The sequence below is a fragment of the Aeromicrobium halocynthiae genome (assembly GCF_039531385.1).
In the GTDB taxonomy this organism is placed as follows: domain Bacteria; phylum Actinomycetota; class Actinomycetes; order Propionibacteriales; family Nocardioidaceae; genus Aeromicrobium; species Aeromicrobium halocynthiae.
On the sequence record NZ_BAAAPY010000010.1, the window covers coordinates 1 to 54,045 of the forward strand.

Consider the following 54,045-nt stretch of genomic DNA (forward strand, 5'->3'; position numbering starts at 1 on the left):
TGTCCACCCCCGAAGCCCTGCGCTGCCTCAAACGCCGTCTAGCACGTGTCGTCTTCAACCACCTCACCACCGACCACACAGCCGCCCGGGCTTGCCTTCCGGCCGCGGCTTGACATAGGAGAAACTCATGTCCACCGAGTGGCTCGACGCCGAGCAGCAGCGCATCTGGCGGGCCCTCCTCGGAGGCACCACCGTGCTGAACGACCGCCTGGATCGTGACCTGCGCTCGGCCCACGGACTCTCGATGGCCGAGTACGAGATCCTCGTGCGTCTCTCCGAGTCCGAGGACCGTTCGATCCGCATGGCCGACCTCGCCGCGGCCGTCGCGCACTCGCGCAGTCGCATCACGCACACCATCGCGCGCCTCGAGCGCAGCCGGTGGGTCCGCCGCGTGCCCCACCCCGACGACCGCCGCGGCGTGGTCGCCGAGCTCACCGACGAGGGCTTCGCGCTGCTCGAGAAGGCCGCGCACACGCACGTCGACGGGGTCCAGGCCTACCTCGTCAAGCGTGCCGACCCGGACGACTTCCGCGCCCTCGGACGAGTCATGGAGTCGGTGCGCGACGCGCTCGACGGCCAGACGTTCTGATCCTCGCCCGAGCACACCGTCGCCCGGTCACCGCGCACACGCTCGCTCGCGCACGGCAATCCAGCCCACCGCACGGGATGCTTCCCGTGGGGAGGGCAGGGAAACCGTGTCCTGGGTTCGATTCCCACGAGGTCATGGGAATCGGACGGACGGTCAGTCGCGGGTCAGGCGGCGGTGCGTGACGCGGTGCGGCCGCGCGGCCTCCTCGCCCAGGCGCTCGACCTTGTTGGCCTCGTAGGAGGCGAAGTTGCCCTCGAACCAGAACCAGCGACCCGGCTCGTCCTCGGTGCCCTCCCAGGCGAGGATGTGGGTGGCGATGCGGTCCAGGAACCAGCGGTCGTGCGACGTGACCACGGCGCAGCCGGGGAACTCCAGCAGCGCGTCCTCCAGCGACGACAACGTCTCGACGTCGAGGTCGTTGGTGGGCTCGTCGAGCAGCAGCAGGTTGCCGCCCTGCTTGAGCGTGAGCGCGAGGTTCAGGCGGTTGCGCTCACCGCCGGAGAGCACCCCGGCCTTCTTCTGCTGGTCGGCGCCCTTGAAGCCGAACGACGCGACGTAGGCGCGGCTGTTCATCTCGAAGTTCGCGACCTTGATGAAGTCGAGCCCCTCGGAGACGACCTCCCACACGTTCTTGTCCGGGGCGATGTTCGCGCGTCCCTGGTCGACGTACGACAGCTTCACGGTCTGACCGACGTCCAGCGTGCCCTCGTCGGGAGTCTCGCCACCGGTGATCATGCGGAACAGCGTGGTCTTGCCCACGCCGTTCGGTCCGACGATGCCGACGATGCCGGCGCGCGGCAGGGAGAAGGAGATGTCCTGCCACAACGGACGGTCGCCGAAGGACTTCGTGAGTCCCTTGGCGTCCAGGACGACGTCGCCCAGGCGGGGTCCGGCCGGGATGTTGATCTCGGAGGTGTCGATCTTGCGGGCGCGCTCGGCCTCGGCGGCCAGCTCCTCGTACCGGGCCAGACGGGCCTTGGACTTGGCCTGGCGACCCTTGGCGTTGGAGCGGACCCAGTCGAGCTCCTTCTCCAGCATCTTGGCGCGCTTGGCGTCCTTGTTGCCCTCGATGGTGAGGCGCTCGCGCTTGCTCTCCAGGTAGGTGGAGTAGTTGCCCTCGTAGCCGTGGATCTGGCCGCGGTCGACCTCGGCGATCCACTCGGCGACGTTGTCCAGGAAGTAGCGGTCGTGGGTGACGGCGAGGACGGCACCGGGGTAGTTCTTCAGGTGGCCCTCGAGCCACTGCACCGACTCGGCGTCGAGGTGGTTGGTGGGCTCGTCGAGCAGCAGGAGATCGGGCTGCTGCAGCAGCAGCTTGCACAGGGCGACGCGACGCCGCTCGCCTCCGGAGAGGTGGTCGACGATCTCGTCCGGCGGCGGGCAGCGCAGTGCGTCCATCGCCTGGTCGAGCCGGGAGTCCAGCTCCCACGCGTTGTGCTGGTCGAGCGCGGTCTGCAGGTCGCCCATCTCGGCGAGCAGCGTGTCGTAGTCCGCCTCGGGGCTCGCGAGCTCCTCGCTGATCGCGTTGTACCGGTCGAGCTTGCCCTTGATCTCGCCGACGGCCTCCTCGACGTTCTCCAGGACCGTCCTGCCCTCGGTCAGCGGCGGCTCCTGCTGGAGCATGCCGACCGTGGCATCGGGGTCGCGGACGACGTCGCCGTTGTTGGCCTGGTCGAGCCCGGCCATGAGCTTGAGCAGCGAGGACTTGCCCATCCCGTTGGGACCGACGACACCGATCTTGGCGCCGTGCAGGAAGGACAACGAGACGTTGTCGAGGACCACCTTGTCGCCGTGGGCCTTGCGGACGTTGCGCAGAGAGAGGACGTAGTCAGCCATGGTGCGGCCAGCCTACCGAGAGCACGCGGCGCGGACCGTGGCGGCTCAGGAGGTCGCGCGGACGATGCCGTCGCGGTAGCGACGGTACCGCTCGAGCTCGGCGCGGACCGGCTCCACGGCGTGCTGCGCGGCCACCTCGGCTGCCGCCGTGCGCAGCGTCCCCTCCACGCGGTCGGCGCGCGAGCGGGCCGAGGCTCGGCCTCCGAGCGCGCCCGCCAGGGTCAGCACCACGCCGGCGACCGCCCCCAGGACCGCGAGCAGGACCGACGCGGGCAGGCCCGCCACCTGCGGACCGTCCGGCACCGCGACACCTCCGACGTCGGGAGCGAGGGCGAGGGCGGACCACCCCAGACCGACGACGAGGGCGACGAGACCGACCCACTGCAGCGCTGCGACGGCGCGCCAGGCGGCCGGCACCTCGGCAGGTCCCGCGTCCAGCGAGCGCAGTGCCCCCTCGAGCCCGTCGGTGACGGCATCGGCCCGACCACGGACCGCCTCGGTCACGGTCGAGCGCCACGGCGCGGCGAGTCCCACCGACGCGGTGTCGGCGAAGGTGCCGAGCACCTGGTCGACGCGCGAGCGGTCGAGGGCGCCGACGGTCGGGACCGTCTCGTCCGACAGCTCGGCGAGCTCGGCCGTCGGGTCGTCACCACGTCGACGTGAGGCGAGACGCAGCGGTGGCCAGGCGGTGGTGCGCGCGACGCGCCGACGCAGCGAGGACTCGAGCGCCTGCGCGAGGTCGGGAGCGCCGGTGGCCTCGGCGAGCCCGTCCGTCAGCGCCTGACGGTCGACGTCACCGATGCCCGGGACCTCGCTCGTCCCCCCGGACCGGGCGATCCGCTGGGCGATGTGGTCGAGGTCGCTGGCGAGTCGGTCACGAGCCGAGGACTTGGCCTTGATGCGCCGCTGCAGCTCGCGCTTGAGGTCGTCGATGCCGTCGCCACGGGCGGCCGAGACGCCGAGGACCGGCACGTCCGGCAAGCCCTCGCGGGCGAGGATGGCGCGGACGTCGTCGAGGGCCCGCTCGCGCTCGCCGTAGGCGATGCGGTCGATCTGGTTCAGCACGACGAGCATGACGTCGCTGTAGCTCGCCATGGGCTTGATGTACCGGTCGTGGATGGCGGCGTCGGCGTACTTCTGCGGGTCGAGGACCCAGACGACGAGGTCGCTGTACTCGACCAGCCGCTCCATCTCGACGTGGTGCGAGACCTCGGTGGAGTCGTGGTCGGGCAGGTCGAGCAGCACGAGGCCGTCGAGTCGCGTCTCGGCCGAGGAGGTGTCGAGCATGCTCATGCGCGAGACCTGGTGCCGCGCCGGGATCCCCATCCAGGCGAGCAGCTCCGAGGCGCCGTCCGGGCCCCAGGCACAGGCCAGCGCCCACGACGTGGTGGGGCGACGCACGCCGACGCCGGCCAGCTCGAGGTCGGTGAGCGCGTTGAACAGCGAGGACTTGCCCGACCCGGTCGCCCCCGCGAGGGCGACGATCGTGTGCTCGCCGGAGAGCTGCAGGCGCTGCACGGCGCGTTCGGCGAGGTCGCGAGCGGGCTGCACGAGCGCGTCGTCCAGGCGACCCTCGCCGGCCTCGATGGCCTCCCCGAGGCCCGTGAGCCGCTCGGAGACCTCCGAGCGAGGTCCCGGGTAGGCCTTCCGGGCCGCGTCGGTCAGTGCGCTCATGCGTGCTTGCCTCCGTCGGCGAAGAAGTCGAGGTGGCGAGCGTACTCGGCCTGCCGCGCCGCACCTCGCACCTCGTCACGCAGCGCCTCGAGCCTCGCCGGGGAGTCGATGAGACCGCCGAGCCGGCGGCGTTCGGCGTCCAGGGGCGTCCCGACCACCTCGAGCAGTGCCGTCGCGGCCCGCTGCACCAGGGCGGCGGCCGGGGCCGCCTCGAAGATCGAGGACAGCAGTCGTTCGGCAAGGGCGAGGGACCGGTCCCGGGACTGCGCCTCGCTCGACACGGCGAGCACCATGACGGCGACGGACACACCGTTGACGCCCACGGCGAGGAACGTCGCACTCATGCGCTTGTCGGCTCCCTGCGAGCGCACCATGTCGACGACCCGGTCCCGCCAGTCGCGCGCGAGCCGCTCGGCGGTGACGGCGACCTCACGCGAGACGCGGTCGAGACCTTCCTCGGCGGCGGAGGATGCGCCGGCCGAGGAGTCGGTCCACCCGGTGGCCGTGTCGCGCACTGCTCGTTCCACGTGCTCTCGCACGAGGCCCTGCAGGGCCTCGGTCACGGACTCGAGGACCTCGTCGGACTTCGCCCGGCGGCCCGTGACGTTCTCCACGATGCGGTCGCGCAGCCGTGTGACCCTCTCCTCGACGGAGCGCAGCAGCTCACCGCTGCCGACGAACTCCTGCCACCGGCTGAGGACGCGCCCGCGCAGCAGGCTGCCGTCGACCGCTTGGCGACGCAGCTGCGCCGACGAGCTCTCGAACGCTGCGTCGAGGACCGCGTGCAGGCTCGCAGCACCGGTGACCACCGCGTCCATGCCGTCGGCGATGTCGAAGGCAGCCATGACGTTGTGGCGCACGGCGCCGTCGAGCGTGGCGTGCACGACGGAGGCACGGCCCATGGGGTCGCCGGCCAGCTCGTGCAGCCAGGTCCTGATCGGAGCGACCGCGCTGCGCGGCAGCAGGCCGGACTCGTCGGTCTGCGTCTCCGAGACGGTGAACAGCGGCGAGTCGGAGAGTCCTCGCGAGGTCATCATCCGCGCCAGGTGGCCGCGGACCTCCACGACCTGCTCCTCGTGGGTGCGGTCGAGGACGACGGCGACCGAGCTGGCCCGCTCGGCGGCGCGGGCCAGGTAGTCCCACGGGACCTGGTCGGCGTACCGCGCGGCCGAGGTGACGAACAACCACAGGTCGGCAGCGGCCAGCAGCTGCGCGGCGAGCTGGCGGTTGTCGGCGTCGATGGAGTCGATGTCCGGCGCGTCGAGGATCGCCAGTCCCCGCGGGACGAGGTCGGAGGAGACGAGGCGCAGGGCGTAGACGTCGTTGGTGGTGACCTCGGTGCGGGGCAGCTGCGGGAGGATCCGGTCGGGCTGGAACCAGTGCTCCTCCTCGGGGTGGTGGACCAGCACCGGCGATCGCGTGGTCGGGCGTAGCACCCCGGACTCGGTGACGGGCTCGCCCACGAGGGAGTTGACCAGCGTCGACTTGCCGGCTCCCGTGGATCCGCCGACGACGGTCAGCAGCGGTGCCTCCAGCTGGACCAGCCGAGGGATCACGTAGTCCGAGAGCTGGTCGATCACCTCTGCCCGCGCTGCGACGACCGGTGCCGGGACGGCACCCCGTCCGGTCCGCTCGAATGTCCGGTCGAGCGCGGTGAGGGCGGAGAGCAGTCTGCTCAGCGCTCCCAGCAGCTCCGCAGATGCATGTTCGCTGGGCACCGGCACTCCTCTCCTGACCTCATCCGTCTCCTCCGTCACAGATTAGTGGACCGACACGGGTCAGCGCGGGGCCAGGGGCGTCAGGGCAGGGGGCAGTCGCAGGGCCGGTCTCAGCTCGCTCATCTCGTCGAGCAGACCGTAGGTCCGTTCGATGCCGTGCGGCTTGTGACGCCCGGTCATGATCGCGTCGTGCAGGAAGGCCATCTCGGTGGCCAGTCGCTGGTACCGGGTGACGATCTTGGCGGCGACCTTGCCGTGGTGCTCGCGGGCGTGGCGCCGGGCGGCGGTCCGGTGGCCGAAGCGCGAGAGGTACGGGATCTCCGCCGGGTGGATCCAGCCTCGCTCGGCCACGGCCGACAGCGACCGCTCGAGGGTGCGCACCTGACCGACGCGCACGACGACCGCTCCGATCGCGAGGCCGAGCAGCAGCATGCCGAGCACGAGGTACACGAGGACGAAGGCCGCTCCCCCGCCGTAGGAGAGCGAGGCGTTCCAGAGGCCGTGCAGGGCGATGCTGACCGCCATCCCGACCGTCCCGACCAGCACCTTGAGCACGCGCGAGCGCAGCATCACCGCGATGCCCAGCGAGATGCCGAACGCCGACAGGAACAGCGGGTGCGCGAACGGGCTGAAGATCCCGCGCACGATGAAGGTGGTGGTGGCGGCGTCGGTGCCGGACAGCGGGACCTCCGGCGTCCCGACGTAGCTGATCGCGTAGTAGCCGATGTTCTCGACGAACGCGAAGCCGAGACCGACGATCCCGGCGACCACCAGACCGTCGACGAACCCGTCGATGATCCGCCGCCACCGCAGGAACGTCAGCAGGAGGAACAACCCCTTGGCCGGCTCCTCCGACAACGGCGCGACGAAGGAGGCCAGCTGCTCGTCGGAGAGGTCGAAGAGGCTGGCGGCGCTGATCTGCACGGCCAGGGCGATGGCGACGGCGACCACCCCGCCCCACACGAAGGCCGCGAGCTTGTAGCGTCGCGGCTCCGGCTCGTAGCGGTCGAGCCACCAGTAGGCCCACCACAGCAGGGGCAGTGGGATGAGGGCGTACCCGAGCGAGAGCCCGGCTCCGGTGACGTCGCCGGCCTGCGTGGACAGGAAGACGCCGCCGACCAGCCCGGCGACGCCCGTGACGACGAAGCCGACGGTCAGCAGCGTGCGCCCACGCTGCTTCGGGCGCTCCTGACGTCGCGGGACGCGAGAGGGGATCTCACCGGGTCCCGCGGGCGGATCGGTGGGCGGGGCGATCATGCGGTGCACCCGCCTGACCCTAGGGCACCGGCACTAGGCTGTCGTCCGAGCGCCCGTAGCTCAGCTGGACAGAGCAAGAGCCTTCTAATCTCTGGGTCGCAGGTTCGAGTCCTGCCGGGCGCGCTCGGCCCGACCGGGCTCAGCGTCCCGCTGCTGCGCCGGCAGGAGTCGCCAGCAGCGCGGCGAGGTCGTCGAGGGCACCCGGCACCAGCTGGTAGAAGGACCACGTGCCGCGCCGCGAGCGGGTCATCAGGCCGGCCTCGACGAGCACCTTCAGGTGGTGCGAGACCGTGGCCTGCGCCAGCCCCACCGGCTCGGTGAGGTCGCACACGCAGGCCTCCTGGCCCTCCGTCGCCGCGACGAGCGAGAGGAGTCGCAGCCGCGTCGGCTCACCGATCGCCTTGAAGCGCGCCGCCAGTCGGACCGCGTCCTCGACGCCGACGGTCTCGTCGACGATCGACGCGCAGCAGGCAGCACCCGCCTCGGGGTCGCCCACGGGGACGGTGGCCGGGTCCGCGATGAGGTCCATCGCTCCAGTATGCCTCATTCATCGATCGTTCTCGATCTGACCATCGACATCCGTCGATGGGGTGCTACGCTCCCGGCATCGACGGACGTCGATCCAGTCCCCGGCTGCCGACCTCAGGAGACCCACCCTCCATGACCGCCTCGAACAGGCCCGCTCCCGATCACCCCGCCCCCGATCACACCGTGCCCGCACCCGGCGAGGCCGACGTCGTCGCCCGACTGTCGGCACTCGACCGCTTCCTGCCGGTCTGGATCGGCATCGCCATGGCCGCCGGGCTGCTCCTCGGCCGCTCCTGGCCCCAGCTCGTAGATGCCCTGGAGTCCTTCACGGTCGGTGACGTCTCCGTGCCGATCGCCGTCGGACTGCTGGTCATGATGTACCCCGTGCTGGCCAAGGTCCGGTACCGCGAGGTCGGCCGCGTCACCGGCGACCGACGCCTCATCGTCGCGTCGCTCGTCCTGAACTGGCTGCTCGGCCCGGCGCTGATGTTCGCCCTGGCCTGGCTGCTGCTGCCGGACCTGCCGGAGTACCGCACCGGCTTGATCATCGTCGGCCTCGCCCGCTGCATCGCGATGGTGATGATCTGGAACGACCTCGCCTGCGGCGACCGCGAGGCCGCCGCTGTGCTGGTCGCCATCAACTCCGTCTTCCAGGTCGTCGCGTTCGCTGCGCTCGGGTGGTTCTACCTTCAGCTGCTGCCCGGCTGGCTCGGGCTGCCCACCACCAGCGCGGAGTTCTCCATCGCGGCCATCACCATCAGCGTCCTCGTCTTCCTCGGCATCCCGCTGCTGGCCGGGTTCCTCACCCGGGTGATCGGCGAGCGCACCAAGGGCGAGCAGTGGTACGAGGAGACGTTTATCCCTCGCATCGGCCCCTGGGCGCTCTACGGCCTGCTGTTCACGATCGTCCTGCTCTTCGCCCTGCAGGGCGAGCAGATCACGAACAACCCGTTCGACGTCGTGCGGATCGCGGTGCCCCTGCTGGTGTACTTCACCCTCACCTTCGCCCTGGGCATGGTGATCGGCCGCTGGCTCGCCCTGGGCTACGCCAGGACCGCGACGCTGGCGTTCACCGCGGCGGGCAACAACTTCGAGCTCGCGATCGCCGTCGCGATCGGCACCTTCGGCGCCACCTCAGGACAGGCCCTCGCCGGCGTGGTGGGTCCGCTCATCGAGGTCCCCGTCCTGGTCGGCCTCGTCTACGTCGCACTGTGGGCACGACGCTTCTTCCCCACGGCAGGAGTCCCCCGATGACCGACCCGGCCCCGTACGACGCCGTCCTCGAGGACCTCGCCCACGCCTCCGACGGCGTCTTCTCCCGAGCGGAGGTCGAGACGAGCGTCGAGCAGGCGCGAGACGCCATCGAACCCCTCGTGACCGTCCGGACCTACCCGCCCGTCCTCGTCCGTCGCTACGCCACCGAGCTGCTCACCGCCCAGGCCCAGGCCGCCGGCAAGAGGACCTCCGGCGTGCCGGAGATCCTCGTCGTCTGCGTGCACAACGCCGGACGCCCGCAGATGGCGGCGGCGAGCACCTCGCGCCGGACCGCGTGCACGTGCGCTCGGCCGGCTCGGCGCCGAGCGGCGAGATCAACCCGCTCGCCGTGCAGGTCCTCGGCGAGCGCGGCATCGACCCACCACCGCCTACCCCAAGCCGTTGACCGACACCGTCGTCCACGCCGCCGACGTCATCGTGACGATGGGCTGCGGCGACGAGTGCCCCTACGTCCCTGGCAAGCGCTTTGAGGACTGGGAGGTCGCCGACCCGGACGGCGCCTCGCTCGAGACCGTGCGCGACATCCGCGACGACATCCAGGCGCGCGTGGCCGCACTGCTGCGCGACCTCGACCTCTGACCCGCACTCTCCACCCCGACGTCTCCGAAGGATCGACATGACCACGTCCACCACCCGCCCCTCCGTCCTCTTCGTGTGCGTCCACAACGCCGGCCGGTCGCAGATGGCCGCCGGGTTCCTGCAGCACCTCGCCGGCGACCGCATCGACGTCCGCTCGGCCGGCTCCATGCCGGGTGACACGACCAACCCCGTGGCCGTCGAGGCGATGGCCGAGGTCGGCATCGACATCGCCGGCGAGCAGCCCAAGAAGCTCAGCGACGACGCGGTGCAGGCCTCCGACGTGGTGATCACGATGGGGTGCGGCGACGAGTGCCCCTACGTCCCCGGCAAGCGGTACGAGGACTGGGTCCTCACCGATCCCGCCGGCCAGGGCATCGAGGTCGTCCGCGAGGTCCGAGACGAGATCCGCGGCCGCATCGAGGAGCTCATCTCGTCGCTCGAGGGTCCGTCGACGGGCTGATCGCGACACCGACCGTTCACCTTCCGGCCCCACGGGGTTCGACCCGGGCTCATAGCGTCGAGCCGTCGGGGGGCCGGCGACGGAGCGCTCCCTGCCACGATGCGAAGGGACGCACATGACCATCTCACCCGAGCGACGCCTGCTGCCGATCGTCACCGACGAGGAGGGTTCGGACGGGCCCTGCTCGAGTCGACGATCCGCCATGACCTGCCGTTACCGCTGCGGTGACGCGTGCGGCCACGACGCACCCAACACGTCGGACAACCCGACGTTCGCCGAGGTCATGCAGGACGCGATCAGCCGCCGCACCGTGGTGCGCGCCGGCGCGGTGATCGGCGCCGCCGCAGCCATCGGCCTCTCGAACAGTGCTCCCGCTGCCGCGACCCGGCCCGCCGCACCCGGCGCCCCGGGCAAGGGCAAGCCACCGACCAAGGGGCCCGGACGCGGACCGCTCGGGCTGCGGTTCGAGCCGGTCGCGCCGAACCGCGCCGACGCCGTCGTCGTCCCGCCCGGCTACGCCCAGGACGTCGTGATCCGGTGGGGCGACCCGCTCTTCCGCGACGTCCCGGCGTTCGATCCCCGTCGCCAGAGCGCCGCGGCTCAGAAGCGCCAGTTCGGGTTCAACTGCGACTTCCTGGAGATCCTCGACCACGACAGGGATGTCAAGCTGCTCGTCGCCAACCACGAGTACACCAGCGAGGAGCTCATGTACCCGGGCTACGACCCCGCCGCTCCGACGCGTGAGCAGGTCGAGACCTCGTGGGCCGCCCACGGTCTCAGCGTCATCGCCGTGCGAGCCGCCCGCCGCGACGGCCGCTACGAGCCGATCGTCGGGCACCACATGAACCGACGCTTCCACACGCAGACCGAGTTCGAGCTGTCCGGTCCCGTCGCCGGCCACCCGCTCGTGCGGACCTCGGCCGACCCGGCCGGTCGCACCGTCCTCGGCACGCTGAACAACTGTGCCGGCGGCATCACCCCCTGGGGCACCTGGCTGACCGCCGAGGAGAACTTCAACCAGTACTTCGCGAACGCCGGACGCGTCACCGATCCCGTCCAGGCTCAGCGGCTGACCCGCTACGGCCTCCCGAGCGGCGAGACCGAGCGCAAGTGGGAGCGCTTCGACGACCGCTTCGACGTCGCCAAGGAGCCCAACGAGCCCAACCGGTTCGGGTGGATCGTCGAGGTCGATCCTCACGACCCGACCTCCACCCCGAAGAAGCGCACCGCGCTGGGCCGCTTCAAGCACGAGGCCGCCACCCCCCGCGTCACCAAGGACGGACGCGTCGCGTTCTACATGGGCGACGACGAGCGCTTCGACTACCTCTACAAGTTCGTCAGCCGCGACAAGGTCAAGCGCGGGACGTCGGCCGCCGCGCGACGCGCCAACCGTGACCTGCTCGACCACGGCACCCTGTACGTCGCCCGGTTCACCGGCGACTCCCCCGGCGAGATCGACGGCAGCGGGCGCCTCCCCGCCGACGGGCAGTTCGACGGTGCGGGCGAGTGGATCCCGCTGGTCTTCGGCACCCGCTCCTACGTCCCGGGCATGAGCGCGGAGGAGGTGCTGCTCTTCACGCGTCTCGCCGCCGACCAGGTGGGGGCCACCAGGATGGACCGCCCCGAGGACGTCGAGCCGAGTCCGCGTTCGGGCAAGGTCTACGTCGCCCTGACCAACAACACCAACCGAGGCGCCGCCGGCCGCGCGGGCGCCGACGAGGCCAACCCGCGCACGAACAACAAGCACGGGCACGTGCTGGAGCTGACCGAGGACAGGAACGACGCCGCCAGGACCCGGTTCACCTGGAACCTGCTGCTGGTCTGTGGCGACCCGGCCGACCCCTCGACGTACTTCGGCGGTTTCCCCAAGGAGCACGTCTCGCCGATCTCCTGCCCGGACAACGTCGCCTTCGACCCGCACGGGAACCTGTGGATCTCCACCGATGGCAACGCGCTCGGCTCCAACGACGGCCTCTTCGGTGTCGTGGTGGAGGGGCGCGACCGCGGCCGGACCACCCAGTTCCTCAGCGTTCCCCGTGGCGCGGAGACGTGCGGTCCGGTCATCCGCGACGACCGCGTCCTGGTCTGCGTCCAGCACCCCGGGGAGATCGACGGCGCCTCGGCCGACGCCCCCGCGTCGAGCTGGCCCGACGGAGGCGGCTCGATCCCGCGGCCCTCGGTGGTCACCGTCTGGAACACGCGCGGCAGGAAGATCGGTGTCTGAGTAGATTCCTCGTGTGCCCGCTCCCCCGCCCCGCATCGTCCTCGCGGTCGCGGCGGGAGGGGCGCTCGGGACCCTGGCCCGGCACGCACTGACCCTGGCGCTCGATCCCATGGCGTCGCTGCCGTGGGGCACCCTCCTGGCGAACCTCGTCGGGTCCTTCCTCCTCGGGGTGGTGGTCGCCGTCGTGGTCTCCCCGCTGTGGCGCGCTGCCGTCGGCACCGGGGTGCTCGGAGGGTTCACCACCTACAGCGCCTTCGCGGTCCAGACGTCCGAGCTCGCCACGGATCTCCCCGCGATGGCGCTCGGGTACGCCCTGGCGACCGTCGTCGGCGGCTGGGCGCTCGCGCTGCTCGGCATCGTCGTGGGACGCAGGACCCGTCGATGACGCTCCTGGCGATCGCGCTGGCAGCCGGGGTGGGATCAGCAGCGCGCTTCCTCCTGGAGAGCGCCATCAGCGCCCGCGCGGGGACGCGCTGGCCCTGGGGCCTGCTCGTGGTGAACGTCAGCGGGTCGTTCGCCCTGGGGCTCGTCGTCGGCGCATCCCTCCCCGACTCCTGGACCGTGGTCCTGGGCATCGGGTTCCTCGGCGGCTACACGACCCTGAGCGCCGCCAGCGTCGCCGCAGCGCAGCGATCGCTGCGCCGCGACGACGCCGTCGCGCTCGCCGGCAGCATGGTGATGCTGCTGTCCGCCCTGGCGGCGGCGGCGCTGGGCACGGCGCTCGCCTGAGCGACCTGCGCCCGGCACCGGGCGATCAGCTCGCGCGAGCCGCCTCGATGGCCTCCTGCAGCTCGGGCGGACCCGGGATGGTGCCCTCCTGGGCGCCGCTCACGTCCTCACCGTCGATCCGCACGGTCGGCGTGCCGGAGACGCCCTCCTCACGGCCACGCTCGAGCGCTGCCTCCACCCACGGGGTGAACGTCTCGCGGCGCAGGCACTCGGAGATGTCACCCGCACCCGCCTGCTCGGCGAAGTCCGCGAGCTCGTCGTCGTCAGGACCCGCGCCACCCTCGGTGGGCTGGTTCGCGAAGAGGATCTCGTGCATCTGCTTGAAGGCCGAGACGCCGGCGTCGTCGAGCACGCACGCCGCGGCGTTGGCCGCGCGCTGGGAGTACCGGTTGGTGCTCTGTGCCGTGAGGAACGCGAACGGCCGGTACATGATGGAGATCTCACCGGCCTCGACGGCCTGGGTGAGGAACTGGCCGCTGGCCGCCTCGAACGCACCGCACCCGGGGCACAGGAAGTCCTCGTAGAGCTCGACCTCGACCGGCTCGCCCTCCACGTCCTCGGCACCGGCGTCGGCAGGGGTGTAGAGCACGCCGTAGTCGTCGGTCGCGCCCTCGGGCGTCACCTCCTCTGTCGCACGCTGGTTGTCGCTGGAGATGGTCGTGACGCCCCACGCACCGGCAGCCACCAGAGCCACCACGACCGCGACGATCGCGATGGTGATGACGTTGCGTTGACGCTTGTCGGCCTTCTCGCGCTCCTTGCGCATCTGCTCGGCGCGCTCGGCTCGCTTCTTCCGGTCGTTCGTCACGGGTGGTGCTCCTGGGTCTCGGGACGGGGCCGCATGATCAACGCTCGGCGACGCCGTTCGGTTCCCCACGAGCGTACCGGGGCCTGTGGGAGGCATCCCGGCACGCCCGGACCGCACGTACTAGCCTCGGGCGGATGAACGACAAACTGGTGTGGATCGACTGCGAGATGACCGGCCTGTCCCTGACCCACGACGCGCTCGTGGAGGTCGCCGTCGTCGTCACCGACTACGACCTCACGCCGCTGGCCGACGGACTCGACCTCGTCATCAAGCCGCCCACCGCGGCCCTGGAGCAGATGAACGAGGTGGTCACCGAGATGCACACCGCCTCGGGCCTGATCACCGAGCTCGACGCCGGTCTGTCGCTCTCGGAGGCCGAGGAGCAGGTGCTCGACCACGTGCGCCAGTTCGTCACCGAACCCCGCAAGGCGCCTCTGGCCGGCAACTCGATCGGCACGGACCGCGCCTTCCTCGCGCGCGACATGACCGAGCTCGAGCAGTGGCTGCACTACCGGGTCGTCGACGTCTCCTCCATCAAGGAGCTCGTGCGGCACTGGTACCCCCGCGCGTACTTCGCGGCGCCGCAGAAGGCCGGCGGGCACCGGGCCCTCGCCGACATCATGGAGAGCATCGAGGAGCTCCGCTACTACCGGGCCACAGTGTTCGCCGAGGCACCCGGCCCCGACTCCGACACGGCACGAGCCATCGCCGCCGACGTCGCGGGAACCACGCCCGACGTGTGAGACTCGGCGCGAGGCCCACTGCCGACGCCTTCGCCCGGTCTGGGTATGATCGCTCGCGGTGGGCGTAGCTCAGCGGTAGAGCCCCGGCTTGTGATGCCGGTGGTCGCGGGTTCAAATCCCGTCGTCCACCCCAGACGCGTGCGAGGCCCGGGTCCCCTGGTGGGGGCCCGGGCCTCTCTCCGTTCCAGCACCACAGCGGACCACCCGGCGCTCATCTCGGGGTCTCGACCGCAGGGACCCCAGGTGGCAGGGGACTCAGCGACGCAGGGTGACGGCGCCGTCGTCGCTGTGGAGGCGGACGAATGCGCTCGCCGCCTCGACGGACTCCACCGCCTGGGTGACCTCGGCGTCGGACCGCAGGTCGACCCGGTACTCCTGGTCCCCCGAACCGAGGGAGACGTCGATGTCGCCGTCCCTGGTCGTCGCCTTGACCGCCGCGGGCTCAGCCGCGAAGGACGCCTCGATGCGGCCTACGTCACTGGTCGCCGACAGCTCGGTGACCCGTAGGTCGGTGACGACGATGTCCCCGGCGACGGTCAGGAGCGTCAGGACGGGCCGCGCCAGAGCATCGGCACGGATGGCGCCGGTCTCGGTGACGACCTCCACCGGCAGGTCCGCCGGCACCGCGACGGTGACGGCGACGCCGCAGCCCCGGTCGACGAGGCCGAAGCACGAGTCGACGATCTCGAGGTCGGCGCCGCGGCGACGCAGCTCGTAGTCGGTGCCCAGCAGGCCGCTCGTCACCTCGGCCTCCACGACCAGCTCGTCGCCGGTTCCCTCGACGATGGACACGTCGGCGTCGGTGGCCCGCAACGAGATCTGGGGGAGGTCGTCGACCGGTACGCGGTTCGTCGCGGTCTCCGTCGTGCGCATCGCCGTGGAGACCGCGACCATCCCGCCGAGCACGACGCCCACCGCCACCACCGTCACCAGGACGGTGATCAGGGTGCGCGCGAGCGGGGAGCGCCGCTCGATCTCCTCCAGGTCGGCGGGGACCTCGAGGTCGCCGAGGCTCACTCGGCCGCGCCCGACGGTGCCACGGCATCCTGAGGACGCTCGTCCTGAAGCACCGGGACGACGTCGCGCCCGCCCATGCGTGCCGCGTCGGCGGTCTCGTCGTCGGGCATCGTCTGGCTCTCGCGCTCCGCCTCGACCCTCAGCAGGTAGTGCTCGACCTCGCGGTCACGTTGCTCGGCGCTCCAACTGAGCACCTCGGCCATGAGGTCGGCCACCTCCTCGGCGACGGCCGTGCCGCGGTCGAACGTCTCGATGGAGATGTGCGTCCGTCGCGCGATCGCGTCGTCGAGGTGGCGGGCTCCCTCGTGGGAGGCCGCGTAGACGATCTCCGCGCGCAGGTAGTCGTCGGCACCCGCCAGGCCCCGGCCGAGGTCGGGGCGGTCCGCGATCAGGTCCAGGATCTCGGTGACGAGGGAGCCGTAGCGCCCGAGCAGGTGCTCGATGCGAGCGACGCTCAACCCGCTGCGGGCCGCCAGCCGGTGGCGCTGGTTGCGCAGCGCCTCGAAGCCGTCGGCGCCCAGCAGCGGCACGTCCTCGGTGCAGCACGGCGGGACACTGCGGTCCAGCTGGGCGGAGAGGCCGTGGACCGCCGCGTCGACCGCGTCCTGCGCCATGACGCGGTACGTCGTGTACTTGCCGCCCGCGACGACGACGAGGCCCTTGGCGCCGGTGCCGATGGCGTGCTCGCGCGAGAGCTTGCTCGTGGCGTCGCTCTCACCGGCGAGCAGCGGTCGCAGTCCGGCGTAGACGCCCTCGACGTCGTCGTGGGTGAGTGGCTGCTCGAGCACGGCGTTGACGTGGGCGAGCAGGTAGTCGATGTCGCGCCGGCTCGCGGCAGGGTGGTCCTTCGAGAGGTCCCAGTCGGTGTCGGTGGTGCCGATGATCCAGTGCCGCCCCCACGGGATGACGAACAGCACCGACGTCTCGGTGCGCAGGATGAGCCCGGACTCGCCCCGGATGCGGTCCCGGGGCACGACGAGGTGGATCCCCTTGGACGCGCGGACGTGGAACTGGCCGCGCTGCCCGGCGAACGACTGCGTCTCGTCGGTCCACACCCCGGTCGCGTTGATGACCTGACGGGCGGCGATGTCGAACTCGCGTCCGGACTCGAGGTCGCGCACCCGCGCCCCGACCACGCGGTCACCCTCGCGCAGGAGGTCGACCACCCGCGTGCGGTTGGCGACGTGCGCGCCGTAGGCCGCTGCCGTCCGCGCGATGAACATCGTGTGCCGGGCGTCGTCGACCTGCCCGTCGTAGTAGTGGATGGCGCCGACGAGGGCGTCCTTGCGCAGGGCGGGCATCAGCTTGCGCGCGCCTCGCCGGGTCTTGTGACGGTGCAGGGGCACACCCGAGCCGTAGCCCGAGGCCTTGCTCATCGCGTCGTACAGGGCGACGCCGGACCCGGCGTAGAGCCGCTCCCACCCGCGGTGCTGCAACGGGTAGAGGAAGCCCACCTCGCGCACCAGGTGGGGGGCGAGCTTCTGCAGGCTGAGACCACGCTCCTTCAGCGCCTCCGCGACGAGCCGGAAGTCGAGCATCTCCAGGTACCGCAGTCCGCCGTGCATGAGCTTGCTGGAACGGCTCGAGGTGCCCGAGGCGAAGTCCCTGGCCTCGACGAGTCCGACGCTCAAACCGCGCGTCGCGGCGTCGAGGGCCGAGCCCGCGCCGACGACCCCGCCGCCGATCACCAGGACGTCCAAGGTCGTCGAGCCCATCGCCTCCAGGGCGTTCTCGCGGGCCGTCAGTGACAAGGGAACCGGTCGCATGGTCCCAGTCAAGCAGGGTCACGCCACGAACGCTCCCTGCGTCGCCTGCTGCAGCCGACGCACGGCGAGCTCGCGCACCCGCGCGGGCCCGACGTCCCCCGGGGACCCCGGTCCGGGAGACCGCCGTAGCCCCGGAGCGTGATCGCTCGTTGCTCGGTACGTGAACATCGTGTGGCGCCATCCGCTGGCCGTGATGGCCTCAGCGGTCGGCGTCGTCGTGCTCGTGGTCGCCATCGTGCTCCTCGGGCTCGACGGCGGTGGGTCGTCCGACGTCCCACGCGCAACCCCCACCGCCACGCCGACAACGAGCTCCTCGCCCGTGCCGGGCGACGCGGACCCCACCGAAGCGACGTCCGGCGCCGGCACCGGGTCGGGCTCGGCCGGGTCGTCGTCGAGCTTCGGGCAAGAGCTCACGGGTCTGCAGGGCGAGGGCGCCACCGCCTCCATCCCGACCCACCGGGTCACCATGTCGGCGCAGTCCGACCAGTCCATCCTGGTCCTCGGCTACCTGGTGCCCACGGGCAAGGACGCCTCGTACGGGCGGGTCCGCGAGCCGGGGCGGAGCTGGTCGCGCAGCACGACGGTCTACGGTCCGCCGGACTACGCGCAGATCTTCCTGCAGTCCGGACCGAACGCCACGACCATCTCGTGCACGGTGACGGTCGACGGACGGGTCACCGAGCAGCGCACGGCGACCGGCCCGTACGCCCAGCTGTTCTGCCAGGGTTGACCCGCGATCGGGCAGACTCCGTCCATGAGTCTCGCCAGGTCGGGTGCCGACGTCGTCGTCGTGGGCGGTGGGCACAACGCCCTGGTCGCCGCGACCCTCCTGGCGCGCGAGGGTCTCGACGTCCTCGTGCTCGAGCGACTGCCGCACGTCGGCGGCGCTGCGGTCAGTGCTCGACCGTTCGCCGGACTCGACGCGCGACTCTCGCGTTACTCCTACCTCGTGAGCCTCTTCCCGCAGGCCCTCGTCGAGGACCTCGGGCTGCACCTGGAGCTCCGGTCGCGACCCACGGCCTCCTTCACGCCGTACGAGCGCGACGGCGTCGCGCAGGGGCTCCTCGTCAGCACCGCCGACGACGCCGCCACCCGACGGTCCTTCCACGAGCTCACGGGCGACGACAGCGAGCACGACGCCTGGCGTGCGTTCTACCGCGAGGTCGAGGAGCTCGCCGGCGTCGTGGCTGCGACCCTGCTCTCACCCCTCCCGCGCCGGTCGGACCTGCGCTCGCAGGTGGCCTCCCCCATCTGGACCGACCTCGTCGAGCGACCGCTCGGCGAGGCGATCGAGCGACGCTTCGCCCACGACCTCGTCCGCGGCGTGGTGGCGACCGACGCCCTGATCGGCACCTTCGCCTCGCTGCGCGATCCGTCCCTGGTGCAGAACCGTTGCTTCCTCTATCACCTCATCGGCAACGGAACCGGTGAGTGGCGGGTGCCGGTCGGTGGCATGGGGGCCGTGACCGGCGAGCTCGAGCGCGTGGCGCGTGCCGCGGGGGCACGGATCCAGACGAAGCGGCAGGTCCACGCGGTCCGCGTCGACGGAGACGGGGTCGAGGTCAAGTGGCGCGGGACGGGCGACGGGCGTGGTCGGGCAGGGACCGAGGGGACGGTCACGGCACCCTGGCTCCTGAGTGGCATCGCGCCCCACGCTCTCGAGGGGATGCTCGAGACACCGCCCGTGCCACGGTCCGGCGTCGACGAGGCACCCGTCGGCTCCCAGCTGAAGGTCAACCTCCTGCTCTCGCGCCTGCCCGCGTTGCGCAGCGGAGTCGACCCCGCCGTCGCGTTCGCCGGCACCTTCCACGTCAACGAGGGCTACGGCCAGCTCGAGGAGCTCCACGCCGCGGCCCGGCGCGGCGAGGCACCCTTCGCGGCCGGGGAGCTCTACTGCCACACGCTCACCGACCGGTCCATGCTCGGCCCCGAGCTGGCGGCCACCTCCGCCCAGACGCTCACCTACTTCGGGCTCCACGCCCCGACTCCGCACTGGGCAGCGCCCGCGACGGCGCCGAGGCGGCGGGGCGACGCGCCTACGCGCAGGTGCTGGAGGCCCTCGACCCCCACCTCGCCGAACCGCTCGGACCCCTGGTCCTCGGGGTCGAGCACAAGACCCCCGCCCAGGTCGCCGAGGAGCTCGCGATGCCCGGCGGGCACATCTTCCACGGCGACCTGTCCTGGCCCTGGCTCGACGACGAGGAGGATGCCGAGTCACCGGCCCGACGCTGGGGTGTCGACACCGGTCACGACCGCGTGCTGGTGTGCGGCAGCGGCGCTCGTCGCGGCGGTGCCGTCAGCGGCATCGCCGGGCACGACGCCGCCCTGGCGTTGCTCGAGACGCTCCGCACCTGACCTCGATTTCACCCCTCCGGGGCCGCGCTGGTATCGTTCCCGATCGCGCGCCATTAGCTCAATTGGCAGAGCAGCTGACTCTTAATCAGCGGGTTCGGGGTTCGAGTCCCTGATGGCGCACCGCCCGAGACCCCCGTCATCGACGGGGGTCTCGTCGTTCGAGGGCACCTACCGTCGGCGACGTCACCGGTCCCCGACCTCCGCGAGGCGCTGACGCTCCCGCTGGCCGTGCGTGAGGTCACGCACGTCGACGTCGGAGTCGAAGCTCGAGCCGAGAGCGCCCGCCACCACGCCCATCGACGCGCTGAGCACGGCGATCTCGAGGTACTCGCGCGGTGTCGGGTCGGCGTCGAGCACCGACGCCATGAAGGTCGGCTCGATGACGAGCGCCGCGGCCGCGAGGATGACCAGCACCAGGACGGCGTAGAGGACGACGACGCAGAGGGCGAGGGTCAGGATCGTGGACAGGTTGTAGAGCGCCACGATGCGCCGCAGCGGCTCGAGTCGCGCCCTGTCCCACAACCGGTTGCTCCACAGCAGCCAGGCCGTCATCGAGACCATCGCCGTAAGGGCGACCAGCGCCAGCCGCGAGGGAGAGGACGCAGCGGCCATCTCCCAGATCGAGCTGTAGAAGATCCCGAAGGCTCCCACGGCCATCGCCGCCGCCAGCGCGGTCGAGAGGTGGACGGCCGTGCGCAGCGGCTCGTTCGCCGCCGTCATGCCCATCACCATGCGCGCGGTCGCGACCGGGCCCGACGCCATGAGCACGCGGTCCGGGCCGACCTCGTCGTCGCACCAGCGGGTCCACCGGTGGCGCAGGTCGGCGACGTCCTCGCTCGAGCCGGTCTCGACCGCCACGGTCTCGGGGACCGAGCGGAGCACGCAGTCCTGCAGGACCCGGAGCAGCCGTCGGCGGCTGCGCCAGACGCCGAGCGTCGGACAGGAGACGACCGCGATGCCCCGGTCGGGCTCGAGCTCGGCGACCAGCGGCCGCCCGTCGCGGTGCCGTGGGATCTCGGTGAGGACGAGCACGACCCGCGCGTCGTCGGGGTCCGTGACCTCGGGGACGGCGTCCTCGACGGTCCGCAGGTCGATGACGTTCTCCTGGGTGAGCCCCAGCGCGGCCGCTGTGACCTCGACCGTCACGGGAACACCGCACCGCTCCTCGAGGGTCTCCCTCAGGTCGTCGCGCAGGCCGCGGGCGCGCCGGGTCGGGAGTCCGGGGTCGGCATGGACGGTCACCGTCAGGGCAGCGGTCATGGTCATCGACGCTACGGGGCCGCGAGTGCCGTCGCACGTGCGCGACACCCCGGCGTGCGGTTGCGTCGGCCCGCCCCTTCGTGTGTAGGGTGGAGTCGTTGTTTGGCGTTTCTTCTGCCATGGATTGATGCAGTACCTCTTGCTTCGGCGATGGTGTGGTTGAGATCGGGTGAGTACGTCGCGACACCCAGAGGCGTCCACGACGAGCGTGGGCGCACCAACGAAAGGCACATCATGGCTACCGGAACCGTCAAGTGGTTCAACGCGGAGAAGGGCTTCGGCTTCATCGCCCCCGACGAGGGCGGCGACGACGTCTTCGCGCACTACTCCTCCATCCAGAGCTCGGGCTACCGCAGCCTCGAGGAGAACCAGAAGGTCGAGTTCGACGTCGAGCAGGGCCAGAAGGGCCTGCAGGCCACGAACATCACGCCTCTCTGAGACCTGGTGTGAAGCGCCCGTCCCCTCCGGGGGGCGGGCGCTTCGTCGTCTCCGCTCCCGCCGACCGCGACCCCCGTGCGTCGACACGCAGCGTCACCGGGCACCCGGCACACTGGCACCGATGATCCACTCACCCGCGCCCCGCTGGGTGCTCGCCGCTGTGTGCTGCACCGGCGTCGTGCTGTTCCTCGTGCCGGGTCACCTGGGGCTGTGGGCCCACTACCCGTTCACCCAGCTCTCGTCGATGCGCATGCTGACCACGGTGGGCCTCGTCTGTGGTGCGCTCGGCTGTCTCGCCTGGGCGGCGTTGCGTCCGCGAGGCACCTGGTGGCGTCCGAGCCTCGTGACCGCCTCGGTCACGCTGGTGGTCTCCGCTCTCGTCGTGACGTCCCTCGTGCGGGAGGGGGCCTTCGCCGAGAGCCGGTCACTCACCGACGCGACGGACCTCGTGGTGCTCAGCTTCAACGCGCACGGCGCCACCGCCGAGGAGATCCTCGAGGCCAGCCGGGAGGCCGACCCGGACGTCATCATGCTCGTCGAGGCCCCCGACGAGCTCGTGCGTGCCGTGGCCGTCGGCTTCGACGGCGCCTCCGCGTTCACCAACGCCGAGGAGGCCACCAGCGTCTTCGACGCCGTCGGGATCGTCACGCGGGCACGCATCGGCGCCTACGAGCAGGTCGAGGGGCCCAGCCTCCGGCTCGGGTCCGTCGCGATCGAGGGCGGTGGACACGGACCGTCCCACCTCGCCGCCGTCCACCCGCTCCCGCCGCGCCAGCGCTACGCACCCGCGCCCGTGTGGCGCGACGAGGTCTCCCGCTCCGTCCAGTGGTGCGAGGACCGCTCCGACGCGATCGTCGGTGGTGACTTCAACGCCGTGGCCGACCACCTGCGTCGCCTCGGCCTGGAGCGCTGCGCGAGCGCGACGGACGCGCTCGACCTCTCGGCCCGAGGCACGTGGCCCACCGTCCTGCCGGCGCCGCTCGGTGCCGACATCGACCACCAGCTCAGTGACCCGGAGTGGTGGCTGCCCACCCGTGCCGAGATCCTCACCATCGGTGGATCGGACCACCGGGCGGTCCTCGTCTCCTGGTCGAGGGCCTGAGATGTGGATCGGTTGGACCGAGATCGAGGTGCTCCTCGGTGACGTCCGGTCCCTGAAGGCGAAGCGGTCGGTGGTGCGCCCGGTGATCGCCCAGCTGCGTCGCACGGGCCACCTCGCGGTCGCCGAGACGGACCACCACGACCTGCACCGACGGGCCGCCATCGGGGTCAGCACCGTCGGACCGGAGCGCGCTCGCGTCACCGAGGTCCTGGCGGCGGCGGAGGCACTGGTGCTCGAACACCCCGAGCTCGAGGTGCTCTCCAGCCGGACGAGGATCGTCACCGCCGAGGACGTCGAGTGAGACGCACCGACCTCGTGCGCGAGCGGGCGGAGGCGGAGCGCCGCCTGGAGACCCTCGCGGCGGACCTCGCCGCCGTCAAGCAGGCGTCCGAGGGGTCCAACGCCGACGACGAGCACGATCCCGAGGGTGCGACCATCGCCTTCGAGCGTGAGCAGCTGTCGGCGCTCGTGCGTCGCGCGCGGCAACGGGTCCTGGACCTCGACGCCGCGCTGCACCGGCTCGACGCCGGCACCTACGCCCGCTGCCGCACGTGCGGCAGCACGATCCCGACCGAGCGGCTCGAGGCTCTCCCCGCGACGCAGACGTGCCGCGACTGTGCCTGACTCAGGTGCGGATCCGTCCGGCCACGTGGTCGAAGATGAGGTGCGTCTCCGTCCCGGCGACCGCCGTCATCGAGCTCAGGTCGTTGACGATCTCGCGCAGCGCCTCGCTGTCGGCGGCCGCCACGTGCACCAGGTGGTCGTAGCTGCCGGAGACGTAGAAGGCGTTGACGACGTAGGGCCGCGCGGCGACCTCGGTGGCGAAGTCACCCACGGCGGCGCGACGGTCCGGACGCAGGCTCACCGCGATCATGGCCTGCAGCGACAGTCCGAGAGCCGCCGGGTCCACGTCCGCGTGGATTCCGCGCAGGACCCCTCGCTCGCGCAGCGAGCGCAGCCGCACCACGCACGTCGACGCCGCGATGCCCGCCTCCTGGGCGAGCGTGTGGTTCGACGTCCGGCCGTCGCGCTGGAGCGCGCGCACGATGGTGCGGTCGACGTCGTCCAGGATCCGAACATCGTTCGACATGGCCGCCATGTCGTCTCCCATTCGCGATGATCCTGCAGCCGACATCTTGTCCAGCCGAATGATCATCGCACGTGTTGACGCTCACCTGCCAGACCTTCAGGCTTGAGGGCATGCGCATCGGCATCCCGACCGAGGTCAAGAACCACGAGTACCGGGTCGCCCTGACCCCCGCCGGCGTCGACGAGCTGGTCCGTGCGGGCCACGAGGTCGTCGTGCAGGCCGGGGCCGGCGAGGGGTCCTCGCTGGAGGACTCCGCCTACGAGGCCGCCGGTGCGCGGCTGCTCGACGAGGCCGACGCGGTGTGGGAGCAGGCCGAGCTGGTCCTCAAGGTCAAGGAGCCGGTGGCCGAGGAGTGGCACCGGATGCGACACGACCAGGTGCTGTTCACCTACCTGCACCTGGCCGCGGACGCGGACTGCGCCCGCGCCGTCCTCGACAGCGGCACCACCGCCATCGCCTACGAGACCGTCCAGCTGTCCGACGGCTCCCTGCCGCTCCTCGCCCCCATGTCGGAGGTCGCGGGTCGCCTCGCGACGCAGGTCGGGGCCTACCACCTCATGCGTCAGAGCGACGGTCGCGGCGTCCTCATGGGCGGCGTCCCCGGCACCGATCCCGCCACGGTCACGGTGATCGGCGGCGGAGTCTCCGGGACCCACGCCGCGACGATGGCGCTCGGGCTGGGTGCCGACGTCACCGTCCTCGACCTCGACATCCCCCGGTTGCGACGCCTCGACGAACGTTTCGGCGGACGGTTGCGCACGGTCGGCTCCAACCCCACCGAGATCGAGCACCGTGTCGCCGCGAGCGACCTGGTGATCGGCGCGGTGCTCGTCCCCGGCGCCAAGGCCCCCACCCTGGTCAGCAACGACCTCGTCTCGCGGATGCGTTCGGGCGCGGTCCTGGTGGACATCGCCATCGACCAGGGCGGGTGCTTCGAGGACTCCCGACCCACCACGCACGACGACCCGACGTTCGCGGTCCACGAATCCGTCTTCTACTGCGTGGCGAACATGCCCGGCTCCGTGCCGCGGACCTCCACCTTCGCGCTGACGAACGTGACGATGCCGTACGTCCGTCGACTCGCCGACGCAGGCTGGCGCGAGGCCTTGCGCGCCGACGCGGCACTCGCGGCAGGGCTCAACGTCCACGACGGCCGCCTGTACCACCGTTCGGTCGGCGAGGCGCTGGGCATCGAGCACGAGGACTCGGCGGCGCTGCTCGCGTGAGCCGCGCTCAGGCGACGTCGCGGCGCAGGGTCACCCAGCGTGCGAGTGCGGCGAAGACCGCCACGTAGGCCAGCAGCACCAGCAGCCCGCCCCAGCGAGGGAGCAGGTCCGCCCCGCTGCCGCCGGCGAAGGACGTCAGGGCGCTGGTGCCCAGCACGGCGTCGGCCGCCGCCCCGGGCAGGAACTGGGCGACCGGTGCGAGCGAGTCCACGAGCGACCCCACGGCGCGAGCGATGGGCTCCACGAACTGGGTGAAGCCGACGATGACCACGATCGCGGCCACCTGGTTCGTCACGAAGCCGCCGAACGCCACGCCGATCGCGCTCCACGCGGCGAAGACGACGACGGTCCACCCGAGGACCGAGAGCGTCTGCGAGGAGGTGAGGTAGGCGCCGTCGCCCCAGATGCCGAGCACCGGCGCGGCCGCCAGCACGACCGTCGCGACGGCGAGCACGCCGTAGACCAGGCCCAGGACGAGACCGGCGACCAGCTTGGCGCCGAGCAGCACCGAGCGTCGGGGCTCGACCAGCAGGCTGCCGGTGATGGTCTTGTGCCGGAACTCCGCGGTGAAGAGCATGCTGCCCATGAGCAGGGGGAAGACGTAGCCGATGGGGTTGGTCAACGAGTACACCGTGGCAGCAGCGCCCGAACCTCCCGGCACGAGCGGCGCACCGCGGGGGCCCTCGCTCGTCGTCGCGAAGGCCAGCGAGGCCGCGAGCACGAGCGCGATGAACGCCAGGTACGCCACCATGACGAGCGCGATGATCCACCACATGCGCGTGGAGAACAGCTTGCGGACCTCCGCGGACAGTGCCGGCCCCATCAGGCCACCTCCCCCATCGCAGCACCCTGTCCCGGAGCCGGCTCCGGCGACGTGAGGCGCAGGAACACCTCCTCGAGCTCGACGCTGCGGTCGGTGAGCTGGTGCAGCTCGACGCCGGCGGAGAAGAGCGCCGAACCGACCTGCGGACCCGTCGCGCCGCGCACGAGCGTCGACGCGCCGTCGGTCGAGACCGACCAGCCGTGCCGCGCAGCTTCGGCCTCGACCCGCTCGGGCGTGGGGCTGCGGACGACGACGAGCCGCTCGGCGAGGTCCTCCAGGCCGGCGAGCGAGGAGGCGTGCACCAGGCGGCCGCCGGCGATGATCACGACGTCGTCGACGGTGCTCTGCACCTCGGCGAGCACGTGGCTGGAGACGAGGACCGTCCGTCCCCGCTCCGCGAAACCGCGCAGCAGCGCGCGGAGCCACACGATGCCCTGCGGATCGAGACCGTTCGCCGGCTCGTCGAGGACGATGACGTCGGGGTCGCCCAGCAGCGCCGTGGCGAGGCCGAGACGCTGCCGCATGCCCATCGAGTAGCCGAGCACGCGACGACCGGCGGCCTCGCTGAGCCCGACGAGCTCGAGGACCTCGTGGCAGCGCGCGTCGTCGACGCCGACCTGGGGGGCGAGGGTGCGCAGGTGCCCGAGACCCGTCCGGCCGGGGTGGAAACTCGAGGCCTCCAAGGCCGATCCGACGTGCTGGGCCGGTCGCGGGAGGTCGACGTAGCGCGTGCCGTCGAAGGTCGCCGTGCCCGCGGTGGGCTCGACGAGGCCGAGCAGCATGCGCAAAGTGGTGGTCTTGCCCGAGCCGTTGGGGCCGAGGAAGCCGGTGACGCGACCCGCGGCGACCTCGAAGCCGAGGTCGTCGACCGCGGTCACCGATCCGAAGCGCTTGGTCAGTCCGTCGACGACGATCCCCCGCGAAGCCATGTCGTCGAGCCTACGACACGTCCAACCGGGCGACGACGGCGGCGATGCGCTCGTCGGAGGCCATGAACGAGAGCCGCACGTGACGCGCTCCCGCGGGTCCGTAGAAGTCGCCGGGCGCCGCCAGGATGCCGCGCTCGGCGAGCCAGTCGATGGAGGTCCGGCAGGGCTCGTCGCGCGTGGCCCAGAGGTACAACGAGCCCTCGGAGTGGTCGATGCGCCACCCGGCCCCCTCGAAGGCACGCCGCAGGACGTCGCGCCGACCGGCGTAGACCTCCTTCTGGAGGCGGACGTGCTCGTCGTCACCGAGCGCCGCGGCGAGCGCGTGCTGGACCGGTGTCGGGACCATGAAGCCGAGGTGCTTGCGGACGGCGAGGAGCTCGGCCACGACCGCCCGGTCACCCGCCACGAAGGCGGTCCGGTACCCGGCGAGGTTCGAGCGCTTGGACAGCGAGTGCACGGCGAGCAGGCCCTCGTGGGACCCACCGCAGACGTCCGGGTGCAGCACCGAGACCGGCTCCGCCTCCCAGCCGAACTCCAGGTAGCACTCGTCGGAGACGAGCAGGGCCCCCCGCTCCCGCGTCCACGCCACGAGCTTGCGCAGGTGGTCGGGGCCGAGCACGCGACCGTGCGGGTTGGCCGGCGAGTTGACGTAGACCAACGCCGGGGACTGCGGTCCGAGCGAGAGCGTGGAGTCGGTGGCCACGACGCGGCACCCCGCATGGCGCGCCCCCACCTCGTACGTGGGGTAGGCCAGCTCCGGGATCACGACGGTGTCGTCCGTGCCGAGACCGAGCTGCGTCGGAAGGTTGGCGATGAGCTCCTTGGAGCCCACGGTCAGCAGCACCTGGTCGGCGTCCAGCCCGGTGACCCCGGCGGACCGCTCGAGCCAGTCGACCGCCGCCTGCCGCACCGCGACCGGCCCCAGCACGGTCGGATAGCCCGGCGCGTCGGCCGCCGCGACCAGCGCCTCGCGAGCGACGGCAGGGGTCGGGTCGACGGGGGTGCCGATGGAGAGGTCGACGATGCCGTCCGGGTGCTCGCCAGCGCGGCGCTTCGCGGCGGCGATCGTGTCCCACGGGAAGTCGGGGAACCGTCCGGAGACGCGACGGTCCACCGATCCGGCGCCCACGATCACTCCTGGTTCTGCGGAGGGAGCACCTCGATGATCGGGTGGTCCTTGTCGATCACGCCGGTGCGCGCGGCACCGCCGGGCGAGCCGAGGTCGTCGAAGAAGTGGACGTTCGCGTCGTAGTACTCCTTCCACTCGCCCGGGGTGTCGTCCTCGTAGAAGATCGCCTCGACCGGGCAGACCGGCTCGCAGGCACCGCAGTCGACGCACTCGTCGGGATGGATGTACAGCATCCGCTTTCCCTCGTAGATGCAGTCGACGGGACACTCGTCCACGCAGGCGCGGTCCTTGACGTCCACACACGGCTGGGCGATCACGTAGGTCACGGCTTCTCCTCTGCAGGCGACCGGGTCGGGCCGACGTCCAGTATCGCCCCTGGGGCCTGACGAGCCGAACTGAGGCTCGCCTCATGGACACGCTCGTGCTGTGGCAGGCTCGGACGATGCCCGAACCCGCCTCCTTCATCGGTCGACGGGTGAGTCTGCGGCACCGCATCGACGACGACCCGCACGCCACCACCGACGTCGTCGGCCGGGTGCTGGACGCCGACCTCGCGCGCCTCGTGCTCGAGCGTCGTGACGGCTCGGTCGTCACGGTCGAGACGTCCGAGGTCGTGGCGCTGCGCGTCGTCCCCGACCGCCCGCGGCGCTCGCGCCCCGCCGGCTCGGTCAGCCCCGAGGAGCTCACCCGGATCGCGTCACGTGGCTGGCCGGCCACCACCAGCACGACGCTCGGCGAGTGGGAGCTGCGGGCTGCCGGCGGGTTCACCGGACGGGCGAACTCGGTCGCCGTGACCGGTGACCCCGGTGTCCCGCTCGACGAGGCACTGGGACGCGTCGTCGCCTTCTACCGCGACCACGACCTCCCGGCACGCGCGCAGGTGGTGGTCGGGTCGTCGTGGGAGGAGCGCTTCGCGGAGGCGGGCTGGGGCCCGGGCCGCACCCGCCTGTCGGGGGCGGTCGTGCAGACGACTGACCTGACGGCCGCGCAGGTCCAGCCGCCCGAGCACCCGGTCGACGTCGACCCGAGCCCCGACGACGCCTGGCTCGACCTCTACGAGCGCGTCGACGACCGCGGACTCGCCCGCGCCGTGCTCGAGGCTCCGCCCACGGTCGGCTTCGCAAGCATCCGCGAGGCTGGTAGGACCGTCGCCGTCGGGAGGGTCGTGGTCACCGGCTCGTGGGTCGGCATCGCAGCGATGCAGACCAGGCCGCAGGACCTGCGCCGCGGTCTCGCCCGGTCGGTCCTGCGAGCCTGCCTCGCCTGGGCGCACGAGCGAGGAGCGACGGCGGCGTACCTGCAGACGACGTCGGGCAACGATCCCGCACTCGCGCTCTACACATCGTTCGGCTTCCGGACCCACCACGCCTACCGCTACCTCGAGCCCGGCGGTGACCGGTCCGTCCGTGGGTAGGAGGCGTCAGTCGTCCTCGTCGTCCTCGTCGTCCTCGTCCGGCGGCGACCCGCAGATCACGCGGTCGGCGGCCTGGTAGTTGGCGGTCACCGTCTCGGACTTCACCGTCTCCCCGTTCTGGCGGAAGGTGCGGTAGATGTCGATGTCGAAGCCCTGGATGGGGGCCTGCGGAGTGCACGTGGGCGAGTCGTCGTAGCGCGTCCCGGGGTTGCGGAAGTTGCGCCGCTGCGAGGCGCCGGCCTCGATGTCCCAGACCTTCGTGCTCCACATCTCGACCCGCATCGTGCCGCGCGTCCCGGGCGTGCTCGGGGTGACCGAGGCCTTGATGAGGACCCCGTGGTCGGTGGAGTTGCGAAAGCGCAGGTCGAGCGAGCCGAAGTACACCGTCGCCTCGCGACCGACCGGGTACCGGTCGATGTAGAAGGCGTGCGGGTGGTGCTCGACGTCGTCCATGCCGGCGAAGAACGCGGCGTTGTAGGTGGTGGTGACCACCTGGGAGACGCCGCCGCCGAGCTCGTCGCGGAACCGACCGCCGCTGATCACGGCACCGCTGGTGAAGCCGGCAGCCTCGGTGCGCTGACCGACGGTGTCGTTGAAGCTGAAGGTCTCCCCCGGCTTGAGCAGTGTGCCGTCGATCAGCTCGGCGGCGCGACCCTGGTTGATGTTGCGGTAGTCGGCGTGCGGGTAGTAGGTCTCGAACTCGCTGACCCGCTCCACGACACCGAGGGCCTCGGCGTCCTCGGTGGTGAACTCCGGCTCGACGACCGTCGCGTCGACCTGCACCGAGCGGGCGTCGCCGGTCTCGGTGAGCACGGGCACGAGCTTCTCGGCCATCTCCCGCGGCTGGAGCCCGACGCCCTCCTGGCTGGGGGTGATGACCGGCTCGCCGTCGACGATGTCGATGGTCGCGTCGACGGCCTGCTCACCGATGCCCGTGGTGGAGTCCTGCAGGGGCTCCGCGAGCGTCTCGGGGTCGATGCGCGGCGCCATGCGGTCGTCACGGACCTCCACGGTGAGCGCCGGCGCGAAGGCGGTGACCGGCAGCTCGACGGAGTCCTCGTCGCCGACCTCGATGACGACGGGACCACTGACCGCAGGCTCGGCGATCGTGGTCATGGCCTCGGTCAGGCCGTCCTCGTCGACCGTGGGCTCGACGACGCGCGTCGGCACCTCCCGCGGCTCGGTCTGCACGAGGTAGGCCGCGCGGATGGCTCGCGGGGCCTCCTCGCGGTCGACCTCGAGCCCGGCCTCGGGCTGGCGGGCCTGCGGCTCCGCGTCCGGGAAGGTGATCAGCGGCTCGACGACGTCGACGTCGACGGCCTCGCCGATCCGCTCGACGGCGCTGTCGAGGTCGGCCTGGTCGACGTCCAGTGCAGGGGCGTGGTCGCGCGAGCCGAAGAACAGGGCGAGCATGTCGCGCGGGTCCCACGAGCGAGTGCCGCCGGCCTCGTCGATCGTCCGGTCGAGGTCGAAGGTCAGGCCGGCCTCGGCCGGGTCGATCTCGAAGCGCTGCGTGGACTCCTCGTCCTCGCCGGTGTGGACGAGGCGGACCGGGTCGTCGACACGGGGGCTGAGCTCGGCGTCGACGACCGACCGGGCCTGCGACGGCGCCATGCCGCCGACGTCGATGCCCGCCACGGTGGCGTTCGCCGGCATGCGGGTGCCGGTCAGCGCGAAGCCGACGAGGTACAAGGCACCCAGGCCGAGGAGGGTTCCGAGGAGCACACGACGCGGCCACCGACGGCCCGGTGATGCCTCGGCCTCGTCGACTGGGTCGTCGGCTGGGTCGTCGTCTGGGTCGTCGGCTGGGGTCGGGTCCTCCTCGATCGCAGCAGCGGCCGTCGTCTCGTCGGAGACACGCGCGGGACCGTCGGTCACACCCCACTCCGGCCCGAGTTCGTCGTCCCCGAGCTCGTCGTCCCCGAGCTCGGGATCGGCGGACTCGGTGGCAGCCGTCCCGGGGGCGGGGTCGTCGGAAGGCGCAGCGGCCTGCTGGTCGGGCATCTCGTCGCCACCCGAGCCGTCGGTCTCGGCGGGCCGGTCGACCTCGACCTCGTCGCCGACACCGTCGGGGCGCTGGTCCGGACTCATGCTCCACCCTCGTTGATCGTCTTCTCGCTCTCGTTCGACCGCACGATGGTGCCGTAGTGCGACCGGTAGTACAGCAGCGGCGCGTCCTCGCCGTCGCGCACGGCGGCGGACGTGACCGTGCCGATGAGGACGGAGTGGTCGCCGGCGCGGACGGCCTGGGTCGTGCGGCACTCCAGCCACGCGAGCGACTCGTCGAGCAACGCGACACCGCTGGCTCCGCGGTGGTGGGCGATGTCGTCGAGCTGACCTTCGAGCGGGCGTCCGCGGTGCGCGAACCACGCCGACGCCTTGCGGCCGCTCTCGGCGAGAATCGAGACCCCCCAGTGCCCGGACTGCATGACCGCGTCGTGGAAGCGGCTGGTGTGGTGCGAGCAGACGAGCACCTGTGGAGGATCGAGGGAGACGGAGGTGAACGCGCTGGCCGTCATGGCGTGGTCGACGCCGTCGACGAGCGTCGTCACGACGGTCACGCCACTGGCGAATCGGGCCAGCGCCTGCCGGAAGGCGGCGTCGTCGATCGTCGTGGTCACCCGTCCAGACTAGTCAACGGCCGGTCGTGCCTGGGGCGAGAGGCGCGCGGCGACGGCCACGATCAGCGCGAGGCCGCCTCCCATGAACGTCCAGCCGAGGGCGTCGCCCGCCACGAGGTAGCTGCCCGCGCCGGCGCCCTGCTGGGCGACCAGCGCGAGCGTCCACCCGAGACCGAACCAGGCAGCCCCGACCGGGACGGCCACGGCCGCCGCCCACGCGACGAGACCGGTCGCGACGAGCGCGAGCAGCAACCCCCACGGCAGGTCGACCCCGACCACCGGCGACGCGAGACGGTGCACGACGGCACCGTGCAGGCCCACCACGAGACCGAGGACCACCACGACGAGGCCTCGGACCACCTCAGTCGAGCCCGGCGAAGAGGTCGTCCTCGAACCTGGCGCCCGCCGGCGGCGCGGGCGTGCCCTTGACCAGGCGGTAGTACTCGGTGCCCCAGGCCCGCTGTGCGACGTCGTTGGACAGGGCGAAGAACGGGCCGTCCACGGTGATCTGCGTGGCGTGGGCACGCATCGCGTCGAGCTTGGCGTCGACCCAGCGTGAGCCGTCGATGACGGCGTCGAGGTCGTCGTCCTCCACCGCGAAGCGCGGGAGGTTGTCGGGGTCCATGCCCTCCATGAAGGTGAGGTCGCCTGCCGCCCGGATCTCTCGGATCCCGGTGCGCATCGCCTCGGCCGACATCGCGCCCCAGTAGATCTTGGCCACGTCCCACGGCTCCCCGAGGTCTCGGCGGTACGAGCGGACGGGCGCCAGCGCCGCGGCGTAGTGCGCGACCCGGTGGGCCTGGACGTGGTCGGGGTGGCCGTAGCCGCCGAACTCGTCGTAGGTGACGAGGACCTGAGGACGCACCTCGCGGATCACCGCGACGAGGTCGTTCGCGGCCTCGGTGAGGTCGGCGTGCCAGAACGCGTCGGCACCCGTGGCGTCGGCGGCCGTCGCGTTGCCGTCGTCGTCCCACTTCATGCCGGAGTCGCGGTAGCGGCCCTCGGCGCCCAGGAAGCGGTGGTCGGTGACGCCGAGGATCCGCATGGCGTCGGCGAGCTCGCCGACCCGGTGCGGGCCGAGGGCGTCGTCACGGTCGGCGGCCAGGTGCTCGAGCTCGGGCACCAGCACCTCGCCCATCTCGCCCCGCGTGCAGGTGACGAGCGTGACGCCGGCCCCCTCGCTCGCGTAGCGCGCCATGGTGGCGCCGGTGCCGATCGTCTCGTCGTCGGGATGGGCGTGGACGAGCAGGAGTCGTCGATCGCGCAGGGCCATGGGCCCAGCCTAGTGAGCACTGCCGCCACGCACGTCGCGTCGTCCGCAGCGGGCGTCCTGATCGGTGCCTGGGCAACCGAATGTGTTGAGCTGGGCCTGATGGGTGCCTGAGCAACCGGACGAGCTCGCAGACGGTTGCCCAGGCACCGATCACGTCCTCACGTGGCAGACCCCGCGACGCCGGGAGCGGGACCGCGTGCTCGGTCGACCACCCGACGGCACCGGGTGGTTGGATCGGAGCCATGACGTCGTACCCCCGCCTCGCCGCCCGCACCGCCCGCTTCACCCTCGGCATCCCGAGGAACCTCACCGTGAGCCCGGACGGACGACGCGTGCGCTACCTGCGCACCCCCGACGGCGTCACCCGCACCGGACAGCTGTGGGAGCACGACGTCAGCACCGGCGAGGAGCGGGTCCTCGTCGACCCCGACGCCCTCCTCGGTGGCGAGGGGGAGCAGCTCTCGGCGCAGGAGCGGGCCCGGCGCGAGCGCACCCGCGAAGGTGGGGCGGGGCTCGTCGGCTACAGCCTCGACGCCGATGGGGACCGGGCCGCGTTCGCGCTCTCCGGCCGAGCCTGGGTGGCCGACCTGCGAACCGGCGAGGTCACCGCCCTGCCCAGCGCGGGAGCCGTCGTCGACCCCCGCATCGATCCCACGGGCCGACGGGTGGCCTACTCCTCGGGAGGCGCGCTGCGTGTCGTCGAGACCGACGGCAGCCGGGACGTCGCCCTCGCCGAGCCGGACTCCCCCACCCAGGTGTGGGGCCTGGCCGACTTCATCGCGGCCGAGGAGCTGTCGCGGTTCCGTGGATTCTGGTGGGCCCCGGACGGCTCGACGCTGCTGGTCGAGCGCTACGACGAGGCACCCGTGCCCACCTGGTTCGTCAGCGACCCCGAGCACCCCGAGCGCGAGCCGGTCGCCCAGCGCTACCCCGCTGCCGGTTCACCGAACGCCGAGGTCAGCCTGTGGCTCGTCACTCTCGACGGCTCGCGGACGGAAGTGGTCTGGGATCGCGACCGCCTCGAGTACCTCGCCAGCGTCACGTGGACCGACCACGGCCGCCCGGTCGTCCAGGTGCTGAGTCGGGACCAGCGCACTGCCCAGGTGCTCGCCGTCGACGTCGGCGACGGGAGCACCGAGGTGCTGCGCGAGCTGAGCGACCCGGCCTGGGTGGAGGTGACGAGTCCTCCGCGGTTCGGACCTGGTGGGCGCCTCGTGAGCGTGGAGGACACCGACGGTGCGCGTCGCCTCGTCGTCGACGGCAGGCCCGTGAGCCCCACGGACTGGCAGGTGCGCAGCCTCGTGTCCGTCGGCGTCGACGCCGTCGTCGCCACGGCGTCGCAGGAGCCCACCGAGGTCCAGGTCGTGCGCCTCGGGTACGACGGCTCGCTCGAGCCACTCACGTCAGGAGCCGCCGTCCACTCCGCGGTCGTCGGCGGGCCCACGACCGTCGTGCTGCGCTCCGGGCTCGACCGCGTCGGCACCACCGTCTCCGTGACCGGCGAGCTCGCGCCGGACGACGGGCACGTCGTCGTCGCGTCCGAACCGGCCCCGTTCGAGCCGACGGTCCAGCTCCTGCACGCCGGACCCCGGAGCCTGCGTACGGCCGTGCTGTTCCCGCGTGACCACGTCCGCGGCTCGCGACGCCTCCCCGTGCTGATGGACCCCTACGGAGGTCCGCACGCCCAGCGGGTGCTCGCCAGCGCCCGCATGTTCCTGGAGCCGCAATGGCTCGCCGACCAGGGGTTCTGCGTCGTCGTCACCGATGGTCGCGGCACGCCCGGGCGCGGACCGGCCTGGGAGCGGGAGGTGCTGGACTCCCTCGCCGCGGTGACGCTCGCCGACCAGGTCGACGCACTCGAGGCCGTGGCCGCCGAGTTCCCCGACGACGTCGACACGACCCGCGTCGGCATCACCGGATGGTCATACGGCGGCTACCTGTCGGCTCTCGCCGTGCTCGCACGGCCCGACGTCTTCCACGCTGCCGTCGCGGGTGCCCCGGTCACCGAGTGGCGGCTGTACGACACCGCCTACACCGAGCGGTACCTCGGCGACCCGGGCGAGCGGCCCGACGTCTACGACCGCAACTCGCTGATCCCGCTCGCCGCCGACCTCGAGCGCCCGCTCATGCTCGTGCACGGCCTCGCCGACGACAACGTCATGGCCGCCCACACGCTGCAGCTGTCCTCGGCGCTGCTGGCGGCCGGTCGGCCACACACGGTCCTGCCCCTGTCCGGCGTCACCCACATGACGACCGCCGAGACGGTCGCGGAGAACCTCAAGCTGCTGCAGGTCGACTTCCTGCGCACGCACCTGCAGGGCTGAGAGAAGCGCTCAGCGCTCCTTGAACCGGCGGGGCTCGGAGGGCAGGTCGACCGGCTCCACGGGGTCGAGCGCGTCAGCCGGCAGCCGCTCGTCGCCGGGCAGCCAGCCGCCGTACACGTCGACGAGCGCCTCGACGCCGTCGTCGAAGGGCTCCACCTCCAGGACCGTCGAGGTGTCCTCGTGGTCCTCCTCGCCGGCGAACTCCTCACGACGGACCCGCACCGCGTACCCCTCGGCCTCCAACGCCTGCACGAGCTCGGTGGCGTCATCGTCCGGGTCGAACCAGATCGTGCTCATGCCTCGACGATAGCGGCGGGCGCCTTGGTCCTGGACGCTGCTCGGCACCGCACCTCACCCGTCCGCGACGAGCTCGAAGTCGTCGAAGTCGAAGCCCGGCGACACGAGACAGCTGACCAGGGCGTCGGCCTCCGACGGCACGGTCCGCTGCCAGTGGTCGGCCGGGACGAGCACCTGCGGATGCTCGACGTCGCAGACGAGCGTCTCCCGGGCCTCCGGGCGCTCGCCGTCGCCCCCGAGCTCGATGGACACCCGTCCGGAGTGGGCGAGCCAGATCTCGTCGGACGCGACGCGGTGCCACGCCGACGACTCCCCCGCCGGGAGCAGGAAGTGGATGAGCGTGGCCGTGGGCCGGACCCGACCGTCGGCGAGCGTGACGTCGACCGGCGAGGCCCACGTCCGGCGGTACCAGCCGCCCTCGGGGTGCGGCTCGAGGTCGAGGAGCTCAGCGAGCGGCGGTCGCTCGCTCACAGGTGCTCCTCGATGGCCGGGATCCGCTCGCGGAACGCGGCCACGCGGTCGCGGGTGCGCTGCGGCTCGCCGACCTTCTGCAGGTTCGCGATGCCCTCGTCGCCGCTCTCGATGCCGGCCTGGATGCGGTCGGCGGCGGTGCTCATGCGCTCCACGACGGCCTGCAGGACCGTCATCGGCCCCCACTCGGCGTAGGCGTCGACGAGGAGGTCGAGGCGTCGGGCCGTCTCCGCCGCACCGATGTCGCGGTACAGCGGGATCGCCGTCCAGGCCAGGAAGGCGAGGTCCTCGATCGGACGACCCGGCCCGGCCATGTCCCAGTCGATCATCGCGACGAAGTGCCCGCTCTGGACGATCCAGTTGTAGGCGCCGGGGTCGTGGTGGCAGATGATCTCGTCCTCGGCCAGCTCCCGGGTGCCACCACGCCAGCTGACCGGCCCCTCGGGCCGGTACTCCTCGACGAGGTCGTGGTAGTCCCGCAGCCAGGTGACGGCCTCGACGAGCACGTCGTCCAGCACCACCTCGCGGTCCACGGGGACACCGCGGCCCTCGACGTAGGACAGCACCTCGCGGCCGTCGTCGTCGATGCCGTGCACGGTCGGGACGCCGCGCAAGCCCTCGGCCTCGAGGTGGCGCAGGAGGTCGTGCACGGCGGGTGTCCACGGGCCGGTGGGGCGCCGGACGGTGCGGCCCACCCGGGTGGCTCCGCCGACGGCTCCGGGCAGTGGTTCGACGTCGTCGTTCACCCGTCCATGCTGGCACGGACGTGTCGGCACGTCCGGTCGGGCCGCACGTGCCACCCTGTTCCCCGTGGCTCACGGACATGCGCACGCGATCGAGGACCTGGACGCCGGCCCGCCGCGCAAGCGGCTCTCGGCGGTCCTGGCCGTGATCGTCACGATCATCACCCTGCTCGCCCTCGCCGCCATGGTCGCCCTCTGGCCCGCCGCCGGGGACGTGCCGAGCGATCGCAACCCGCTCGCGGGACCCGGCGTCACCACCGTCGACGCCGTCGTCTCCTCCGTCGAGGAGTTCGACTGCGGTTCCGGCGGCATCGGACCGGACCAGCTGCCGACCGTCGACGGGAACTGCGCCCAGGTCGTCGCGCAGACCGACGCCGGTCCGGCGGAGTTCACGCTCGACTCCGCGCGCACCCAGGCGGGCATCTCCGAGGGGGACCGCATCGAGCTGATCCGGTTCCAGCCCGAGGGGGAGAGCGAGGTCTCCTACGAGTTCCTCGACTTCGAGCGGTCCACCCCCCTGTTGCTCCTGACCCTGATCTTCGCCGTGCTCGCCATCGTCGTGGCCCGCTGGAGGGGCCTGTTCGCCCTGCTGGGCGTCGGCATCACCCTGCTGGCGCTGATGCGGTTCGTCCTGCCGGCGATCCTCGCCGGCGAGCCTCCGCTGCTCGTGGCCGTCGTGGGGTCGACGGTCATCATGATCGTGCTGCTCTACCTCGCGCACGGCATCTCGATCCGCACCACCGCCGCCCTGTTCGGCACGTTCTTCGGCATCGGCTTCACCGCTGCCGTGGGCGCGTGGGCCACCGACTGGGCCCACCTGACCGGCATCGCCGGCGAGGACGACCGCACGCTCGTCGCGACCGTCCCCGAGCTCAACATGGGCGCCGTCGTCGCCGCGACGATGGTCATCGCCGGCCTCGGTGTGCTGAACGACGTCACCGTCACCCAGGCGAGTGCCGTGTGGGAGATGCGGGCGCTGCGTCCCACGGCCCGCGCCGCCGAGCTGTTCGCCTCGGCGATGCGCATCGGGCGCGACCACATCGCGTCGAGCGTGTACACCCTCGTGTTCGCCTACGCGGGGGCGTCGATGACGATCCTCTTGCTGATCAGCGCCTACCAACGTGACCTCGGGCAGATGGCCACGACCGAGGAGATCGGTCAGGAGATCGTCCGCACCCTCGTCGGCATGATCGGCTTCGTCCTGGCCGTGCCCATGACGACCTTGTGCGCCGTCGCGCTCGCCCCACCCGCCCTCGACGAGGAGCCGCAGACCGGTGGCCAGCACCGCAAGCGCTTCGTCCCGTCCTCCGACGCCTGACCGGCCTTCGACCAGGCTCCCCGCTCGTCCTCCCCGCCGACCGCCGGCCATTCCCGACGGCTCACGCCGTTCCCCGGGGGCACCGGGGATCGGCGGTCCCCGTCATCGCGTCCTCACCATTCCCATGAATTCATGGGAACGATCGACTCTGCCCGGGTCGCAACCTGGGACAAGCGGTGGGTGACCGTACCGAGACAGCTCGAGATTGTGCCGGGGCCGATCTCAGGACGACACACCAAGGGGGGCGCGGGTGGTCCTCACTCCACACGGGAACGAGGCACTTCGGGTCGGTTGCGTCCCCTGCCTGGTGCCGGCAAGCCGTGACGAGTTGACGATTCCCATGAATTCATGGGAATCGTGAAGCACAGCGCACCGGCCCGGCGGTCAGCGCGAGGCGACGGCCTCCTCGAGGCCGCGCGTGGCGAGCTGGTCGGCGAGCTCGTTGTCGGCGACGCCGGAGTGCCCCTTCACCCAGAACCACTCCACGTCGTGGCGGTCGCAGGCCTGCTTCAACCGCTTCCACAGGTCGACGTTCTTGACCGGCTGCTTGGCCGCGGTGCGCCACCCGTTGCGCTCCCACCCGGCCATCCACTGCGTGATCCCGCCGCGCACGTAGGTGGAGTCGGTGTGCAGGTGCACGGTCGACGGCCGGGTCAGGTGCTCCAGCGCCATGATCGGCGCCATCAGCTCCATGCGGTTGTTCGTGGTCGACTCCGGCTCCCCGCCCCACAGCTCCTTGACGTGGTCGCCGTAGCGCAGCACGGCTCCCCAGCCACCGGGTCCGGGGTTGGGCCGGCAACCGCCGTCGGTGTGGATCGTCACGACGTCATCGCTCACCGGGACATGGTCCCAGCACCGGGCGGACGACCGAGCGGTGGGCGGCCCGGCGGGACGCACCGGACACGACGACGTCGCGGCGGCCGAGATCGAACGGCTGCCGCGACGACGACGTCCTCGCCCTACCGGTTGACCCGCGACCCGCTGCCGTTCTCGCGGATGGAGCCGTCCACGCGGGCGCCGCGGTAGACGTACAGGTTGCCGGCGCTGTGCTCGGTCGCGTTGCCGTCGATGCGCGCGGTGCTGCGCAGGTAGAGGTGGCCCGAGCCGGACTCGCTCACGTTGCCGTCGACGACACCGAAGATGCTGAGGGATCCACCACCACGCTCGATGACGTTGCCGTCGACCTCCGCGCCACGGTTGATGCGGACGTACCCGGAGTCGTTCTCGGTGACGTTCCCGTCGACGTCACCGGTCGGCTCGACGATGAGCCACCCGCTGCCGCTCTCGGTGACGTTCCCGTCGATCTCACCACGGATCCGGACGTTGCCCGCACCGGTCTCGCTGACGTTGCCGTCGACGCGGCCGCTGCGGTGCACCGAGACCGCGCCGTCGCCGATCTGACGGACGTTGCCCTCGACGGTGCCGTAGACGTTGACGGTGCCGCCGCGGACCGTGAGGTCACCCTCGATGGTCCGACCCGCGGGGACGGTGTAGTTGCCGGAGACGGTGACGTCGTCGGCGTGTGCGGCGGTGGGCAGTCCCACGGCGAGCAGTCCGAGCGTCACGCCGGAGACGAGGGTGGTTCGACGAAGCATGGCAGCGTTCCTCTCGCGATGACCTCCGAGACCACCTCGGCGTCACGACCAGTGAAGGCCGAGCAGGTGAGGTCACGATGAGGCCATCGTGAGAGGACTCTCATCGACCGACGTCCTGCCCGCCCGCCGTCGCGTGGGATCGCGGTCGCGCTCAGAAGTCCGGGAAGGACAGGTGCCAGTCGGCGAAGCTGTTGTTGCCCCAGCGGTTGCGGATCGCCACGGCGAGCGCGCAGGTCCCCCAGCCGACGAGTCCGGCGAGCAGGGCCGCCAGGACGACCACGACCGTGTCGGAGTCGCGGTCGAGCTCCTGCGCTCCGACGAGCGCCAGGCCGGAGAGGAGGAGCCCGGGGACCGCCAGCAGCGCACCGACGAGGACCCGCCACCCGCACAGCCACACGTGCAGCGCATAGACCCCGACGAGGACCACGACGTACGTGAGCGTCACGCCGAGACCGGCGGGGAGCGCCGCCAGCGCGGTCGCGCCGAGCGTGACGAGCGCGACGATCGCGACCGCACCGCCCGCGGACCAGGCGATCACCGCACGTCGAGGCGGCTTCTCGTCCTCGACGGGCTGCTCGAGGTCCGCGTTCTCGCTCATGGACCGGGAGCCTACTGCCGCGCGGACCGCCCGCCGAACGACGGGCTCACGTCGTCAGCGGCCCACGACGCGCTCGAGGGAGTCCAGCGCCTTGCGGCACGTGCCCTGGCGGATCCGACCCTCCTTCGCGTGGGCCGTGGCGAGCAGGACGTCGCCGGTCCACACCAGCTGCACCACGCACGGGTTCATCCCGCCGACGCCCGATCCGACGACCCCGACGAGCTGGACCGTGTCGTCGACGGTGCGCGGCTCCTCGAGCCCCGGCACCGGGCCGCGTCGCTCGTCGACGGCGCCACCGAACCAGGCGTCACGGACCGTCCGGAGGGCGTCGTCCGTGCATCCGGCCCTGATCGTCCGCTGCTCGCCGTCCAGCCGGGTCAGCGAGGTCCCGATCCGCGCCCCGGCCGCCCCGCGACCCGCGATGGCGGCGAGGCCCTCCGTGAGGACCGCCTGCACCTCGTCCTCGGTGAGCAGCGGTGAGGGGGCCTGGCGGTCGCGACGTGGGGCCATGGGCACACCCTAGGAGCCGATCGCGCCCGCGCACCAGACGTCTCGTGGACGTCCCACCGCCCACGAGAGGACGCTAGACGTTGAAGCGGAACTCCACGACGTCGCCGTCGGCCATGACGTAGTCCTTGCCCTCCATGCGGACCTTGCCGGCGGCCTTGGCGTCGTTCATCGACCCGGCGGCGACGAGGTCGTCGAAGGAGACGATCTCGGCCTTGATGAAGCCGCGCTCGAAGTCGGTGTGGATGACGCCGGCGGCCTGGGGAGCGGTCGAGCCCTTGCGGATGGTCCAGGCGCGGGCCTCCTTGGGCCCGGCCGTGAGGTAGGTCTGCAGGCCGAGGGTGTCGAACCCGACGCGCGCCAGTGCGTCCAGGCCCGGCTCCTCGACGCCCATCTCGGCCAGCAGCTCGGCACGCATCTCCTCGGCCTCCTCGTCGTCGCCGAGCCCTGCCAGCTCGGCCTCGGCGAGCGCGTCGAGGAAGATCGCCTCGGCCGGCGCGACGAGGTCGCGCATCCGCTGCTTGAGGTCCTCGTCGGCGAGCTCCTCGGCGTCGCAGTTGAAGACGAACAGCAGCTTCTTGGCCGTCAGCAGGTGCAGGTCGCGCAGCGCGTCGAGGTCGAGGCCGGCCTGGAACACGCCCGTGCCCTCCGACAACACCTCCAGCGCCTTCTGTGCCTCGGCGAGCTGCGGCACGAGCGACGTGTCCTTGCGGGACTCCTTCTCCAGGCGCGGGACGGCCTTCTCGACCGTCTGCAGGTCAGCGAGGATCAGCTCGGTGGAGATGGTGGCGATGTCGCTCCCCGGGTCGACCGTGCCGTCGACGTGGGTGACGTCCTCGTCGCGGAAGACCCGCGTGACCTGGCAGATCGCGTCGGACTCGCGGATGTGGGACAGGAACGCGTTGCCCATCCCCTCGCCCTCGGAGGCGCCGCGGACGATGCCGGCGATGTCGACGAACTGCACCGTGGCCGGGATGACCTTGGCCGAGCCGAAGATCTCCGCGAGGCGGCCCAGACGCGAGTCCGGGACGCCGACGACGCCGACGTTCGGCTCGATCGTGGCGAACGGGTAGTTCGCGGCGAGGACGTCGTTCTGGGTGAGGGCGTTGAAGAGCGTCGACTTGCCCGCGTTGGGGAGTCCGACGATGCCGATGGAGAGAGCCACGGGCAGCCAGCCTACGGGAGCGCCCTCGCCGGACCGCGCACGGACGGCGGCACCGTCGTGGGTTGCCCGGCACGCGCTCCGCAGGGGGCCTATCGTTCAGTGACCCGTCTCACACCATGCCATCGGGGTACGACCATGAAGAGGACCATCGCCACCATCGGGACGGCACTGGTCGCGGCAGCGCTGACCGCGACCGTGTCGGCGTCGCCTGCCGCAGCCGGCGACGACGCCTTCTACCAGCCACCGTCGCAGCTGCCGTCCGCCAACGGGGCGATCGTGCGCACCGCGCCCCAGCGACTGTCGGTCACGTTCGCGCTGCAGGCGATCAAGGGCACCGGCACCAGGCTCATGTACAAGAGCACCGACGCCGCAGGCAACCCGGTCGCCGTCACCGGCACCTACATCGAGCCGACCGCGCCATGGACCGGCACTGGCCCGCGCCCCCTCGTCGCGTTCGCCTCCGGCACGCAGGGCCAGGGGGACAGGTGCGCCCCCTCGCGGACCCTCTCGCGCGCGATCGACGTCCGCCCCGGCGAGCTCGCCACCGGCTACGAGATCCCCCAGATCGCTGGTCTGGTGCGGGCGGGCTTCGGCGTGGTCGTCACCGACTACGTCGGCCTCGGCACCCCGGACCGCGTCCACACCTACATCGTCCGCAAGGACCTCGGCCACGCGCTCCTCGACGCCGCCCGGGCCGCACGGAACCTCGAGGGAACGACGCTGACCTCCCGCTCGCCGATCGGCCTCTACGGCTACTCCCAGGGCGGCGGCGCGTCCGGAGCAGCTGCGGAGCTCGCCCCGACCTACGCGCCGGAGCTGAACCTCAAGGGCGCCTACGTGGGTGCCCCGCCGGCCGACCCCCTCGAGGTCCTGAGGGGAGTCGACGGCACGGCTCTGACCGGTGCCGTCGCCTACGCGATCAACGGACTGGCCGAGTACTCACCCGCCGTCCGCACTCTGGTCGCGACCCGGACGAACGCTGCCGGGAAGGCCGCCCTGGACGTCGTCCGCGACCAGTGCGTGGTCGACACCGCCCTCACGTTCCCCTTCACACGGACCCGGTCCTGGACCACGACGGGGACGTCCGCGGCCGACGTCGTCGCGGCGGACCCTGTGGTACGCGCCGTGGTCGACGAGCAGCGCCTCGGCCGGGTCCGCCCCGCCGTGCCCGTGATGGTGCTCACCGGCACCCAGGACGACGTCGTCGACCATCGACAGGCCAAGCAGCTCGCTCGTGACTGGTGCCGTCTCGGTGCGGCGGTCGACTACGTGCCGATCGTCCAGCTGGTCGACAGCGGCGGGACCCTGCTGAACCACCTGACGCCGGCGGTCGTCGACGCGCCGCGCGCCCGAGGATGGTTGCGTGACCGACTGATGGACCGCGCGGTGCGTTCGAACTGCTCGCTCGTGCCGATCCTTCCCTGACGAGCCCGTCCCGCACGCGGTGGTCAAGGACGCTGGGCGGCGAAGGCACGCAGGCGCCGGTCGTACCAGTCCTCGCGCAGGCCGAGGTCGGCCATTGCCAGGCGGTGGCACACCGCCTGCGAGGCCGCGTTCTCCGGATGGGTGACGGCGTGCACCTGCCCGAGACCGAGCCGCCAGGCGTGCTGCAGGAGCGCCGATGCGGCCTCGGTGGCGATGCCCTGGCCCCACACGTCGGGATGCAGGTGCCAGCCCACCTCGACGTCGTCGCGCTCGACGGCCTCGCTCGGCGGCAGCGGGACCAGCAGCACGACACCGACCAGTGGCTCCTCCGGTGCCGCCCTCCTGCGCACCGCCAGGACACCCAGGCCGGGACGGTCACCGCCGCGCTCCGCGTAGCGCCCGACCTTCCGACGGGCCTCCTCCATCGACGCGAGGACCCGCCCGTCGCCGCTCCAGCGAGCCACCTCCGGCCGGGAGAACAGGGCGAGCACCGCGGCGGCGTCACCCGGCACGAGCGGGCGCAGCGCGAGCCGGGCGGTGAGCATCGGCTCAACCACGGCGTTCCCGTGGTACCGACGCCGCGACCAGCTCGAACATCAGGCTCGTGTCGCCGTACCAGGGCTCGGCCTGCTCCCCGAGCTCCCGCGCCCCGAGCCGTCGGGCGACCCCCGCCGACGGGTGGTTGTCCGGGTACATGTCGATGACGAGCCGGCGGTGCCCGGCGGCGAACGCGGCGCGGACCATCGCCGCGGCCGCCTCGCTGGCGTAGCCGTTGCCCACGCTGTCGGGGTTGAGGTGCCACCCGATCTCGTACTCCCCCACGAACCCGTCCACGATCCGTTCCAGCCGCGCCAGGAGCACGCACCCGACGACGAGACCGCTGTCGCGCACCTCGATCGCGCGCCAGGCCTGCAGCGGGTCCTCCCGCTCGCGTCGCAGCTCCCGATCCACCCAGGCGCGCGCCTGGTCGAGGTCGGCCATCGGGGTGGACGGCGGGTTGTCGAGCCAGCGGATCACCGCCAGCCGCGAGTGGACGTCGAGCACGCGCTCGGCGTCGTCGGCACGGTAGGGCCGCAGCATCAGCCGTTCGGTCTCGATGGCGGTCGCGATGCTCACCGATCCACTGTCGCAGGTCGGGGCGGGCCTGCCACCATGGAGACATGACCGTGATCCGCATCAACGCCATCACCGTGCCCGCCGACTCCGGCGACGAGCTCGCCCACCGCTTCGCCGCCCGCGCCGGGGCCGTCGACGGCGCCGACGGCTTCGAGGGCTTCGAGCTGCTCAAGCCCACCGACGGGCGGGACCAGTGGCTGGTCGTCACGCGCTGGCGCGACGACGCCGCGTTCCAGGCCTGGCTGGACTCCCCGGCCTTCGCCCACGGACACCGGTCGGAGTCCGAGCGCGGTGGCGGAGAGGCCCAGCGACCCGTCTCGAGCCACAGCGAGGTGTGGAGCTACGAGATCGCCGGCGGGTCGCCCGCCTGAGACACCCCACGGCCGAGACACCCCCGCGATCCGAGGCCAATCCACGATCTGTGGGTGGGCCTGGACTAGCGTTCCCACCATGGCATCGGTGGTGGACACCTCGGCTCGACTGTCGCGCAACGATCTCACCGCGCGCGGGATGGTCGGCGCCGCGTTCGCCGCGATGGCCGCCGTCACGGCGCTGGACCTCCTGGACGGACGGCTCGGGGCCCTGTTCTCCGTCGGGTTCGTGCTGATCGCCGGCACGATGCCACTCGCCGTCGACGTGCGCGAGCTGCTGCCGTCCGGGGTCCTGCCGCCGGTCCTCCTGGTGGTCACGATCGCCACCGTCTGCGCCCTGGTGCCCAGCGCGGTGGTCGTCGAGGGGCTGCCGACCGATGCGGGCTGGCTCGCCCGCACGCTCGGTGGGGCCGTCGACCACGGCGTCACGCTGCTCATCGGTCACGTGTTGGCGGTGACGGCCGTCGTCACCCGCATCTTCACCGACCCCGACCACCCGCGCCGCGGCTGAGGTCATCGAGGTAGCGCGTCGATCACGTTCGCGACTCGACGAGCACGCGTCCCCTCGGACCTCGCCTCGGTGAGCGACCGTGCGTGCTCCGTGCGTCGTGACGGCGCCAGGGCGTCGAACGTCGACCGCAGGCCCTCCGCGTCGAGGGCCTCGACCAGTGCCGCCGGGAGCTCGACCTCAGCGCGATGTTCGTGGCCGGGCCCGCCGGCTCGAGCGTCACCACCGCGCTCATCGCGCATCCCGCGTCGTCGAAGCACCCGGCGAGCATCATTCCACCGACCACCGCCGGACCGATCGTGATTCACCAGGTCAGGCGCGGAGGGCACCGATGGCATGGCGGTGCGCCCCGACTCCGCAGACGACCAGGCTGGCGAGCCAGAGGAGGGCGACGCCGCCGGGCATGCGGGGCGTGACGATCATCGGAGCCCGCCACGGCTCGTCGCCGCGCGGCGCATAGGCGAACCACCCGGTCACCTGGGGGTCCTGCAGGCCCAGCACCACGAGGACCACCCCGGCCACGAGCAGGGCGAGAGCGAGGGTCAGGAGCACACGGGTGGAGGGCACGCACCCATGCTGGCACTCCCCGCCGCCGACGAGGCGAGGGCGCTTCAAAGCTTGCCGGCGGCCTTGAGGTCGCGGCGCAGCTCGGCCGGCAGGGAGAACGTGAGGGTCTCGTCGGCGGTGCGGACGGCGGCAGCATCGGGATGGCCGTGCTCGGAGAGGAACGTCAGCACCCCCTGGACGAGGTCGTCCGGGACGGACGCTCCGGAGGTGACGCCGACCTTCTCCACGCCGTCGAGCCAGGCGGGATCGAGCTCGCTGACGTCGTCGATGCGGTACGACGCCTTGGCGCCGGCCTCGAGGGCGACCTCGACGAGGCGCACCGAGTTGGAGGAGTTGGCCGACCCGACGACGATGACGAGGTCGGCCTCCTTGGCGATCTCCTTGACCGCGACCTGACGGTTCTGGGTGGCGTAGCAGATGTCGTCGGACGGCGGGTCCTCCAGCTGGGGGAACTTCTCACGCAGACGGCGGACCGTCTCCATCGTCTCGTCGACACTCAGAGTGGTCTGCGAGAGCCACGACAGCTTGGTCCCCTCGGCGAACTCGAGTGCGTCGACCTCGTCGGGGCTCTGCACGAGCGTGATGTGCTCGGGGGCCTCGCCGGCGGTGCCCTCGACCTCCTCGTGACCCTCGTGGCCGATGAGCAGGATGCGGTAGTCGTCGCTGGCGAACCGACGCGCCTCGTGGTGCACCTTGGTGACCAGCGGGCAGGTGGCGTCGATGGTCTTGAGCTCACGCTCGGCGGCCTCGGCGTGGACCGCCGGGGAGACGCCGTGTGCCGAGAAGACGACCGTCTCGCCCTCGGGCACCTCGTCGAGCTCCTCGACGAAGATCGCGCCCCGGGCGGCGAGGTCGTTGACGACGTGCTTGTTGTGCACGATCTGCTTGCGCACGTACACCGGCGCACCGTAGAGGTCGAGCGCCTTCTCCACGGTGATCACCGCACGATCGACGCCGGCGCAGTAGCCGCGCGGGTCGGCGAGCAGAACGCTGCCGCCGACGGGGGGCATGCCAAGGTCCACGTGCGAGGTCATGCGTCCATCGTAACGACCGCGATCCACGTCCGGGCGTGGCTCTAGGGTGAGGAGCATGGCACTGGAGACGTCGGCGGAGGCCCCCGCCCCGCTGCGGCAGGTCTCGCTGCTCGTCGGGCAGTACATCGACCGCCTCGGCGGCATCTGGGTCGAGGCGGAGGTCGCGCAGATCAACCGCCGTCCCGGCTTGTGCTTCCTGACCCTGCGCGACCTCCGCGCCACCATCTCGGTGCAGGCCACGTGCCACAGCGCGGTCCTCGACTCCCTGCCCGCCCCCGTCACCGCGGGGGCCCGGGTCGTCGTGCAGGCCAAGCCGCGCTTCTACGCACCGAACGGCTCGTTCTCCCTCGAGATCCGCGAGTTCCGGCTGGCGGGCGAGGGAGAGCTCCTCGCCCAGCTGGAGCGACGCAAGCAGCTCCTGGCCGCCGAAGGTCTGTTCGACCCCCGGCTGAAGAAGCCTCTGCCGTTCCTGCCCGCGCGCGTCGGCCTGGTCACCGGCAAGGACTCCGCCGCCGAGCGCGACGTGCTGGAGGTGGCGCGTCGCCGGTGGCCCGACGTGACGTTCGACGTCCGGCACGTCCTCGTGCAGGGACCGCAGAGCGCGCAGGCGGTCATCGCCGCGGTGCGCGCCCTCGACGCCGACCCAGGAGTCGACGTCGTCGTGGTCGCGCGCGGTGGGGGTTCGGTCGAGGACCTCCTGCCGTTCTCCGACGAGGCCCTCGTCCGGGCCGTGCACGCGTGCCGCACACCCGTCGTCAGCGCGATCGGCCACGAGCCCGACACCCCGCTGCTCGACCTCGTCGCCGACGTCCGCGCCGCCACGCCCACCGACGCCGCCAAGCGCGTCGTGCCCGACGCCGCCGAGGAGAGCGCCGGTCTGCGCCAGGCGCGTGCGCGTGGTCGAGCGGCGATCGGACGCCTGGTCGAGCGGGAGGCCCAGGCCCTCGCCCAGCTGCGATCGCGTCCCGTCCTCGCCAGCCCCCTCACCCTCGTCGACGGGCAGCAGTCCGTCGTGGAGTCCCTGCGCGACCGCGCGCACCGCACCGTGGGCCACCGGGTCGAGCGCGAGAGCGACGCCGTCGCGGCCCAGCTGGCCCGAGTCCGCGCCCTCTCCCCGCTCGCGACCCTGCGACGCGGCTACGCCGTCGCCCAGGCGCCGGACGGCTCGGTCCTGACCTCCGTCAGCGACGTCCCCGCCCAGTTCAGCGTGCGCCTCGCCGACGGCACCGCCCACGTCTCCACCACCTCGACCCAGGAGGACCCCCCATGACCCCGCCTGAGACGCCTGCGCCGTCCGAGGAGGCCACGATCGGCTACGAGCAGGCTCGCGACGAGCTCGTCGCCGTCGTGCAGAAGCTGGAGACCGGAGGCCTCGGTCTGGAGGAGTCGCTCGCGCTGTGGGAGCGCGGCGAGGAGCTGGCCGGCATCTGCCAGCGCTGGCTCGACGGCGCTCGCGAGCGGCTCGCCGCCGCGCACGAGTCCGACGACGACTGAGCGGCGACCGTCAGGACGAGACTGCGAAGGCATCGGGCGAGAGCAGCCCGATGAACGTCTCGACGTCCTCGCGTGGCGCGTCGCCGAGGACGAGGACCGCGACGTCGCCTTCGATGCGGGTGAAGGCGACCTGTCCAGGCGCCTCCCACACGGTCCACTCCTGCCCGCCCACCTCGGCGGTACCGCTCTCCTCGAAGGTCGCGTCACGACCGGCGATGAGGTCACCCTCGCTCGAGACCGCCTGCTGCAGACCGACGTAGCGGTCCTCGGCCGTCAGGACGTTGAGGTCCCACGCCTCGGCTCGCGGCCGGACCGACGAGAGCAGCCAGTCCTCCGGCAGACGCTCGGGCGCCAGCAGGTCGAACGCGGTGACGACGGGACGCGAGGTCTGCACGCTCTGCTGCAGGTCCTCACCCTCGATCGGGCGGTCGGGCGTCACGGTGAAGAGCACGGAGGCGAGCCACCAGATGCCGACCATGACGAAGCCGAGGACGACGACAGAGCGGATCACGTCGCCCATCCGCGGGTTGCCCCGGCTGCTCGTTCCCGACACCTTCACCCTCCTGTCCACTCGCACCGATCGATCCGCAGATACGGACCCTCACCGGCAAAACGACCGCAGACGCGGTAGCGTCCACCCATGCCTCTCCATCGTCTCGCGGAAGCCGCAAGCGTGCTGGGCGTCAGCGACGACACCCTACGCCGATGGCAGACGCAGGGACGCTTCACGGCGGTCGACGCCGGCGGGCGCCTCGGCATCGACGGACGCGACCTCGCCCGTCTCGCCGTCGAGACGGCGTCCGAGGGTCGAGCCGCCCCGAGCCAGGCCAGCGTGCGGAACCGGCTGCGCGGTGTGGTCACCGCGATCACGCGCGACACCGTCATGGCGCAGGTCGAGCTCAGCTGTGGTCCCTACCGGATCGTGTCGCTGGTCAGCAGCGAGGCCGTCGACGACCTGGGTCTCGAGGTCGGCTCCCTGGCCTGGGCGAGCGTCAAGTCGACCAACGTCGCCCTGGAGGTCGGTCCGTGAGAGCGCGGCTCACCGCCGTCGCGGCCATGACCCTCGCCCTCGCCGGCTGCGGCACCATCGACGGGGGATCCGACACGGCCGATGCCGAGGAGCGCACGCTCACCGTCTACGCCGCCGCCTCCCTGACGCAGACCTTCGAGGAGCTCGGCGAGCAGTTCGAGGCCGAGAACGACGGCGTCTCGGTGCAGCTCGGCTTCGGCGGGTCCTCCGACCTGGTGGCCCAGCTCCAGGCCGGCGCGCCCGCGGACGTCCTCGCGACGGCCGACGAGACGACCATGACGTCGGCGGTCGACGACCGACTGGTCGACGGCGATCCCGAGCCGTTCGCGACGAACGTCCTGCAGGTCCTCACCCCCGCAGGCAACCCGGCGGACGTCCAGGGCCTGTCCGACCTCGCCCGTCCGGACGTGCAGGTGGTGCTCTGCGCCCCGGTCGTGCCGTGCGGCGCTGCCGCGCAGCGGCTCGAGGAGGCCGCCGGGATCGACGTCCGACCGGTGAGCGAGGAGCAGTCCGTCACCGACGTGCTCGGCAAGGTCGCCTCCGGCGAGGCAGACGCCGGGCTCGTGTACGTCACCGACGTCCTCGGCGCCGGCGACGCGGTCGTCGGCATCGACGTCCCCGAGGCCGACACTGCGGTCAACTCCTACCCGATCGCCGCACTCGCCGGCAGCGACCACCCCGACCTCGCCGCCGCCTTCGTCGCGTTCGTGCTCGGCGAGCAGGGCAGGCGAGTGCTCGCGGAGGCCGGGTTCGGCCCGCCGTGACGGGTCGAGCCCGGTCCGGTCGGTCATGAGGGACACCGTCGGCACCTTCCCCCGCTGGCTGCTCGTGCCCGCGGCGACCAGTGCGCTGTTCATCGCCGTTCCTCTGCTCGCCATCGTCCTGCGCGTCGACTGGTCGCAGTTCGGCGCCCTGGTGACCTCCCCCTCGTCGCAGGCTGCGTTGTGGCTGAGCCTGCGGACCGCGTCGGCGACGACGGTGTTGTGCGTGCTCCTCGGCGTCCCGCTGGCGCTCGTGCTCGCTCGAGCCCGCTTCCGGGGTCAGTCGCTGCTGCGCTCGCTGGTCCTGCTGCCGATGGTGCTGCCGCCGGTCGTGGGGGGCATCGCCCTGCTCTACACCTTCGGGCGGCGCGGACTCCTCGGCGAGAGTCTCGAGGTCCTCGGCCTGCAGATCGCCTTCTCCACCACGGCGGTGGTGCTCGCGCAGACGTTCGTGGCGCTGCCGTTCCTCGTGCTGAGCCTGGAAGGCACGCTGCGCACCGCCGGACAGCGCTACGAGCGCGTCGCCGCCACCCTCGGCGCCACGCCCACCACCGTCCTGCGCCGCGTCACCCTGCCGCTGGTGCTGCCGGGTCTGGTCTCCGGGGCGATCCTGTCGTTCGCGCGAGCCCTGGGCGAGTTCGGGGCGACGATCACGTTCGCCGGCAGCCTGCAGGGCACCACCCGGACGCTGCCGCTGGAGATCTACCTGCAGCGCGAGACCGACCCCGACGCGGCCGTCGCCCTGTCGCTGCTGCTCGTGGTCGTGGCCGTCGTCGTCATCCTCGCCGTCCGCGGCAACGACGCTCGGCAGGCGCTGTGACGTCGGCGACGCACCCGGTCGGCAGCGGACTCACCGCCCGGATCCGTTCCGAGGAACGCGACGTCGACCTCGCCCTCACGCTCGCCACCGGGGAGACGGTCGCCGTGCTGGGCCCGAACGGGGCGGGCAAGAGCACGCTGGTCACCGCACTCGCCGGGCTCCTGCGTCCGGACGAGGCGTCGATCCGTCTCGACGGGACGGTGCTCGCCGGTGACGGCACCTGGCTGCCGGCGCACCGTCGCGGCGTCGCCCTGCTCGCTCAGGACGCGCTGCTCTTCCCTCATCTCGACGCGCGGGAGAACGTGGCCTTCGGCCCGCGCAGCGCCGGCGTGCCCCGGCGGGCCGCGCGCGAGGCTGCTGAGCGCTGGCTGCACGACCTCGGCGTCGCGGACCTCGCCGACCGTCGACCCTCCGAGCTGTCCGGTGGCCAGGCCCAGCGCGTCGCCCTCGCCAGGGCCCTGGCCACCGAGCCGCGTCTGCTCCTGCTCGACGAGCCCATGGCAGCCCTCGACGTCAGCGTCGCCCCGGAGATCCGCCGTCTGCTCCGCCGTGTCCTGGCCGACCGCACGACGATCCTCGTGACGCACGACGTGCTGGACGCCCTCGCCCTGGCCGACCGCGTGGTGGTGGTCGAGGACGGTCGTGTCGTGGAGGACGGACCGACCCGCGAGGTGCTCACCCGGCCCCGCAGCGCCTTCGGCGCTCGCATCGCGGGCCTGGACCTCATCGCCGGGTCGATGCGTGACGGCCGGCTCGTCACGCCGGACGGTCTCGCGATCGACGGGACGCCGTCGGAGCCGCTCCCCGACGGGACCCCGACCGTCGCCGTCGTCTCCCCCGCCGACGTCGCCGTGCACCTGGACGCACCGGGCGGGAGCCCGCGCAACACCATGTCGGCCACCATCACGCACCTCGAGCCGTTCGGGGACCACGTCCTCGTCCGCACCGACGTCGCCGACGCTCGCATCACGCTCGCTTCGGCGGCTGAGCTGGACCTCTCCCCGGGCACGCGTGTCCACCTCGTCGTCAAGGCGACCGCCGTCGCGCTGCACCCGGCGCGGCCCGGTGCGCCAGGAGCGTCGTGAACGAGGCTCCGGCGGCCCGACGCTAGGGTGAGGCGCGTGGAAAGCCTCCAGCCCGCCGCCCAGGCCCCCGCCCGCAACCTCGCCCTCGATCTCGTCCGCGTGACGGAGGCCGGCGCCATGGCCGCCGGCAGGTGGGTGGGACGTGGCGACAAGAACGGTGCCGACGGCGTGGCCGTCAACGCCATGCGCAGCCTCATCAACACCGTCGCCATGAACGGCGTCGTCGTGATCGGCGAGGGTGAGAAGGACGAGGCGCCGATGCTGTTCAACGGCGAGCAGGTCGGTGACGGCACCGGACCGGAGTGCGACGTGGCCGTTGATCCCATCGACGGCACCACCCTGACCGCCAAGGGGATGACCAACGCCATCTCCGTCATGGCCGTCGCGCCGCGCGGGTCGATGTACGACCCGTCGGCGGTCTTCTACATGGAGAAGCTCGTCGCCGGGCCCGAGGCGGCCGACGCGGTCGACATCCGCCTGCCGATCGCCAAGAACATCGACCTCGTGGCCAAGGCCAAGGGCATCTCCCGGTCCGACGTCACCGTCTGCGTCCTGGACCGGCCACGTCACGCGAGCCTCGTGCAGGACATCCGCGACGCCGGCGCCCGCATCAAGTTCATCTCCGACGGCGACGTCGCCGGTGCGATCACCGCGGCCCGCCCCGACACCGGCGTCGACCTGCTCGTCGGGACCGGTGGCACGCCCGAGGGCATCATCACCGCGTGTGCCATCAAGGCCATCGGTGGCGTCATCCAGGGCCGGCTCGCCCCCGTCGACGACGACGAGCGTCAGCAGGCGATCGACGCCGGCCACGACCTCGACCGCGTGCTGGTCACCGAGGACCTCGTCGTCGCCGACGACTGCTTCTTCGTCGCCACCGGCATCACCGACGGCGAGCTGCTCGCCGGGGTGCGCTACGGCGCCGGACGTGCGTACACCGAGTCCCTCGTCATGCGCTCGCGCAGCGGCACGATCCGCAAGATCAGCTCCGAGCACAAGCTCGAGAAGCTCAAGGCCTACTCGGCGGTCGACTACCAGCACTGACACGCGCCTCGGACCAGCCCGGCCTACGGTGCTCGTTCGCCGCGCTGGCGCAGGGCCGCGGTCGTACGATCGGGCGCATGAGTGGATCCGGCGAGCAGCTCACCGACCTGCCCTCCGGGATCACCCTGTGCTTCGAGACGTTCGGGTCCTTCGGTGATCCGCCCGTGCTCCTGGTGATGGGTCTCGGCGGTCCGATGAACTGGTGGGACACGTCGTTCTGCGAGCGGCTCGCCGACGAGGGGCTCTTCGTCATCCGCTACGACAACCGCGACACGGGTCGCTCGACGCACCTGCGACAGCACCGGGTGGGTCGCGTCGACATCGTGAAGGCGGCGGTCGGTCTCGTGCGCACGCCGCCCTACCGGCTCGACGACCTCGCCGACGACGCCTTCGGTCTGCTGGACCACCTCGGCCTCGAGGAGGCCCACCTCGTCGGGGTCTCGATGGGCGGCATGATCGTGCAGACCATGGCGATCGCCCGTCCCGAGCGGACCCTGAGCCTCACCTCGATCATGTCGACGACCGGGCGGCGCACCGTCGGATTCCAGAACCCCCGCGTGCTCCCGGGCCTGTTCCTCTCGAACGGGGAGGGTCGCGAGGGCTACGTCAGCCGGCAGCTGCGCGGCACGCCGCTGATCTCCTCCCCGGACTACCCCGCCGCCGAGGCCGCCGTCCGGGCGCGCGCGGAGGAGACCTACGACCGGGGGTGGAGCCCCGACGGCGTCGTCCGGCAGCTGATGGCGATCCTCACCCAGCCGGACCGGACGAAGGCGCTCGGACGGCTGCGCATGCCGGTGACCGTCGTCCACGGCACCAAGGACCCGCTCGTGCACCGCTCCGGCGGCAAGGCCACCGCCGCGGCGATCCCAGGCGCCGAGCACGTCGAGATCCCCGGCATGGCCCACGACC

62 protein-coding genes, 3 tRNA genes and 1 pseudogene (1 of these 66 only partly in view) are annotated in these 54,045 nt (G+C 72.0%); 34 read left to right on the top strand and 32 right to left on the bottom strand.

Annotation, left to right across the window (positions count from 1 at the left end; all coding sequences use genetic code 11):
- Positions 1-127: 127 nt before the first annotated feature.
- Positions 128-589: a MarR family winged helix-turn-helix transcriptional regulator gene (locus ABD213_RS12480; protein ID WP_344329145.1), complete on the top strand. Its 462-nt coding sequence runs from the start codon at positions 128-130 to the stop codon at positions 587-589.
- A 153-nt stretch (positions 590-742) separates the two neighbouring features.
- On the opposite strand, the gene ettA is transcribed toward ABD213_RS12480, so the two are convergent.
- The 4 genes from ettA to ABD213_RS12500 are packed head-to-tail and all read right to left on the bottom strand — an operon-like array spanning position 743 to position 7,074.
- Positions 743-2,425: an energy-dependent translational throttle protein EttA gene (gene ettA / locus ABD213_RS12485; protein ID WP_344329148.1), complete on the bottom strand. Its 1,683-nt coding sequence runs from the start codon at positions 2,423-2,425 to the stop codon at positions 743-745.
- Between the two features lie 45 nt (positions 2,426-2,470).
- Entirely contained in the window at positions 2,471-4,099 is a 1,629-nt protein-coding gene (locus ABD213_RS12490) for a GTPase (protein ID WP_344329150.1), read from the bottom strand.
- Positions 4,096-5,817: a dynamin family protein gene (locus ABD213_RS12495; protein ID WP_344329152.1), complete on the bottom strand. Its 1,722-nt coding sequence runs from the start codon at positions 5,815-5,817 to the stop codon at positions 4,096-4,098. The genes ABD213_RS12490 and ABD213_RS12495 overlap by 4 nt, the downstream gene beginning before the upstream one ends.
- A gap of 60 nt (positions 5,818-5,877) precedes the next feature.
- Entirely contained in the window at positions 5,878-7,074 is a 1,197-nt protein-coding gene (locus ABD213_RS12500) for a PrsW family intramembrane metalloprotease (protein WP_344329459.1), read from the bottom strand.
- 49 nt (positions 7,075-7,123) lie between these two features.
- On the opposite strand from ABD213_RS12500, the gene ABD213_RS12505 reads away from it, so the two are divergent.
- A tRNA-Arg gene (locus tag ABD213_RS12505) sits at positions 7,124-7,197 on the top strand.
- Positions 7,198-7,213: 16 nt separating this feature from the next.
- On the opposite strand, the gene ABD213_RS12510 is transcribed toward ABD213_RS12505, so the two are convergent.
- Positions 7,214-7,603, bottom strand: coding sequence for an ArsR/SmtB family transcription factor (locus ABD213_RS12510; RefSeq protein WP_344329155.1), 390 nt, complete (start codon positions 7,601-7,603; stop codon positions 7,214-7,216).
- 131 nt (positions 7,604-7,734) lie between these two features.
- Here ABD213_RS12510 and arsB point away from each other — a divergent pair, with 131 nt between their 5' ends.
- The 7 genes from arsB to ABD213_RS12540 all read left to right on the top strand — a co-directional run bounded on the left by arsB (position 7,735) and on the right by ABD213_RS12540 (position 12,869).
- Positions 7,735-8,856, top strand: a complete 1,122-nt coding sequence (gene arsB, locus ABD213_RS12515) for an ACR3 family arsenite efflux transporter (protein ID WP_425546063.1) — start codon at positions 7,735-7,737, stop codon at positions 8,854-8,856.
- The gene (locus ABD213_RS15120) at positions 8,853-9,347 is read left to right on the top strand and encodes a three-helix bundle dimerization domain-containing protein (protein ID WP_425546064.1); all 495 of its coding nucleotides are present in this window, start codon (positions 8,853-8,855) and stop codon (positions 9,345-9,347) included. Before arsB ends, ABD213_RS15120 begins: the two co-directional genes overlap by 4 nt.
- Positions 9,259-9,456, top strand: a complete 198-nt coding sequence (locus ABD213_RS12520; protein ID WP_344329159.1) for a hypothetical protein — start codon at positions 9,259-9,261, stop codon at positions 9,454-9,456. Before ABD213_RS15120 ends, ABD213_RS12520 begins: the two co-directional genes overlap by 89 nt.
- A 37-nt stretch (positions 9,457-9,493) precedes the next feature.
- Complete coding sequence (locus ABD213_RS12525; protein ID WP_344329162.1) at positions 9,494-9,916, top strand: arsenate reductase ArsC; 423 nt, start codon at positions 9,494-9,496, stop codon at positions 9,914-9,916.
- Positions 9,917-10,031: 115 nt separating this feature from the next.
- A complete protein-coding gene (locus ABD213_RS12530; RefSeq protein WP_344329164.1) occupies positions 10,032-12,140 on the top strand; it encodes a PhoX family protein in 2,109 nt (702 codons plus the stop codon).
- A gap of 13 nt (positions 12,141-12,153) precedes the next feature.
- Positions 12,154-12,525 (top strand): fluoride efflux transporter FluC, encoded by a 372-nt coding sequence (locus ABD213_RS12535; protein WP_344329166.1) that lies wholly within the window; start codon positions 12,154-12,156, stop codon positions 12,523-12,525.
- On the top strand, positions 12,522-12,869 hold the full coding sequence (locus ABD213_RS12540; protein WP_344329169.1) for a fluoride efflux transporter FluC: 348 nt from the start codon (positions 12,522-12,524) through the stop codon (positions 12,867-12,869). The genes ABD213_RS12535 and ABD213_RS12540 overlap by 4 nt, the downstream gene beginning before the upstream one ends.
- A gap of 25 nt (positions 12,870-12,894) precedes the next feature.
- Here ABD213_RS12540 and ABD213_RS12545 read toward each other — a convergent pair whose 3' ends face one another.
- Positions 12,895-13,677: a DsbA family protein gene (locus tag ABD213_RS12545; protein ID WP_344329171.1), complete on the bottom strand. Its 783-nt coding sequence runs from the start codon at positions 13,675-13,677 to the stop codon at positions 12,895-12,897.
- A 134-nt stretch (positions 13,678-13,811) separates the two neighbouring features.
- Here ABD213_RS12545 and orn point away from each other — a divergent pair, with 134 nt between their 5' ends.
- Together orn and ABD213_RS12555 are read left to right on the top strand one after the other, a co-directional pair.
- Positions 13,812-14,420, top strand: coding sequence for an oligoribonuclease (gene orn, locus ABD213_RS12550; RefSeq protein ID WP_344329173.1), 609 nt, complete (start codon positions 13,812-13,814; stop codon positions 14,418-14,420).
- A 58-nt stretch (positions 14,421-14,478) separates the two neighbouring features.
- Positions 14,479-14,553: transfer RNA gene (locus tag ABD213_RS12555), tRNA-His, on the top strand.
- Between the two features lie 122 nt (positions 14,554-14,675).
- Here ABD213_RS12555 and ABD213_RS12560 read toward each other — a convergent pair.
- Entirely contained in the window at positions 14,676-15,437 is a 762-nt protein-coding gene (locus tag ABD213_RS12560) for a DUF4097 family beta strand repeat-containing protein (RefSeq protein WP_344329175.1), read from the bottom strand.
- Positions 15,434-17,203 (bottom strand): glycerol-3-phosphate dehydrogenase/oxidase, encoded by a 1,770-nt coding sequence (locus tag ABD213_RS12565; protein WP_344329177.1) that lies wholly within the window; start codon positions 17,201-17,203, stop codon positions 15,434-15,436. Before ABD213_RS12565 ends, ABD213_RS12560 begins: the two co-directional genes overlap by 4 nt.
- Before the next feature lie 193 nt (positions 17,204-17,396).
- Here ABD213_RS12565 and ABD213_RS12570 point away from each other — a divergent pair, with 193 nt between their 5' ends.
- The 4 genes and pseudogenes from ABD213_RS12570 to ABD213_RS12585 all read left to right on the top strand — a co-directional run bounded on the left by ABD213_RS12570 (position 17,397) and on the right by ABD213_RS12585 (position 19,678).
- Entirely contained in the window at positions 17,397-17,933 is a 537-nt protein-coding gene (locus tag ABD213_RS12570) for an MmpS family transport accessory protein (RefSeq protein WP_344329179.1), read from the top strand.
- 24 nt (positions 17,934-17,957) lie between these two features.
- A pseudogene (locus ABD213_RS12575) lies at positions 17,958-18,716 on the top strand (phytoene desaturase family protein); the annotation flags it as partial.
- Positions 18,717-19,249: 533 nt separating this feature from the next.
- Entirely contained in the window at positions 19,250-19,558 is a 309-nt protein-coding gene (locus ABD213_RS12580; protein ID WP_344329182.1) for a hypothetical protein, read from the top strand.
- Between the two features lie 47 nt (positions 19,559-19,605).
- Positions 19,606-19,678: transfer RNA gene (locus ABD213_RS12585), tRNA-Lys, on the top strand.
- Between the two features lie 63 nt (positions 19,679-19,741).
- Here ABD213_RS12585 and ABD213_RS12590 read toward each other — a convergent pair.
- Positions 19,742-20,818 (bottom strand): hypothetical protein, encoded by a 1,077-nt coding sequence (locus tag ABD213_RS12590; protein WP_344329184.1) that lies wholly within the window; start codon positions 20,816-20,818, stop codon positions 19,742-19,744.
- Positions 20,819-21,052: 234 nt separating this feature from the next.
- Here ABD213_RS12590 and ABD213_RS12595 point away from each other — a divergent pair, with 234 nt between their 5' ends.
- The 4 genes from ABD213_RS12595 to ABD213_RS12610 all read left to right on the top strand — a co-directional run bounded on the left by ABD213_RS12595 (position 21,053) and on the right by ABD213_RS12610 (position 22,982).
- Positions 21,053-21,256 carry a cold-shock protein gene (locus ABD213_RS12595; RefSeq protein WP_344329186.1) on the top strand — a complete coding sequence of 68 codons (204 nt, stop codon included), beginning with the start codon at positions 21,053-21,055 and terminating at the stop codon, positions 21,254-21,256.
- A 121-nt stretch (positions 21,257-21,377) separates the two neighbouring features.
- Positions 21,378-22,358, top strand: a complete 981-nt coding sequence (locus ABD213_RS12600) for an endonuclease/exonuclease/phosphatase family protein (protein WP_344329189.1) — start codon at positions 21,378-21,380, stop codon at positions 22,356-22,358.
- A gap of 1 nt (position 22,359) precedes the next feature.
- A complete protein-coding gene (locus ABD213_RS12605) occupies positions 22,360-22,659 on the top strand; it encodes a DUF503 domain-containing protein (RefSeq protein WP_344329191.1) in 300 nt (99 codons plus the stop codon).
- Positions 22,656-22,982 carry a TraR/DksA family transcriptional regulator gene (locus tag ABD213_RS12610; RefSeq protein ID WP_344329193.1) on the top strand — a complete coding sequence of 109 codons (327 nt, stop codon included), beginning with the start codon at positions 22,656-22,658 and terminating at the stop codon, positions 22,980-22,982. The genes ABD213_RS12605 and ABD213_RS12610 overlap by 4 nt, the downstream gene beginning before the upstream one ends.
- 1 nt (position 22,983) lies before the next feature.
- Here the strand turns inward: ABD213_RS12610 and ABD213_RS12615 are convergent, their stop codons facing one another.
- Positions 22,984-23,469 (bottom strand): Lrp/AsnC family transcriptional regulator, encoded by a 486-nt coding sequence (locus tag ABD213_RS12615; RefSeq protein WP_344329195.1) that lies wholly within the window; start codon positions 23,467-23,469, stop codon positions 22,984-22,986.
- An 89-nt stretch (positions 23,470-23,558) separates the two neighbouring features.
- Here ABD213_RS12615 and ald point away from each other — a divergent pair, with 89 nt between their 5' ends.
- On the top strand, positions 23,559-24,674 hold the full coding sequence (gene ald / locus ABD213_RS12620; RefSeq protein WP_344329198.1) for an alanine dehydrogenase: 1,116 nt from the start codon (positions 23,559-23,561) through the stop codon (positions 24,672-24,674).
- Between the two features lie 7 nt (positions 24,675-24,681).
- Here the strand turns inward: ald and ABD213_RS12625 are convergent, their stop codons facing one another.
- The 4 genes from ABD213_RS12625 to fdxA are packed head-to-tail and all read right to left on the bottom strand — an operon-like array spanning position 24,682 to position 27,881.
- Entirely contained in the window at positions 24,682-25,497 is an 816-nt protein-coding gene (locus tag ABD213_RS12625; RefSeq protein WP_344329200.1) for an ABC transporter permease, read from the bottom strand.
- The gene (locus tag ABD213_RS12630; protein WP_344329202.1) at positions 25,497-26,426 is read right to left on the bottom strand and encodes an ATP-binding cassette domain-containing protein; all 930 of its coding nucleotides are present in this window, start codon (positions 26,424-26,426) and stop codon (positions 25,497-25,499) included. Before ABD213_RS12630 ends, ABD213_RS12625 begins: the two co-directional genes overlap by 1 nt.
- 10 nt (positions 26,427-26,436) lie before the next feature.
- Complete coding sequence (dapC, locus tag ABD213_RS12635; RefSeq protein ID WP_344329204.1) at positions 26,437-27,555, bottom strand: succinyldiaminopimelate transaminase; 1,119 nt, start codon at positions 27,553-27,555, stop codon at positions 26,437-26,439.
- 2 nt (positions 27,556-27,557) lie between these two features.
- Positions 27,558-27,881 carry a ferredoxin gene (fdxA, locus tag ABD213_RS12640; RefSeq protein ID WP_344329206.1) on the bottom strand — a complete coding sequence of 108 codons (324 nt, stop codon included), beginning with the start codon at positions 27,879-27,881 and terminating at the stop codon, positions 27,558-27,560.
- Positions 27,882-27,964: 83 nt separating this feature from the next.
- On the opposite strand from fdxA, the gene ABD213_RS12645 reads away from it, so the two are divergent.
- Complete coding sequence (locus ABD213_RS12645) at positions 27,965-28,969, top strand: GNAT family N-acetyltransferase (RefSeq protein WP_344329209.1); 1,005 nt, start codon at positions 27,965-27,967, stop codon at positions 28,967-28,969.
- 6 nt (positions 28,970-28,975) lie between these two features.
- Here ABD213_RS12645 and ABD213_RS12650 read toward each other — a convergent pair whose 3' ends face one another.
- Genes ABD213_RS12650 through mshB form a run of 4 tightly spaced genes read right to left on the bottom strand, consistent with a single transcriptional unit; the run spans position 28,976 to position 32,863 of the window.
- Positions 28,976-31,060, bottom strand: coding sequence for a VanW family protein (locus ABD213_RS12650; RefSeq protein ID WP_344329210.1), 2,085 nt, complete (start codon positions 31,058-31,060; stop codon positions 28,976-28,978).
- On the bottom strand, positions 31,057-31,590 hold the full coding sequence (locus ABD213_RS12655) for a flavin reductase family protein (protein WP_344329211.1): 534 nt from the start codon (positions 31,588-31,590) through the stop codon (positions 31,057-31,059). Before ABD213_RS12655 ends, ABD213_RS12650 begins: the two co-directional genes overlap by 4 nt.
- A 9-nt stretch (positions 31,591-31,599) precedes the next feature.
- Positions 31,600-31,932: a hypothetical protein gene (locus ABD213_RS12660; RefSeq protein WP_344329213.1), complete on the bottom strand. Its 333-nt coding sequence runs from the start codon at positions 31,930-31,932 to the stop codon at positions 31,600-31,602.
- Between the two features lie 19 nt (positions 31,933-31,951).
- Positions 31,952-32,863, bottom strand: a complete 912-nt coding sequence (gene mshB / locus ABD213_RS12665; protein ID WP_344329215.1) for an N-acetyl-1-D-myo-inositol-2-amino-2-deoxy-alpha-D-glucopyranoside deacetylase — start codon at positions 32,861-32,863, stop codon at positions 31,952-31,954.
- Between the two features lie 242 nt (positions 32,864-33,105).
- On the opposite strand from mshB, the gene ABD213_RS12670 reads away from it, so the two are divergent.
- Positions 33,106-35,187 carry a S9 family peptidase gene (locus tag ABD213_RS12670; protein WP_344329217.1) on the top strand — a complete coding sequence of 694 codons (2,082 nt, stop codon included), beginning with the start codon at positions 33,106-33,108 and terminating at the stop codon, positions 35,185-35,187.
- A gap of 9 nt (positions 35,188-35,196) precedes the next feature.
- Here the strand turns inward: ABD213_RS12670 and ABD213_RS12675 are convergent, their stop codons facing one another.
- The 3 genes from ABD213_RS12675 to ABD213_RS12685 are packed head-to-tail and all read right to left on the bottom strand — an operon-like array spanning position 35,197 to position 36,701.
- Entirely contained in the window at positions 35,197-35,484 is a 288-nt protein-coding gene (locus ABD213_RS12675; protein ID WP_344329219.1) for a hypothetical protein, read from the bottom strand.
- A 54-nt stretch (positions 35,485-35,538) separates the two neighbouring features.
- A complete protein-coding gene (locus ABD213_RS12680; protein WP_344329221.1) occupies positions 35,539-35,955 on the bottom strand; it encodes a cupin domain-containing protein in 417 nt (138 codons plus the stop codon).
- A complete protein-coding gene (locus tag ABD213_RS12685) occupies positions 35,952-36,701 on the bottom strand; it encodes a phosphotransferase (RefSeq protein ID WP_344329223.1) in 750 nt (249 codons plus the stop codon). Before ABD213_RS12685 ends, ABD213_RS12680 begins: the two co-directional genes overlap by 4 nt.
- A 64-nt stretch (positions 36,702-36,765) precedes the next feature.
- Between ABD213_RS12685 and ABD213_RS12690 the strand changes: the two genes are divergently transcribed.
- On the top strand, positions 36,766-38,016 hold the full coding sequence (locus ABD213_RS12690; protein WP_344329225.1) for a YibE/F family protein: 1,251 nt from the start codon (positions 36,766-36,768) through the stop codon (positions 38,014-38,016).
- A gap of 384 nt (positions 38,017-38,400) precedes the next feature.
- Here ABD213_RS12690 and rnhA read toward each other — a convergent pair whose 3' ends face one another.
- The 5 genes from rnhA to ychF all read right to left on the bottom strand — a co-directional run bounded on the left by rnhA (position 38,401) and on the right by ychF (position 41,881).
- Positions 38,401-38,853, bottom strand: coding sequence for a ribonuclease HI (gene rnhA, locus ABD213_RS12695; RefSeq protein ID WP_344329228.1), 453 nt, complete (start codon positions 38,851-38,853; stop codon positions 38,401-38,403).
- A 122-nt stretch (positions 38,854-38,975) separates the two neighbouring features.
- Positions 38,976-39,611 (bottom strand): bactofilin family protein, encoded by a 636-nt coding sequence (locus tag ABD213_RS12700; RefSeq protein ID WP_344329231.1) that lies wholly within the window; start codon positions 39,609-39,611, stop codon positions 38,976-38,978.
- A gap of 151 nt (positions 39,612-39,762) precedes the next feature.
- Positions 39,763-40,209: a hypothetical protein gene (locus tag ABD213_RS12705; RefSeq protein WP_344329234.1), complete on the bottom strand. Its 447-nt coding sequence runs from the start codon at positions 40,207-40,209 to the stop codon at positions 39,763-39,765.
- 54 nt (positions 40,210-40,263) lie between these two features.
- Positions 40,264-40,719 (bottom strand): hypothetical protein, encoded by a 456-nt coding sequence (locus ABD213_RS12710; protein ID WP_344329238.1) that lies wholly within the window; start codon positions 40,717-40,719, stop codon positions 40,264-40,266.
- A gap of 73 nt (positions 40,720-40,792) precedes the next feature.
- The gene (ychF, locus tag ABD213_RS12715; RefSeq protein WP_344329241.1) at positions 40,793-41,881 is read right to left on the bottom strand and encodes a redox-regulated ATPase YchF; all 1,089 of its coding nucleotides are present in this window, start codon (positions 41,879-41,881) and stop codon (positions 40,793-40,795) included.
- Positions 41,882-42,016: 135 nt separating this feature from the next.
- On the opposite strand from ychF, the gene ABD213_RS12720 reads away from it, so the two are divergent.
- Entirely contained in the window at positions 42,017-43,306 is a 1,290-nt protein-coding gene (locus ABD213_RS12720; protein ID WP_344329243.1) for a lipase family protein, read from the top strand.
- A gap of 23 nt (positions 43,307-43,329) precedes the next feature.
- On the opposite strand, the gene ABD213_RS12725 is transcribed toward ABD213_RS12720, so the two are convergent.
- Positions 43,330-43,863: a GNAT family N-acetyltransferase gene (locus ABD213_RS12725; RefSeq protein ID WP_344329246.1), complete on the bottom strand. Its 534-nt coding sequence runs from the start codon at positions 43,861-43,863 to the stop codon at positions 43,330-43,332.
- Entirely contained in the window at positions 43,856-44,422 is a 567-nt protein-coding gene (locus ABD213_RS12730; protein ID WP_344329249.1) for a GNAT family N-acetyltransferase, read from the bottom strand. Before ABD213_RS12730 ends, ABD213_RS12725 begins: the two co-directional genes overlap by 8 nt.
- Positions 44,423-44,466: 44 nt before the next feature.
- On the opposite strand from ABD213_RS12730, the gene ABD213_RS12735 reads away from it, so the two are divergent.
- Positions 44,467-44,793 carry an antibiotic biosynthesis monooxygenase family protein gene (locus tag ABD213_RS12735; RefSeq protein WP_344329253.1) on the top strand — a complete coding sequence of 109 codons (327 nt, stop codon included), beginning with the start codon at positions 44,467-44,469 and terminating at the stop codon, positions 44,791-44,793.
- Positions 44,794-44,872: 79 nt separating this feature from the next.
- Positions 44,873-45,304 (top strand): DUF6542 domain-containing protein, encoded by a 432-nt coding sequence (locus ABD213_RS12740; protein WP_344329256.1) that lies wholly within the window; start codon positions 44,873-44,875, stop codon positions 45,302-45,304.
- A gap of 2 nt (positions 45,305-45,306) precedes the next feature.
- On the opposite strand, the gene ABD213_RS12745 is transcribed toward ABD213_RS12740, so the two are convergent.
- The 3 genes from ABD213_RS12745 to ABD213_RS12755 all read right to left on the bottom strand — a co-directional run bounded on the left by ABD213_RS12745 (position 45,307) and on the right by ABD213_RS12755 (position 46,902).
- A complete protein-coding gene (locus tag ABD213_RS12745; protein ID WP_344329259.1) occupies positions 45,307-45,543 on the bottom strand; it encodes a YdeI/OmpD-associated family protein in 237 nt (78 codons plus the stop codon).
- Positions 45,544-45,613: 70 nt separating this feature from the next.
- Positions 45,614-45,868, bottom strand: coding sequence for a hypothetical protein (locus ABD213_RS12750; RefSeq protein ID WP_344329262.1), 255 nt, complete (start codon positions 45,866-45,868; stop codon positions 45,614-45,616).
- Between the two features lie 44 nt (positions 45,869-45,912).
- Positions 45,913-46,902: a 4-hydroxy-3-methylbut-2-enyl diphosphate reductase gene (locus ABD213_RS12755; RefSeq protein WP_344329265.1), complete on the bottom strand. Its 990-nt coding sequence runs from the start codon at positions 46,900-46,902 to the stop codon at positions 45,913-45,915.
- Between the two features lie 55 nt (positions 46,903-46,957).
- Here ABD213_RS12755 and xseA point away from each other — a divergent pair, with 55 nt between their 5' ends.
- On the top strand, positions 46,958-48,172 hold the full coding sequence (gene xseA, locus ABD213_RS12760) for an exodeoxyribonuclease VII large subunit (RefSeq protein WP_344329268.1): 1,215 nt from the start codon (positions 46,958-46,960) through the stop codon (positions 48,170-48,172).
- Positions 48,169-48,396, top strand: coding sequence for an exodeoxyribonuclease VII small subunit (locus tag ABD213_RS12765; protein ID WP_344329270.1), 228 nt, complete (start codon positions 48,169-48,171; stop codon positions 48,394-48,396). The genes xseA and ABD213_RS12765 overlap by 4 nt, the downstream gene beginning before the upstream one ends.
- 10 nt (positions 48,397-48,406) lie before the next feature.
- On the opposite strand, the gene ABD213_RS12770 is transcribed toward ABD213_RS12765, so the two are convergent.
- Positions 48,407-48,949, bottom strand: a complete 543-nt coding sequence (locus ABD213_RS12770; RefSeq protein ID WP_344329273.1) for a DUF4245 domain-containing protein — start codon at positions 48,947-48,949, stop codon at positions 48,407-48,409.
- Positions 48,950-49,036: 87 nt separating this feature from the next.
- Here ABD213_RS12770 and ABD213_RS12775 point away from each other — a divergent pair, with 87 nt between their 5' ends.
- From ABD213_RS12775 to ABD213_RS12800, 6 genes are all read left to right on the top strand, one after another.
- Positions 49,037-49,426: a TOBE domain-containing protein gene (locus ABD213_RS12775; protein ID WP_344329279.1), complete on the top strand. Its 390-nt coding sequence runs from the start codon at positions 49,037-49,039 to the stop codon at positions 49,424-49,426.
- Complete coding sequence (gene modA, locus ABD213_RS12780; protein WP_344329284.1) at positions 49,423-50,190, top strand: molybdate ABC transporter substrate-binding protein; 768 nt, start codon at positions 49,423-49,425, stop codon at positions 50,188-50,190. The genes ABD213_RS12775 and modA overlap by 4 nt, the downstream gene beginning before the upstream one ends.
- Positions 50,191-50,215: 25 nt before the next feature.
- A complete protein-coding gene (locus ABD213_RS12785; RefSeq protein WP_344329288.1) occupies positions 50,216-51,007 on the top strand; it encodes an ABC transporter permease in 792 nt (263 codons plus the stop codon).
- A complete protein-coding gene (locus tag ABD213_RS12790; protein ID WP_344329293.1) occupies positions 51,004-52,092 on the top strand; it encodes a sulfate/molybdate ABC transporter ATP-binding protein in 1,089 nt (362 codons plus the stop codon). The genes ABD213_RS12785 and ABD213_RS12790 overlap by 4 nt, the downstream gene beginning before the upstream one ends.
- A gap of 36 nt (positions 52,093-52,128) precedes the next feature.
- Positions 52,129-53,136 carry a class II fructose-bisphosphatase gene (gene glpX, locus ABD213_RS12795; protein WP_344329297.1) on the top strand — a complete coding sequence of 336 codons (1,008 nt, stop codon included), beginning with the start codon at positions 52,129-52,131 and terminating at the stop codon, positions 53,134-53,136.
- 77 nt (positions 53,137-53,213) lie between these two features.
- Positions 53,214-54,045 carry the 5' portion of an alpha/beta fold hydrolase gene (locus ABD213_RS12800; RefSeq protein WP_344329301.1) on the top strand. It continues 74 nt past the right edge of the window, so the window shows 832 of its 906 coding nt (coding positions 1-832); its start codon is at positions 53,214-53,216; its stop codon lies beyond the right edge, outside the window.

Excerpts from the sequence above, each read along its gene's own strand:
- ABD213_RS12480 (WP_344329145.1), top strand. The coding sequence starts at position 128 with ATGTCCACCGAGTGGCTCGACGCCGAGCAGCAGCGCATCTGGCGGGCC.
- ettA (WP_344329148.1), bottom strand. The coding sequence starts at position 2,425 with ATGGCTGACTACGTCCTCTCTCTGCGCAACGTCCGCAAGGCCCACGGC.
- ABD213_RS12490 (WP_344329150.1), bottom strand. The coding sequence starts at position 4,099 with ATGAGCGCACTGACCGACGCGGCCCGGAAGGCCTACCCGGGACCTCGC.
- ABD213_RS12500 (WP_344329459.1), bottom strand. The coding sequence starts at position 7,074 with ATGATCGCCCCGCCCACCGATCCGCCCGCGGGACCCGGTGAGATCCCC.
- ABD213_RS12510 (WP_344329155.1), bottom strand. The coding sequence starts at position 7,603 with ATGGACCTCATCGCGGACCCGGCCACCGTCCCCGTGGGCGACCCCGAG.
- arsB (WP_425546063.1), top strand. The coding sequence starts at position 7,735 with ATGACCGCCTCGAACAGGCCCGCTCCCGATCACCCCGCCCCCGATCAC.
- ABD213_RS15120 (WP_425546064.1), top strand. The coding sequence starts at position 8,853 with ATGACCGACCCGGCCCCGTACGACGCCGTCCTCGAGGACCTCGCCCAC.
- ABD213_RS12525 (WP_344329162.1), top strand. The coding sequence starts at position 9,494 with ATGACCACGTCCACCACCCGCCCCTCCGTCCTCTTCGTGTGCGTCCAC.
- ABD213_RS12530 (WP_344329164.1), top strand. The coding sequence starts at position 10,032 with ATGACCATCTCACCCGAGCGACGCCTGCTGCCGATCGTCACCGACGAG.
- ABD213_RS12540 (WP_344329169.1), top strand. The coding sequence starts at position 12,522 with ATGACGCTCCTGGCGATCGCGCTGGCAGCCGGGGTGGGATCAGCAGCG.
- orn (WP_344329173.1), top strand. The coding sequence starts at position 13,812 with ATGAACGACAAACTGGTGTGGATCGACTGCGAGATGACCGGCCTGTCC.
- ABD213_RS12565 (WP_344329177.1), bottom strand. The coding sequence starts at position 17,203 with ATGCGACCGGTTCCCTTGTCACTGACGGCCCGCGAGAACGCCCTGGAG.
- ABD213_RS12570 (WP_344329179.1), top strand. The coding sequence starts at position 17,397 with ATGGCCTCAGCGGTCGGCGTCGTCGTGCTCGTGGTCGCCATCGTGCTC.
- ABD213_RS12590 (WP_344329184.1), bottom strand. The coding sequence starts at position 20,818 with ATGACCGCTGCCCTGACGGTGACCGTCCATGCCGACCCCGGACTCCCG.
- ABD213_RS12595 (WP_344329186.1), top strand. The coding sequence starts at position 21,053 with ATGGCTACCGGAACCGTCAAGTGGTTCAACGCGGAGAAGGGCTTCGGC.
- ABD213_RS12600 (WP_344329189.1), top strand. The coding sequence starts at position 21,378 with ATGATCCACTCACCCGCGCCCCGCTGGGTGCTCGCCGCTGTGTGCTGC.
- ABD213_RS12605 (WP_344329191.1), top strand. The coding sequence starts at position 22,360 with ATGTGGATCGGTTGGACCGAGATCGAGGTGCTCCTCGGTGACGTCCGG.
- ABD213_RS12615 (WP_344329195.1), bottom strand. The coding sequence starts at position 23,469 with ATGGGAGACGACATGGCGGCCATGTCGAACGATGTTCGGATCCTGGAC.
- ald (WP_344329198.1), top strand. The coding sequence starts at position 23,559 with ATGCGCATCGGCATCCCGACCGAGGTCAAGAACCACGAGTACCGGGTC.
- ABD213_RS12625 (WP_344329200.1), bottom strand. The coding sequence starts at position 25,497 with ATGGGGCCGGCACTGTCCGCGGAGGTCCGCAAGCTGTTCTCCACGCGC.
- ABD213_RS12630 (WP_344329202.1), bottom strand. The coding sequence starts at position 26,426 with ATGGCTTCGCGGGGGATCGTCGTCGACGGACTGACCAAGCGCTTCGGA.
- ABD213_RS12645 (WP_344329209.1), top strand. The coding sequence starts at position 27,965 with ATGGACACGCTCGTGCTGTGGCAGGCTCGGACGATGCCCGAACCCGCC.
- ABD213_RS12650 (WP_344329210.1), bottom strand. The coding sequence starts at position 31,060 with ATGAGTCCGGACCAGCGCCCCGACGGTGTCGGCGACGAGGTCGAGGTC.
- mshB (WP_344329215.1), bottom strand. The coding sequence starts at position 32,863 with ATGGCCCTGCGCGATCGACGACTCCTGCTCGTCCACGCCCATCCCGAC.
- ABD213_RS12670 (WP_344329217.1), top strand. The coding sequence starts at position 33,106 with ATGACGTCGTACCCCCGCCTCGCCGCCCGCACCGCCCGCTTCACCCTC.
- ABD213_RS12675 (WP_344329219.1), bottom strand. The coding sequence starts at position 35,484 with ATGAGCACGATCTGGTTCGACCCGGACGATGACGCCACCGAGCTCGTG.
- ABD213_RS12700 (WP_344329231.1), bottom strand. The coding sequence starts at position 39,611 with ATGCTTCGTCGAACCACCCTCGTCTCCGGCGTGACGCTCGGACTGCTC.
- ABD213_RS12705 (WP_344329234.1), bottom strand. The coding sequence starts at position 40,209 with ATGAGCGAGAACGCGGACCTCGAGCAGCCCGTCGAGGACGAGAAGCCG.
- ABD213_RS12710 (WP_344329238.1), bottom strand. The coding sequence starts at position 40,719 with ATGGCCCCACGTCGCGACCGCCAGGCCCCCTCACCGCTGCTCACCGAG.
- ABD213_RS12720 (WP_344329243.1), top strand. The coding sequence starts at position 42,017 with ATGAAGAGGACCATCGCCACCATCGGGACGGCACTGGTCGCGGCAGCG.
- ABD213_RS12735 (WP_344329253.1), top strand. The coding sequence starts at position 44,467 with ATGACCGTGATCCGCATCAACGCCATCACCGTGCCCGCCGACTCCGGC.
- ABD213_RS12740 (WP_344329256.1), top strand. The coding sequence starts at position 44,873 with ATGGCATCGGTGGTGGACACCTCGGCTCGACTGTCGCGCAACGATCTC.
- ABD213_RS12745 (WP_344329259.1), bottom strand. The coding sequence starts at position 45,543 with ATGCGCGATGAGCGCGGTGGTGACGCTCGAGCCGGCGGGCCCGGCCAC.
- ABD213_RS12755 (WP_344329265.1), bottom strand. The coding sequence starts at position 46,902 with ATGACCTCGCACGTGGACCTTGGCATGCCCCCCGTCGGCGGCAGCGTT.
- xseA (WP_344329268.1), top strand. The coding sequence starts at position 46,958 with ATGGCACTGGAGACGTCGGCGGAGGCCCCCGCCCCGCTGCGGCAGGTC.
- ABD213_RS12765 (WP_344329270.1), top strand. The coding sequence starts at position 48,169 with ATGACCCCGCCTGAGACGCCTGCGCCGTCCGAGGAGGCCACGATCGGC.
- ABD213_RS12775 (WP_344329279.1), top strand. The coding sequence starts at position 49,037 with ATGCCTCTCCATCGTCTCGCGGAAGCCGCAAGCGTGCTGGGCGTCAGC.
- ABD213_RS12785 (WP_344329288.1), top strand. The coding sequence starts at position 50,216 with ATGAGGGACACCGTCGGCACCTTCCCCCGCTGGCTGCTCGTGCCCGCG.